This is a genomic window from Amorphus sp. MBR-141 (genome assembly GCF_053628695.1).
In genome coordinates this window covers 1-56,735 of sequence record NZ_JBRJGW010000018.1, presented here as the reverse complement: position 1 = coordinate 56,735, position 56,735 = coordinate 1, and the positions used below count along the sequence as shown (strand labels likewise).

The 56,735-nt window shown below is 68.3% G+C and carries 50 protein-coding genes (1 of these 50 running past the window's edge); 32 read left to right on the top strand and 18 right to left on the bottom strand.

The genetic code is table 11. From position 1 onward, the window contains the following. From cofD to ACSSVZ_RS20960, 4 genes are all read right to left on the bottom strand, one after another. Positions 1-129 carry the beginning of a 2-phospho-L-lactate transferase gene (cofD, locus tag ACSSVZ_RS20975; protein ID WP_453972699.1) on the bottom strand. It extends 840 nt beyond the left edge of the window, so the window shows 129 of its 969 coding nt (coding positions 1-129); the start codon lies at positions 127-129; its stop codon lies beyond the left edge, outside the window. Next, on the bottom strand, positions 126-890 hold the full coding sequence (cofE, locus tag ACSSVZ_RS20970) for a coenzyme F420-0:L-glutamate ligase (RefSeq protein ID WP_453972698.1): 765 nt from the start codon (positions 888-890) through the stop codon (positions 126-128). Before cofE ends, cofD begins: the two co-directional genes overlap by 4 nt. Before the next feature lie 8 nt (positions 891-898). Beyond that, on the bottom strand, positions 899-1,582 hold the full coding sequence (gene npdG, locus ACSSVZ_RS20965; protein WP_453972697.1) for an NADPH-dependent F420 reductase: 684 nt from the start codon (positions 1,580-1,582) through the stop codon (positions 899-901). Between the two features lie 303 nt (positions 1,583-1,885). Next, entirely contained in the window at positions 1,886-3,022 is a 1,137-nt protein-coding gene (locus ACSSVZ_RS20960; protein ID WP_453972696.1) for an ABC transporter substrate-binding protein, read from the bottom strand. A 294-nt stretch (positions 3,023-3,316) separates the two neighbouring features. On the opposite strand from ACSSVZ_RS20960, the gene ACSSVZ_RS20955 reads away from it, so the two are divergent. The 26 genes from ACSSVZ_RS20955 to ACSSVZ_RS20830 all read left to right on the top strand — a co-directional run bounded on the left by ACSSVZ_RS20955 (position 3,317) and on the right by ACSSVZ_RS20830 (position 31,963). Further along, positions 3,317-4,198, top strand: coding sequence for a branched-chain amino acid ABC transporter permease (locus tag ACSSVZ_RS20955; RefSeq protein WP_453972695.1), 882 nt, complete (start codon positions 3,317-3,319; stop codon positions 4,196-4,198). Beyond that, positions 4,195-5,139, top strand: coding sequence for a branched-chain amino acid ABC transporter permease (locus tag ACSSVZ_RS20950; RefSeq protein ID WP_453972694.1), 945 nt, complete (start codon positions 4,195-4,197; stop codon positions 5,137-5,139). Before ACSSVZ_RS20955 ends, ACSSVZ_RS20950 begins: the two co-directional genes overlap by 4 nt. Next, on the top strand, positions 5,136-5,918 hold the full coding sequence (locus ACSSVZ_RS20945) for an ABC transporter ATP-binding protein (RefSeq protein WP_453972693.1): 783 nt from the start codon (positions 5,136-5,138) through the stop codon (positions 5,916-5,918). The genes ACSSVZ_RS20950 and ACSSVZ_RS20945 overlap by 4 nt, the downstream gene beginning before the upstream one ends. Then, positions 5,911-6,633, top strand: coding sequence for an ABC transporter ATP-binding protein (locus ACSSVZ_RS20940; RefSeq protein WP_453972769.1), 723 nt, complete (start codon positions 5,911-5,913; stop codon positions 6,631-6,633). Before ACSSVZ_RS20945 ends, ACSSVZ_RS20940 begins: the two co-directional genes overlap by 8 nt. Next, on the top strand, positions 6,630-8,714 hold the full coding sequence (locus ACSSVZ_RS20935; protein WP_453972692.1) for a hydantoinase/oxoprolinase family protein: 2,085 nt from the start codon (positions 6,630-6,632) through the stop codon (positions 8,712-8,714). Before ACSSVZ_RS20940 ends, ACSSVZ_RS20935 begins: the two co-directional genes overlap by 4 nt. Next, positions 8,711-10,501: a hydantoinase B/oxoprolinase family protein gene (locus ACSSVZ_RS20930; protein ID WP_453972691.1), complete on the top strand. Its 1,791-nt coding sequence runs from the start codon at positions 8,711-8,713 to the stop codon at positions 10,499-10,501. Before ACSSVZ_RS20935 ends, ACSSVZ_RS20930 begins: the two co-directional genes overlap by 4 nt. Next, positions 10,498-11,505: an LLM class flavin-dependent oxidoreductase gene (locus tag ACSSVZ_RS20925; protein ID WP_453972690.1), complete on the top strand. Its 1,008-nt coding sequence runs from the start codon at positions 10,498-10,500 to the stop codon at positions 11,503-11,505. Before ACSSVZ_RS20930 ends, ACSSVZ_RS20925 begins: the two co-directional genes overlap by 4 nt. A 2-nt stretch (positions 11,506-11,507) precedes the next feature. Then, positions 11,508-12,791 carry a threonine synthase gene (locus ACSSVZ_RS20920; RefSeq protein WP_453972689.1) on the top strand — a complete coding sequence of 428 codons (1,284 nt, stop codon included), beginning with the start codon at positions 11,508-11,510 and terminating at the stop codon, positions 12,789-12,791. A gap of 22 nt (positions 12,792-12,813) precedes the next feature. Continuing rightward, positions 12,814-13,779: an LLM class flavin-dependent oxidoreductase gene (locus tag ACSSVZ_RS20915; protein WP_453972688.1), complete on the top strand. Its 966-nt coding sequence runs from the start codon at positions 12,814-12,816 to the stop codon at positions 13,777-13,779. Positions 13,780-13,854: 75 nt separating this feature from the next. Further along, complete coding sequence (locus ACSSVZ_RS20910) at positions 13,855-14,667, top strand: IclR family transcriptional regulator (protein ID WP_453972687.1); 813 nt, start codon at positions 13,855-13,857, stop codon at positions 14,665-14,667. Between the two features lie 467 nt (positions 14,668-15,134). Next, on the top strand, positions 15,135-15,947 hold the full coding sequence (locus tag ACSSVZ_RS20905) for a GntR family transcriptional regulator (protein WP_453972686.1): 813 nt from the start codon (positions 15,135-15,137) through the stop codon (positions 15,945-15,947). Next, complete coding sequence (locus ACSSVZ_RS20900) at positions 15,923-17,518, top strand: ABC transporter substrate-binding protein (protein ID WP_453972685.1); 1,596 nt, start codon at positions 15,923-15,925, stop codon at positions 17,516-17,518. The genes ACSSVZ_RS20905 and ACSSVZ_RS20900 overlap by 25 nt, the downstream gene beginning before the upstream one ends. An 88-nt stretch (positions 17,519-17,606) precedes the next feature. Beyond that, on the top strand, positions 17,607-19,118 hold the full coding sequence (locus tag ACSSVZ_RS20895; RefSeq protein ID WP_453972684.1) for an ABC transporter substrate-binding protein: 1,512 nt from the start codon (positions 17,607-17,609) through the stop codon (positions 19,116-19,118). A 25-nt stretch (positions 19,119-19,143) separates the two neighbouring features. Next, positions 19,144-20,073, top strand: coding sequence for an ABC transporter permease (locus ACSSVZ_RS20890; RefSeq protein WP_453972683.1), 930 nt, complete (start codon positions 19,144-19,146; stop codon positions 20,071-20,073). After that, on the top strand, positions 20,070-20,942 hold the full coding sequence (locus ACSSVZ_RS20885; protein ID WP_453972682.1) for an ABC transporter permease: 873 nt from the start codon (positions 20,070-20,072) through the stop codon (positions 20,940-20,942). The genes ACSSVZ_RS20890 and ACSSVZ_RS20885 overlap by 4 nt, the downstream gene beginning before the upstream one ends. A gap of 10 nt (positions 20,943-20,952) precedes the next feature. Further along, on the top strand, positions 20,953-21,744 hold the full coding sequence (locus tag ACSSVZ_RS20880; protein ID WP_453972681.1) for an SDR family NAD(P)-dependent oxidoreductase: 792 nt from the start codon (positions 20,953-20,955) through the stop codon (positions 21,742-21,744). Positions 21,745-21,757: 13 nt separating this feature from the next. Next, positions 21,758-22,633 (top strand): polysaccharide deacetylase family protein, encoded by an 876-nt coding sequence (locus tag ACSSVZ_RS20875; RefSeq protein WP_453972680.1) that lies wholly within the window; start codon positions 21,758-21,760, stop codon positions 22,631-22,633. After that, a complete protein-coding gene (locus ACSSVZ_RS20870; protein ID WP_453972679.1) occupies positions 22,633-24,189 on the top strand; it encodes a gamma-glutamyltransferase in 1,557 nt (518 codons plus the stop codon). The genes ACSSVZ_RS20875 and ACSSVZ_RS20870 overlap by 1 nt, the downstream gene beginning before the upstream one ends. Further along, the gene (locus ACSSVZ_RS20865; protein WP_453972678.1) at positions 24,182-25,165 is read left to right on the top strand and encodes an ABC transporter ATP-binding protein; all 984 of its coding nucleotides are present in this window, start codon (positions 24,182-24,184) and stop codon (positions 25,163-25,165) included. Before ACSSVZ_RS20870 ends, ACSSVZ_RS20865 begins: the two co-directional genes overlap by 8 nt. Further along, on the top strand, positions 25,162-26,166 hold the full coding sequence (locus ACSSVZ_RS20860; protein ID WP_453972676.1) for an ABC transporter ATP-binding protein: 1,005 nt from the start codon (positions 25,162-25,164) through the stop codon (positions 26,164-26,166). Before ACSSVZ_RS20865 ends, ACSSVZ_RS20860 begins: the two co-directional genes overlap by 4 nt. Beyond that, positions 26,163-26,573, top strand: coding sequence for a RidA family protein (locus ACSSVZ_RS20855; protein ID WP_453972675.1), 411 nt, complete (start codon positions 26,163-26,165; stop codon positions 26,571-26,573). Before ACSSVZ_RS20860 ends, ACSSVZ_RS20855 begins: the two co-directional genes overlap by 4 nt. A gap of 171 nt (positions 26,574-26,744) precedes the next feature. Continuing rightward, positions 26,745-28,190, top strand: coding sequence for an aldehyde dehydrogenase family protein (locus tag ACSSVZ_RS20850; RefSeq protein WP_453972674.1), 1,446 nt, complete (start codon positions 26,745-26,747; stop codon positions 28,188-28,190). Positions 28,191-28,268: 78 nt separating this feature from the next. Then, complete coding sequence (locus ACSSVZ_RS20845; RefSeq protein WP_453972673.1) at positions 28,269-29,030, top strand: glucose 1-dehydrogenase; 762 nt, start codon at positions 28,269-28,271, stop codon at positions 29,028-29,030. A 99-nt stretch (positions 29,031-29,129) separates the two neighbouring features. Beyond that, positions 29,130-30,110, top strand: coding sequence for a TRAP transporter substrate-binding protein (locus ACSSVZ_RS20840; protein ID WP_453972672.1), 981 nt, complete (start codon positions 29,130-29,132; stop codon positions 30,108-30,110). Between the two features lie 75 nt (positions 30,111-30,185). After that, on the top strand, positions 30,186-30,689 hold the full coding sequence (locus ACSSVZ_RS20835) for a TRAP transporter small permease (RefSeq protein ID WP_453972671.1): 504 nt from the start codon (positions 30,186-30,188) through the stop codon (positions 30,687-30,689). After that, complete coding sequence (locus ACSSVZ_RS20830; protein ID WP_453972670.1) at positions 30,689-31,963, top strand: TRAP transporter large permease; 1,275 nt, start codon at positions 30,689-30,691, stop codon at positions 31,961-31,963. Before ACSSVZ_RS20835 ends, ACSSVZ_RS20830 begins: the two co-directional genes overlap by 1 nt. A gap of 6 nt (positions 31,964-31,969) precedes the next feature. On the opposite strand, the gene ACSSVZ_RS20825 is transcribed toward ACSSVZ_RS20830, so the two are convergent. Together ACSSVZ_RS20825 and ACSSVZ_RS20820 are read right to left on the bottom strand one after the other, a co-directional pair. Continuing rightward, complete coding sequence (locus ACSSVZ_RS20825) at positions 31,970-33,181, bottom strand: pyridoxal-phosphate-dependent aminotransferase family protein (RefSeq protein ID WP_453972669.1); 1,212 nt, start codon at positions 33,179-33,181, stop codon at positions 31,970-31,972. Positions 33,182-33,399: 218 nt separating this feature from the next. Continuing rightward, a complete protein-coding gene (locus ACSSVZ_RS20820) occupies positions 33,400-34,470 on the bottom strand; it encodes an Ldh family oxidoreductase (RefSeq protein WP_453972668.1) in 1,071 nt (356 codons plus the stop codon). A gap of 224 nt (positions 34,471-34,694) precedes the next feature. On the opposite strand from ACSSVZ_RS20820, the gene ACSSVZ_RS20815 reads away from it, so the two are divergent. From ACSSVZ_RS20815 to ACSSVZ_RS20800, 4 genes are all read left to right on the top strand, one after another. After that, entirely contained in the window at positions 34,695-35,564 is an 870-nt protein-coding gene (locus ACSSVZ_RS20815; RefSeq protein ID WP_453972667.1) for a fumarate hydratase, read from the top strand. After that, positions 35,557-36,213: a fumarate hydratase C-terminal domain-containing protein gene (locus tag ACSSVZ_RS20810; protein ID WP_453972666.1), complete on the top strand. Its 657-nt coding sequence runs from the start codon at positions 35,557-35,559 to the stop codon at positions 36,211-36,213. Before ACSSVZ_RS20815 ends, ACSSVZ_RS20810 begins: the two co-directional genes overlap by 8 nt. A gap of 51 nt (positions 36,214-36,264) precedes the next feature. Further along, positions 36,265-37,380, top strand: coding sequence for a TAXI family TRAP transporter solute-binding subunit (locus tag ACSSVZ_RS20805; RefSeq protein ID WP_453972665.1), 1,116 nt, complete (start codon positions 36,265-36,267; stop codon positions 37,378-37,380). A 98-nt stretch (positions 37,381-37,478) separates the two neighbouring features. Beyond that, positions 37,479-37,928, top strand: a complete 450-nt coding sequence (locus ACSSVZ_RS20800) for a MaoC/PaaZ C-terminal domain-containing protein (RefSeq protein WP_453972664.1) — start codon at positions 37,479-37,481, stop codon at positions 37,926-37,928. A 22-nt stretch (positions 37,929-37,950) separates the two neighbouring features. On the opposite strand, the gene ACSSVZ_RS20795 is transcribed toward ACSSVZ_RS20800, so the two are convergent. The 7 genes from ACSSVZ_RS20795 to ACSSVZ_RS20765 form a co-directional block, all read right to left on the bottom strand. Beyond that, entirely contained in the window at positions 37,951-38,703 is a 753-nt protein-coding gene (locus tag ACSSVZ_RS20795) for an SDR family NAD(P)-dependent oxidoreductase (protein WP_453972663.1), read from the bottom strand. Between the two features lie 31 nt (positions 38,704-38,734). Next, positions 38,735-40,252, bottom strand: coding sequence for a class I adenylate-forming enzyme family protein (locus tag ACSSVZ_RS20790; RefSeq protein ID WP_453972662.1), 1,518 nt, complete (start codon positions 40,250-40,252; stop codon positions 38,735-38,737). Between the two features lie 3 nt (positions 40,253-40,255). After that, positions 40,256-40,717: a MaoC family dehydratase gene (locus ACSSVZ_RS20785; protein WP_453972661.1), complete on the bottom strand. Its 462-nt coding sequence runs from the start codon at positions 40,715-40,717 to the stop codon at positions 40,256-40,258. Positions 40,718-40,767: 50 nt separating this feature from the next. Continuing rightward, a complete protein-coding gene (locus ACSSVZ_RS20780) occupies positions 40,768-41,799 on the bottom strand; it encodes an NAD(P)H-quinone oxidoreductase (protein WP_453972660.1) in 1,032 nt (343 codons plus the stop codon). Between the two features lie 71 nt (positions 41,800-41,870). Further along, positions 41,871-42,860, bottom strand: coding sequence for a fumarylacetoacetate hydrolase family protein (locus ACSSVZ_RS20775; RefSeq protein ID WP_453972659.1), 990 nt, complete (start codon positions 42,858-42,860; stop codon positions 41,871-41,873). 33 nt (positions 42,861-42,893) lie between these two features. Continuing rightward, the gene (locus tag ACSSVZ_RS20770; RefSeq protein WP_453972658.1) at positions 42,894-44,882 is read right to left on the bottom strand and encodes a TRAP transporter permease; all 1,989 of its coding nucleotides are present in this window, start codon (positions 44,880-44,882) and stop codon (positions 42,894-42,896) included. Between the two features lie 91 nt (positions 44,883-44,973). After that, entirely contained in the window at positions 44,974-45,912 is a 939-nt protein-coding gene (locus tag ACSSVZ_RS20765) for a DUF6282 family protein (RefSeq protein WP_453972657.1), read from the bottom strand. Between the two features lie 152 nt (positions 45,913-46,064). On the opposite strand from ACSSVZ_RS20765, the gene ACSSVZ_RS20760 reads away from it, so the two are divergent. Next, on the top strand, positions 46,065-46,880 hold the full coding sequence (locus ACSSVZ_RS20760) for a helix-turn-helix domain-containing protein (protein ID WP_453972656.1): 816 nt from the start codon (positions 46,065-46,067) through the stop codon (positions 46,878-46,880). Between the two features lie 35 nt (positions 46,881-46,915). On the opposite strand, the gene ACSSVZ_RS20755 is transcribed toward ACSSVZ_RS20760, so the two are convergent. Beyond that, complete coding sequence (locus ACSSVZ_RS20755) at positions 46,916-48,325, bottom strand: hypothetical protein (RefSeq protein WP_453972655.1); 1,410 nt, start codon at positions 48,323-48,325, stop codon at positions 46,916-46,918. Positions 48,326-48,507: 182 nt separating this feature from the next. On the opposite strand from ACSSVZ_RS20755, the gene ACSSVZ_RS20750 reads away from it, so the two are divergent. Then, positions 48,508-49,524 carry a CaiB/BaiF CoA transferase family protein gene (locus tag ACSSVZ_RS20750; RefSeq protein WP_453972654.1) on the top strand — a complete coding sequence of 339 codons (1,017 nt, stop codon included), beginning with the start codon at positions 48,508-48,510 and terminating at the stop codon, positions 49,522-49,524. Positions 49,525-49,569: 45 nt separating this feature from the next. Here ACSSVZ_RS20750 and ACSSVZ_RS20745 read toward each other — a convergent pair whose 3' ends face one another. The 4 genes from ACSSVZ_RS20745 to ACSSVZ_RS20730 all read right to left on the bottom strand — a co-directional run bounded on the left by ACSSVZ_RS20745 (position 49,570) and on the right by ACSSVZ_RS20730 (position 56,516). Continuing rightward, positions 49,570-50,520 (bottom strand): lipid kinase, encoded by a 951-nt coding sequence (locus ACSSVZ_RS20745; RefSeq protein WP_453972653.1) that lies wholly within the window; start codon positions 50,518-50,520, stop codon positions 49,570-49,572. 103 nt (positions 50,521-50,623) lie between these two features. Further along, positions 50,624-54,115 (bottom strand): AAA family ATPase, encoded by a 3,492-nt coding sequence (locus ACSSVZ_RS20740; RefSeq protein WP_453972652.1) that lies wholly within the window; start codon positions 54,113-54,115, stop codon positions 50,624-50,626. 4 nt (positions 54,116-54,119) lie between these two features. Then, positions 54,120-55,364 carry a metallophosphoesterase family protein gene (locus tag ACSSVZ_RS20735; RefSeq protein ID WP_453972651.1) on the bottom strand — a complete coding sequence of 415 codons (1,245 nt, stop codon included), beginning with the start codon at positions 55,362-55,364 and terminating at the stop codon, positions 54,120-54,122. 240 nt (positions 55,365-55,604) lie between these two features. Next, positions 55,605-56,516 (bottom strand): DUF4238 domain-containing protein, encoded by a 912-nt coding sequence (locus ACSSVZ_RS20730; protein WP_453972650.1) that lies wholly within the window; start codon positions 56,514-56,516, stop codon positions 55,605-55,607. Between the last annotated feature and the right edge of the window lie 219 nt (positions 56,517-56,735).

Below are 56,735 nucleotides of genomic sequence, written 5' to 3'. Positions count from 1 at the left end.
CGTGTTGACCACGATCGTCAGCCGGTCGGGCGGCACCACGTGGGACAGGCCGAGGGCGAGCTTCGCGCCGCCGATGCCGCCGCAGAACGCGACCACCGATCCTTCGCCGTAGGGGGCGTGCGCGCTCATCGGAACAGATCCTCGTCCGGGCTTCTGAGGCCGGTGAACGTGCCGCCCGCCGTCTCCTCCCAGCCGAGGCCGCCGACGATGACGGCCGGCCGGCCTTCCGCGCCTTCGCCCATGACGAGGACGGCAGCGGCGGCGACCGCATCGGCAAGGCCTATCTCGGTCACCTGCAGCGGGCGTCCGTCCCGGTCGGGCTCGCCGCGTCGGTCGATCGCCATCGCCGGACCCGCGACCCCGATGGCGACGCCGGTGGTGCCGAGCCGCCACGGCCGTCCGAAGCTGTCGGAGACGATCACCCCGATGCGGGTGCCGGTCGCCTCGCCGAGGTGGGCCCGCAGCTCCCGCGCGCTGGCATCGGGGTTCTCCGGCAACAGCAGGACGTGGTCGTCGGAGCCGCCGATGTTCGAGCGGTCGATGCCGGCGTTCGCCATGATGTGCCCGAGACGGTGCTCGACGATGAGGAGCCCTGGCCGGGTCCGGATCACCGCCGTGGATTCCGACAGGATCGCCTCGACCAGGCGGGGGTCCTTGCCGGTCTCGCCGGCCAGGGCGAGGGCGCGATCGGAGGGAACGAAGGCCGACAGCGGCATAAGCCGCCCCTCCGCCTTGGAGACGATCTTCTGGGCCACCACCAGGATGTCGCCGTCGTCGAAGCCTTTGCCCTCCCGCCGGGCCGCGGCCAGGATCAGCGCGGCGAGGTCGTCGCCGGCGGCAACCGTCGGGAGCGTCGCGAGTGGCGTGAGGGTGAGGCTGGACGCGGCCATCGGTCGTCTCAGTCGTCCCCCGTCCCGCCGATGCCGGTGATGCGGATGCCGGCCCCCTCGGCGACCTTGTAGCGCTTGTTGATGGCGATGAGGACGGAGGTCATCGCCTCGGCCGCCGCCGCGTTGTCGAGCACCCCGCCATGGATGCCCCGCAGGCCCATCGTCCCGACAAGGTCAACAACGGCCTGCCGGGCCTCCGGCTCATCTCCGAAAATCAGCACGTCGCAGCCGACCGGGCCGTCGCCGCGCAGCTTCTGGGCGGAGACGTTGTGGAAGCCGGTGACGAGCCGCACGTCGGGCCCGAGCGCCTTCGCCGCGCAGGCGGCGGCGGAACCCTCGGCGGGCAGCTGCACCCGGGCCACCCTCGGCGGCATCAGCGGCACCGTGGTGTCGACGACGATCTTGCCGGCCACGTGAGGCGCGATCGCCATCAGCGTCGCCGCCTGGCTCGAAAACGGCACGGTGACGATCACGATGTCGCCGGCTTCCGCGGCCTGGGCGTTCTCCAGGCCGCGTACGTCGGCGCCGGCCGCTTCCGCTGCGATTGTCGCAGCCGCCTCTACCGCCTTCTCCGCCGTCCGCGAGCCGATGATCACCGTCAGCCCAGCCCGCACCGCCCGCAACGCCAGCCCGCCGCCGAGCGCGCCGCTGCCCCCAACTATCGAAAGCGTGAGTCGGTCAGAAGTCATCATCAAGGCATGCCTTTCCCGCATTGCGCGGCGGACCGATTGGGGCGTCCGGCGATCGAGCACGCTCGCCGCAGCCATCTAACATCGCCACCAAGTCAAAAGCTTGGAGGGGGATCATCTGCCGCAGGCGCCGCGCCGGTGCGAGCCCGATCCGGCCGCTCACTGGTCATTGTCCACTCCGAACTGCCGGTGGGTCCTCGAAATGGCCGGCGGCCCAGATGAGCGTGCGGAGAGGCCGGGCCGTCCCCGGCCGGGCTGCCGCACCGGCAGCGAACGCCAGGCGGGCGCGCGCCGCACACCCGCAGGCTACTTGGCGTCGACGACGTCGAGGATCTCGACCTTGTTGTCCTTGACGCCCTGGATGATGACGATCCGGCCGGCCTGGTTGTGGTCGTCGAAGCTGACTTCGGGCCCCATCACCGTCTTGAACGTCAGCTTGGCGAGCGCATCGCGGATGGCTGCGGGGTCCGCGCTGCCGGCGTCCTCGATCGCCTGGGCGATGATGCGCACGCTGTCATAGCCAGCCCAGGTCTGCAGGACCGGCAGCAGATCGTGCTTTGCCATGATCTTTTCGGCGAGGGCCTTGTTCTTCGGATCGTCGATTTCCGGCGAATAGCTCCAGGCGCTGACGGAGCCTTCCATGCCACCGGCCTTGATGATCTGCATGTTCTCGCCGCCGAGTTCGGCGCGGCCGGTATACGGGATCTTCAAGCCCAGCTGCATGGCGTTCCGCAGCATGTTGATCTGGTCGCCGCCCAGCTGGAACAGCGCGATCGCATCAGGCTTCGATCGGGAAACGCGGGTCAGGACGGGCGTGAAGTCGGGCGTGTTCTGGGGCACGAAGTCCTTCGACAGCACTTCGATGCCGGCTTCCTTGGCGAGCGGCTCGAAGGCGTTGGCGCCGCCGCGCCCGAAGTCGGTGTCCTCGGCGATGATGGCCACCGAGCCGAACAGCTTCTTCTCGCCCAGATAGCTCACGAGGGTGCGCATCATCGCCGCATCGGATGGATTGATGCGGAACGCCCATTCGTTGCCGCCGACACCGGAGAGCTCGGTGATATTCGGGCTCGATGCGACGCCGGACACCAGCGGGATGCCGGCTTCCTTGATGATGGGCATGGTGGCGAGGCCGGCCGACGAGCAGTGTGCGCCGATGATGGCCACGACCTTCTCCGAGACGAGCCGGTTGGCGACGTTGACCGCCTCGGAGGGATTGCAGCGGTTGTCTTCCGCCACGAGCTCGAGGGGCCTGCCGAGGACGCCGCCGGCCGCGTTGATCTCCTCGACCGCGAGGTCGATACCCCAGCGTTCGCGCTCGGCCGCCATGGCGGCCGGTCCGGAATAGGGGGCGCTCACGCCGAGGAGAATCGGATCCGCTGCCTGCGCAGCGATCGGAATGCACACGGCGCAAGCAACGGACATCAAAGATGCTAGTATTTTCATCTGTTCCTCCTATCGGGACACTGCACATGTGCGGGAATCGCGAGAAAATCTAAAAAATAATTCGCATCCAAGCGAATTTGAGTTGGCATACGGCTTGCTATCGTCAATCATTGCGGCAGGATGTGTCCGATGGCGTGAGGGTCATCATAATCGTGATTGAATAGAGATAGTAAATATGTGTCAACTATGTATTTTATAAAAAATATATGGATATGATTTCATCATATTCTTTTGTATTTCACTTCTGATTTCGCATTTTGTGAAAGTGAAGGGCATTCCGGTGCAAGTGACCTGATGGATTGGATCTATATTCTGCAACTTACGGTAAATGGACTTGTGCTTGGCTTGATTTACGCGTTGATCGCGGCGGGCCTTGCGTTGATGTTTGGCGTCTTGGAAATCGTCAATTTCGCGCACGGCGAATTCCTGCTGGTGGGCGCCTATGCCATGGCCTTCGCGCTTCCCGCCTTCGGCCTTGCCTACATTCCGGGGGTTATCGTCGCCACGATCGCCTGCACCGCGGTTGGGCTGGTCGCCTACGAGATCTTTCTCTCCCGTCTCGAGCGCGGTGAGTTCGAGCGCAGCATCCTGATCACGATGGGGCTCTCCATCGTCATCCTCTACGGGATCCAGTACGTCTTTTCGGCCACGCCGATGATGGTGGAAACCCAGTTCGGCTACGCCGGCGCCGACGTCGGCGACATCCGCGTCGCCTGGACGCGCCTCGCGGCTGCGGGTCTCGCGGTGCTGGCGTTCATCGTTCTGTATGTCGTTCTCAACCACACCCAGCTCGGTCGGGCGATGCGGGCGGTGGCGCAGAACCGCGAGGCCGGGCTGATGGTCGGCCTGAAGCCCGCCCGGGTTGCGCGCAACGCAGTCGCCCTCGCCACCGCCCTGTGCGGAATTGCGGGAGCGGCCATCGCGCCCATCCAGCTGGTTCAGCCGCACATGGGCCAGTTCCTGGTTTTCAAGGCGCTCGCCATCATCATCATTGGCGGCATGGGCAGCATCGGCGGCGCCATCGTGGCGGCCATAGGCCTCGGCATCCTGGAGAACTGGATCGGCGGATTCTTTCCGTCGATCTGGCAGGAGGCCGCCGGCTTCATCGTCATGATCGTGGTTCTGATCGTGAAGCCGAACGGCCTGTTTTCCCGTGGCGGAGTGCGCGTCGGATGAAGAAGGTGTTCGTCCCACCGGTTCTTGCGGTGCTGGCGGCGCTGCCGCTCGTGGGCGTGTCCGACTACGTGATCGGCGTCGGGGTCAGCGTGTTCATCTACGTGGTCGCCGCCCTGTCGCTGAACGTCGTCTACGGCCTGCTCGGCCTGCTCTCGCTGGCCCATGTCGCCTTCTGGGGCATCGGCGGCTACTTCGCGGCGATCACGGTCATGGACCACGGCCTCAGCTTCTGGCTGGCGGTGCCGCTGGCGGGACTGTTCACCGGCCTCGTCTCCCTCGCCATCGGCTATCCCGCCCTGCGGCTCAATCGCCACTCCTTCGTCGTGGTCACCCTGACCTTTTCCCTGCTCGTCGGGTTGGTGTCGCGGGACTGGATGTCGCTGACGCGCGGGCCGATGGGCATCCCGGGGCTGCCGGCGCCGGTCTTCTTCGGCATCCCGATCGACGATGCCACCGGCTTCTACTACCTGGCGCTGGGTTTCGTCTTGCTGACGCTGGTTTGCCTCTACGCCTTCTTCACGTCGCGCATCGCAGCGACGATGCGCGCGATCAACCAGAATGAAGCGCTCGCCCGCGCCCAAGGCGTCAATCCCGCCCCCTACAAGCTTCTCGGCTTCTTCATCTCGGCGATGTTCACGGGAATGGCCGGGGGGATCTTCGTGTTCCACACGCGGATCATCGACCCGCTGATCTTCGACTTCTACTACATGCAGGCCTTCCTGATGATGGTGATCGTCGGCGGGCGGGGCAGCTTCTGGGGCGTTCTGGTCGCCGGGGCGCTGATGTCGCTGTTGCCCGAGCTCCTGCGGTTCTCGGCCGACCTGAGAATGGTGATCTACGGCATCATCCTGCTGGCGGTCGTCTCGTTGGCGCCGGCAGGTGCCGCCGGCTGGATCAGGCAAAGGCGATACGAGCGCCTGCGTGCGGAGCTGCGCCAGTGATCGCCGGCTCCAACGCCACCCCTCTCGTCGCCGTCGAGGGACTGTCGAAGAATTTCGACGGGCTGCGGGCGGTCGACGACATATCCTTCGCGATCGCCGCCAATACCATCACCGGCATCATCGGTCCGAACGGCTCGGGCAAGAGCACGACTGTCGACTGTATGTCCGGCTTCCAGCGGCCGAGCGCCGGACGGGTGCTCCTCGACGGGCGCGACATCACCGGCCGGACGCCCGAAGCAATCGCCCGGGCCGGCCTCATCCGCACCTTTCAGGCGGTGCGGCTCTATGAGGACATGTCGATCCGCGAGAACCTGCTGCAGGCGGCGCGGCCGTTCCAGGGTGTGGGTTGGGTCGGCGATTTCTTCAGGTCGGCCTCGATGCGCGAGGCCGTTGAGGCCGCGGAGGCGCGCTCGGAAGAGCTGGTCGCGATGATCGGTCTCGAACGCTACCGCGACGCGCCGGCCTCCATCCTTTCCTACGGCCAGAAGAAGCTCGTGGCGTTGGCCGCGGCGCTGATGCCGCGCCCGCGCGTCGTGGTGCTGGATGAGCCGGTGGCCGGGGTCAATCCGACCCGGATCCGGGAGGTCGAGGAGGTGATCCTGCGCCTGCACGCGGCCGGGGAGAGCTTCGTCATCATCGAACACAACGTCGAATTCGTCATGCGGCTCTGCTCGCGGGTCATCGTGCTCGTTCAGGGAGCGAAGATGATGGAAGGCGACCCGGCCACCGTGCAGACCGACGAGCGCGTATTGGAGGCCTATCTTGGCATTCGTGCTTGAGGCCATCGGCCTGTCGGCCGGCTATCGCGGCAACGCGATCGTCCATGATTTTTCCTTCGCGCTCGCCCAGGGCTCGATCACCACGCTGATCGGCGGCAACGGCGCCGGCAAGTCGACGCTGATGCGCGCCGTCTACGGCTCATGCCAGCATTTCGGCGGCACGCTGGTCTTCAAGGGCGAGGCCATTGAGAAGCTCGATCCGTGGCTGCGCTTCCAGCGCGGCATCGGATTCGTGCCCCAGGGGCGCTGCAATTTTCCGCACATGAGCGTCGCCGAGAACCTGAAGCTCGGCTGCTACACGCTCCCCAAGGCGTTGCATGCCGAGCGGACCCGGAAGATCCTGGACACCTTCCCCGTCCTGAAACCCAAGTTTGGCGAACACGCCGGCAATCTGTCCGGCGGCGAGCAGCAGGTGCTGGAGACGGCGATGGTGCTGTTGTCGGAGCCGTCACTTCTGCTGCTGGACGAACCATCGCTCGGCCTGTCTCCGAAGACCCAGAACGAGGTGTTCGAGGTTGTGCGGCGGATCGCCGATACGGGTGTGACGGTGCTGGTCGTCGAGCAGAACGTCCACGGCGCCCTGCTCATTTCCGACACCGCGATCGTTCTGGAGATGGGCCGTAAGTTCATGGAAGGGCCGGCCGACGCGGTCGCCCGCGACCCGCGCATCCGCCACGCGTATCTGGGCGGCAATCTAACCGAGGACATGGAATGAGTGGGACGGCACGCCTGGCGGTCGACATCGGTGGCACGTTCACCGATCTCGCGTTGCAAGACCGCGAACGCAGCGTCACGGCGAAGGTTCTCACCACGCCGGACGCTCCGGAGCTCGGCGTGCTCCAGGGCATCGATCTGATTCTCGAGCGCGCGGGCCTTGGCCCCGAAGACCTCGCGATCGTCATCCACGGCACCACGCTCGCCACCAATGCGATCATCGAGCGCAAGGGTGCGCGGACGGCCATGCTGGTGACCGACGGCTTCCGCGATTCCATCGCGATGGCCTACGAAAACCGGTTCGAGCAGTACGACATCATGATGGAGCGGCCAGCTCCGCTGGTTCCCCGCGAGCTGCGTCTGTCGGTCCCGGAGCGCGTGGACGCCCGTGGCAACGTCATCACGCCGCTCGATGTAAACGCGCTGTCGGCGTGTGCGGCGACGATGCGGGCGAACGATGTGGACGCCGTGGCGGTCTGCTTCCTGCATTCCTATGCGAACGCGGCGCACGAGGAGCAGGCGCGGGATGTTCTGGCGGACCTGCTTCCGGACGTCTCGATCACGCTGTCGAGCGAGGTGTGCCCGGAGATCCGCGAGTATGAGCGCTGGTCGACGGCCAGCGCCAACGCGTACATCCAGCCGGTTATGGCGAGCTACCTGAAACGGCTGGTGGACGAGATCCGTGTGCGCGGCATCGCCTGCCCATTCTTCATGATCACCTCGGCCGGCGGACTGACCGAGGTCGAGACCGCCCGCAGGTTTCCCATCCGGCTCGTCGAGTCGGGGCCGGCGGGCGGTGCGATCCTCGCCGCCAACGTCGCGCGTCAGTGCGGCTATGATCGCATCGTCTCCTTCGACATGGGCGGCACCACCGCGAAGATCTGCCTGATCGACGGCGGAGCACCCCACTATTCGCGCAACTTCGAAGTGGCCCGCGAGTATCGGTTCCTGAAGGGGAGCGGCCTGCCCATCCGCATCCCGGTGATCGACATGGTCGAAATCGGTGCAGGCGGCGGCTCGGTCGCCGCCGTGGACGAGCTGTCGCGCATCCAGATCGGGCCGGAGAGCATGGGTTCGCAGCCCGGGCCCGCCTGCTACGGGCGGGGCGGCAGCAAGGGAACGGTGACCGACGCCGACGTGGTCCTCGGCCGGATCGACCCGGACCGTTTCGCCGGCGGGACCTTCCAGCTCCACAAGGACCGCGCGGAGCGTGCGGTCGAGACGTCGGTCGGCCGGTCGCTCGGCCTTTCGGTCGTCGATGCGGCGCTCGGCATCTCCGAGGTCGTCGAGGAGAACATGGCCAACGCCGCGCGCGTCCATGCGATCGAACTCGGCAGTGCGCTGTCCGAACGCACCATGGTCGCCTTCGGGGGCGCGGCCCCCCTTCATGCGGTGCGGCTTGCCGAGAAGCTCTCGATCGACAGGATCGTGGTGCCCAAAGGGGCAGGCGTCGGGTCCGCCGTCGGCTTCCTCATCGCGCCGGTCGCCTACGAGATCGCCCAGAGCCGCTTCATGCCGATCGACCACCGGTTCGATGCCGCGGCCATGAATGCGCTGCGCGAGGACATGTACGCCCGCGCGGGGGCCGTCGTCCGCGCCGGAGCACCGGATGCGCCGCTCGCCTCCGCCTGGACCGCCGACATGCGCTATGCGGGCCAGGGCCACGAAATTGCCGTGCCCGTTCCGGCAGAGCCCTTCGCCGAAGGCGACGAAATCTGGCTCGCGGCTGCCTTCGTTGCCCGCTACGAGGAGCAGTTCGGCCGATCGATCCCCAATCTCCCGGTGGAATCCATCGCCTGGTCGCTGCGGCTGGCGACCGACACCGCCGCGCCCACGCTCTGCCCGGACATCGACGCGATCTCGGGCGCGCTTGCCGAGCGAATGGCGAAGGTGGTCGATCCGGCAACTGCCCGGTGGGTCGAAATGCCGGTCTACCTGCGCGACAACCTGCCGCCGGGCAGCGCGGTCAGCGGTCCCTGCATCATTGCCGAGAATGAGACCACCACCGTCGTTGGCGCGCGCTTCAGCGCCTCGATCAACGCCCTCGGGCACATCGTCATCGAGCGGGGAGCGGCGGCATGAGCAGCAACGCACTGTCCAAAATCCACCGGCAGATCATGTGGGACCGCCTGATCTCCGTCGTCGAGGAGCAGGCGCAGACGCTGATCCGCACCGGCTTCAGCACGTCGACGCGCGAAGCGGGCGACGTGTCGGCCGGGGTGTTCAGCGTGCGCGGCGAGATGCTGGCACAGGCCGTCACCGGAACGCCCGGCCACGTCAACTCCATGGCACGCGCGGTGGTCCATTTCCTGGATCGCTTCCCCATCGAGACGATGCGGGACGGCGACGCCTTCATCACCAACGATCCGTGGAAGGGAACCGGTCACCTGCACGACTTCACCGTCGTCACGCCGACCTTCCGGGACGGCGCCGTCGTGGCGCTGTTCGCCTGCACCTGCCATGTCGTCGACGTCGGCGGGCGCGGCATGGGTCCCGACGCGCGCCAGATCTACGAGGAAGGGATCTACATCCCGCTCATGCGCTTCGCCGACGCCGGCGTCGTCAACGAGACGATGGTCGAGATCATCCGCGAGAACGTCCGCGAGCCCATCCAGGTGATCGGCGATATCTACTCGCTGGCCGCGTGCAACGACATCGGTGGCCGCCGGCTCATCGGCATGATGGACGAGTTCGGCATTCCCGATCTCGAAGGGCTTGGCGCCCACATCCTGGAGCGCACCCGGATCGCGATGATCGAGGCGATTGGCAATATTGCGCCCGGCACCTTCACCAACACCATGCGGGTCGACGGCTACGATCGCCCCCTCGACCTTGTCGCGAGCCTGACGATCGACGCCGAAGAGGTGCGCGTGGATTTCACCGGTACGTCCGGCCCGTCGTCCTTCGGCATCAATGTGCCGTTCTGCTACACCGACGCTTACACGAGCTTCGGCGTGAAGTGCATCGTCGCGCCGAACGTGCCCAACAACGCGGCCTCGCTCGCCGCCATCAAGGTCACGGCGCCGCCCGACACCATCCTCAGCGCCCGCCACCCGCTCCCCGTGGCGACGCGGCACATCACCGGCCAGCTGTTGCCGGACGTGGTGTTCGGCTGCCTGTCCCAGGCCCGGACCCGCAGCGGCGAGGCGCTCGCCGTGCCGGCCGAGGGCACGTCGTGCCTGTGGAACCTGTTCGCCATGGGCGGCCAGGGGCGCGTGGAAGGATCACCCAGCGAGCTTGCGACGGCCCAGAGCTTCACCGTGATGTCGTTTCATTCCGGCGGCACGGGCGCGCGACCGGGCAAGGACGGTCTTTCGGCGACGGCCTTTCCGTCCGGCGTGCGGAACGTCCCGATCGAGATCACCGAGGCGGCCTCGCCGATCCTGGTGCTCCGGAAGGAGTACCGCACCGATTCCGGCGGCGCCGGGTTCTACCGCGGCGGCCTCGGGCAGGTGATGGAAGTCGATACGCTGGACGATGCGCCGTTCGCGATCAGCGCGAACTACGACCGGGTCCTCTTCCCGGCCCGCGGCCGCGATGGCGGGCGTGAGGGCGCGACCGGCGTGGTGCGGCTCAAGTCCGGCGCGCACCTCAAGGGCAAGGGCCAGCAGACCATCCCGAAGGGCGAGCGGCTGCTGATCGAAATGCCCGGTGGCGGCGGCATCGGTGATCCGTTCCGGCGCGATCCCGCGCGGGTGCTCGAGGACGTGCGCACCCAGATGGTGTCCCGCGAGGCCGCGCGCGCCGACTACGGCGTCGTCGTCCGCGACGACTTCAGCCTCGATCTCGACGCGACGGTCGCCCTCAGGGCGAGCGATCCGGATCGAACCAAGAAGACCATGTCTGCAGAACAGGGGATTGCCCGATGATCGTCAGCGCCGGCCTGCCTACCGGGATGGAAGGTCTCACCTATCCGATCCCGTTCTCGTCGCCCGAAAGCCTCGTGAAGATCGCCCAGCATGCGGAAGCGCTGGGCTATCACTCGGTCTGGGGCAACGACCACATGACCACCCAGCACTACGTGCGCGAAGAATTTCCGGTTCCGCCGCGCTTCTGGGAGCCGCTGATCACCTACGCCTACCTGGCCTCGGTCACCAAGACGCTCCGGTTTGGCACCGGCATCCTGGTGCTGCCGATGCGCCGCGACATCGTGGTGACGGCCAAGCAGATCGCCACCCTCGATCACTTCAGCGGCGGCCGGGTGGAAATCGGTGTCGGCGTCGGCGCCTACCGGGAGGAGTTCGACGCGTTGTGGCCGGACTCCGGTGCCCATCGCGGCGCCATGGTGGAAGAGGGCGTCCAGGCGCTCAACAACCTGTTCGGGGAGCGCGTGTCGACCTTCTCCGGCAAGTACTACCAGTACCGCGACGTCGAGCTGTATCCAAAGCCCCTGCAGGAAAGGCTGCCGATCTATTTCGGCGGCAACAACAATAACCATCTGCGCCGGGTGGCCCAGCACGCCGATGGCTGGATCCCGGCTGGCCTGGAAGTGGGCAAGCTCGCGGCTGCGGTGAATCAGCTTCGGGAATTCGTGGCCGAGGAAGGCCGCGACATGTCCAAAATCGCCGTGGCGCCCCAGTTCGTCTGCCACATCGGTAAGACCCACGAGGAGGCCGTCCAGCGGTTCCGCCAGAGCCAGATGAACGCCCATCTGATCTCGCTGTCGAAGTCGACACTGAAGGATCAGGGCGCCGTCAGCCACGAGGAGATCAATCTGGTGGGTACCGCGGACGAGGTGGTGGAGAAGGCGAAGGCGCTGGAGGGCGCCGGCGTGACGCATCTCCTCGGCCTCTATTTCGCGGTTAACACCGTCGAAGAACTGCTGGAGCAGATGCAGGCCTTCTCCGAAGGCGTCATGCCGCATATTTCCTGATCATGATGTCCGAGGCTTCCCACGAACTCCCCGGCACCGCACGATCGAGCCTGGCCATCGGCCAGCGCTCGCTGGGCGACCCCAGCCGCCTGTTTCCGCTCACCCCGGTGCTGACGTCGGGCTGTCCGGCGACCTCAACCGAGGAGATGCAGTACCCGCTCCAGGTCGACTACGACTACGGTCGGGTCGACCCCGGGCTGTTCGACCAGGCGCCGTTGCCGGGATTGGCGCGCTGGTCGCCCCTGTTGCCGCCGCTCGCCCCGGGCCTGTCCATGGGAGAGGGGGGCACGGCGCTGATCGAGGCGCCGGATCTTGGCCGTTCGCTTGGTTTCTCCGGTGCCCTTCATCTCAAGGACGAGAGCCGCAATCCGACCTGGAGCCACAAGGACCGGCTCAATCTCTGCGTCGTGTCGGCGGCTGTCTCGGCCGGCGCGCCGGGCATCGCGGTGGCCTCGTCGGGCAATCACGGCGCTGCCGCGGCGGCCTATGCCGCCCGGGCCGGGATGCCCTGCGTCGTCGTTATTTCCGACGGTCCCCAGCCCTCGTTCCGCCGTTTCCTGACCGCGCTGGGTGCCCACGTCGTCGTCACCGATCAGGACCGGCGCTGGTCGGTGCTGCGCCGGTTGGTCGACGAGACGGGCTTCATGCCGGCCAGCAACCTGACGCGCTTCCACACCGGCAATCCGTACGGTCCGGAAGGCTACAAGACGATCGCCTACGAGCTTTTCCTGCAGTTGGGCCGAAGGCTGCCGGACTCCGTGCTGGTGCCGACCGGCTATGCCGAGCTGCTGTTCGGCGTCTGGAAGGGCTTCCACGAGCTGCGCCTGCTCGGCCTGACCGATCGCATGCCGCGGCTGTTTTCCGCCGAACCTGAGGTGCGTGGCCCGCTGGCCAGGGCGATCGGCTCGAACGCGGCGGCGATGGAGGTGGCGGCGGTTCCGTCGGCGGCGTCCGGCATTGCCTGCACCGTCGGCGGATATCGGGGCGTGGTGGCGCTGAAGGAGAGCGGGGGCGGGGCACTGGTCGCGTCCGAAGCGGAGATGCGCACGATGCAGGCGCGGCTTGCCAGGATGGGATTCTATCAGGAAATCTCCGGCGCCTCCGGTCTGGCGGCGGGTGCCGCCGCGGTGGTGCGCGGAGAGGATCTGGGGGAGACGGTGGTGGCGATCCTGACATCGACCGGCCTGAAGGACGGCCCGATGGACGTCTCCGACGTGGCTGTCCACGACGAGACGACCCTCGACGCGCTGATCGCCACCTTGCGCGAGCGGGGCGGACGGCGATGATGCTGGAAGGACGGGTGGGCTCATGATCGACATCAGCCTCGAGGGCAACGAATCCTGGGCCGACACGACGGCGATGGTCCCGGTGATGGAGGCCAACGGTGTCGAGACCGCCTGGCTTGCAAGCCACCTCTTCCAGCGCGAGCCGATCGCGCGGGCGGCGGGGATGCTTGCGGCCAGCAGTAGTCTCCGCATCTCGCTGATGGCGATGAGCCCCTACACGGTGCATCCGGTCTATGCCGCCATGGCCGCCGCGACCCTCGACGAGATGTTCCCGGGCCGGGTGATGCTCTGCCTCGGCGTGGGGGCGCCGCGCGATCTCGAGGCGGCGGGCGTCGAGGCGCAGAAACCGCTGTCGACGCTGCGCGATGCGATCTCGGTGACCCGCGCGCTGTTTTCTGGCGAGGTGGTTCAGCACGACGGCACGGCCTTTGCGGTCCATGGCCGACGGCTTGCGTCGGGCACGTGTTCGGTGCCGCTGGCCCTGGCCGCGTCCGGCCCCAAGATGCTCGAGCTCGCCGGCGAGGCCGCGGACGCCGTGCTGATCAGCGCGGGCGCGTCGATCCCCTTCATCGAGTCCTGCCTTGCGACCGTCGCGGAAGGGGAAGCCAGGTCAGGGCGTCGGATCCGACGGGTCGGATTGCTCTATGCGGCCGTGGCCGAAGACGAAGCGAAGGCGCACGCAAGCCTGAAGCGCACACTGGCCTTCATCCTGCGCGGCGCCCACCATGCCCGCAACATTCAGCTCGGCGGATCGATCCTCGATCAGACGGCGCTGGGCGACGCGTTCGCCGCGGAGGACTGGAGCGCCGTCGAGCGCATCATGGGCGACGAGACGGTCGCCCGCCACGCCGCGAGCGGCCGCCCCAACCAGGTGCGCGCCCGGATGCAGTGCTATCGCGACGCCGGCCTCGACCAGCTGGTCCTGTCGGGGCTGAAGAATGCGGGCGATCTGGAGCATCTTCTGCCGCATCTGGCTGCCGCCGATTGATGCTTGGTGCACTGCGGCATGCGGCGTAACATGTGTGGACATTCTCGATCGCCGCATCGTGTGAGGGGTTCTCCGATGACAGGTCCCATCAAGGATCGCGACTTCGCGCTCGACGCGAACCAGTCGCTGGCAAAGGCGCTCAGCATTATTGAGGCCCTGAGCGCCTCGCAGACTGACATTGGCGTGCGCGAACTCGGGCGCCAGTTGTCGGTGCCGCCGAGCGTCGTTCACCGGCTCTTGGCCACCTTGCGCAACCACGGCTTCGTCGAGCAGGATCCGCGCACGATGCGCTACCGCATCGGCTTCGGCCTCTTCGAGGCTGGGCAGTCCTACATGTCCCAGCGCACGCTGGCCGATTCCGCATTCGAGGAACTCCAGCAGGTAAGTCGTGATTACGAGATGGCCGCCTATCTTGGCGTCATTCACGACGATCAGATCGTCTACATCCTGTCGCTCCCCGACCGATCGGTGCCGGTGAACCCGCAGCCGGGCAAGCGTGCCCATCTGCACTCAACGGCGCTCGGGAAAGTCGCACTGACCTATTTTTCGGACACCGATCTGAAGTCGATGCTCAGCGAGCTGCCTCTGCCGCGTCTCACCTACGCCACCATCACCGATCCCGAACGGCTGGCCGACGAGGTCCACCAGGCGCGCGACACGGGCTGGGCAACCTGTCTCGAAGAGAACATCGAGGGCATCTTTGCCTTCGGCGTTCCCGTTCGAAATCAGCGCGGCGAGGTGATCGCCGGCATAAGCCTTGCGTCGCAGGGCAGGGCGCTGTTCTCGCGCGCCCGGGACCGGGCGTGCGAAGAACTGACGGAGATTTCCGCACGGATCACCGCTCGCCTGAACACACCGTTGCCGCGTCCACATTCGTCGGTGCGCTGAGGCGCTTCCGGGAGATCGGTTCGCCGTACCGAACGAAAAGACAACCGCCTGGACCCGGTCTGCGCGTCCGTAAAGCGCGGAAAGTCTCGAAATCCGCCTCCTATCGGGCGGGCAGGCTGGTTCGGCCGGGGCCGGTTGCAGCTTCCTCCGGTCACCTGTGCACCGCGCCACCTGTGCTCCGGGCGCTTGCGGCCAGACGGCGCCCTTGTCAGCAGGGTGCTGCGCCGGGCTCGTGGCATCGTCTCGGCAGCCCGACGCCCCTCTCTCCATTCCCATTACCAATCCCTCTCCCTTCCCATCCCCGTCCGGTGCCGTGGCGATCTTCGCCGCGCCCGACGCGCTTGCCGCTGGGCGGAACCGTTACGCCCGGGTAAAACGCGATCGCATCGGCCTGCTCGACTTTTCAACATTGTAAGATGACAAAATGGGCTTGTGAGATGTCACCGGCCGCATTTAGGATGCCAATCATGCTGGATCATCACTCCCCGTTCCTGTCCGGATCGACCCCGCCCAAGCCGGGCGCGAAGCGCGCGTTCGCCGAGGAGCGGATCCGTGATGCGGTGGTGCACTGCGAGCTGGTGCCCGGCTCGACCGTCTCGGAAGTGCGCCTGATGGAGGTCTACGGCCTCAACCGGGCCGGCGTGCGTGCGGCGCTTCTGCGGCTTGAGGGGGAGGGCATGGTCGAAGCGCTGCCGCGCCACGGCTGGCGCATCCGGCCGGTCTCGGGGGCCTACATCGGCGAGGTCATCGCTGCCCGACGGGCGCTCGAGCGTTCCTTCACCGTGCGCGCCCTCTCCGACGCGCAGGTGACGCGCATCGACGAGCTCGGACAGATCGTCTCGGTGCTCGTCGGCCGGTCCGAGGCCGCCTCGCGGACCAGTCATCAAAGCTACGACCGCGACCTCATGGACACCCTGATGAGCGGCATGGGCAGCCTTCGGCGGCGGTGGCTGCGCGAGGTCTGGGATCATTGCGCGCGCATCGTCCATTTCTTCGAACACGGTGGTGCGGCGCCGTTCGAGCCCGTCGACCGGTCGCGCCTGATCGCGGCGTGCAGGGCACGGGACGAGCTGGCGATCCAGGCGGAGCTCGCATCGACCGTGGATGCATACGAGCGCTACGTCCTCACAGCCTTTTGCGCCCAGGACGCGGAGATCGTCGCACCGACCGCACGGTCCGGACGAACGCAGCCGGCCGATCGGCACGCTGCCGAGACCGTGCCGCGGAACTCGTCAAAGAAGAGGGGAACAGACGAATGGCTTGGAAGACAGGACTCGTAAACCGGCTCGGCCTCTTGCGGAGCGGGGTTCCCGCCGCCGGCGGCGAACCGGAGCGCCCCGCGGCTTCGGGGCGCGGCGCAAGGCTTCTCGGGGCGCTCGCGGTGGCGGCAATCGCCGTCGCGGCCCCCCTCGCTCCGGCCGTGGCCAAGGACAACCTGACCATCGATCTCGTCAACGAGCCGTCGTCGCTCGATCCGCACGGCCAGTGGAACCCGGACAGCTACTACGTCTACCGCAACGTCTTCGACAACATGGTCACCCGCGACGACGACGGGAAGATCGTGCCCCAGGTTGCGCAGTCGTGGGAGCGGCTGTCGGACACCGAGGTGCAGTTCAACCTGCGCGACGACATCACCTTCCACGACGGCGAGCCGTTGACGGCGGAAGACGTCGTCTACTCCATCGAGCGCATCACCGATCCGGACTTCGGCAGCCCGCAGCTCGGCCAGTTCAACAAGATCGTCAAGGCCGAGGCGAAGGACGACCACACGGTCGTGCTGACCACCGACGGTCCTTACCCCGTGCTGCTGCCGCAACTGGTCAAGCTCTCGATCGTGCCCAAGCACGTGGTGGAGGAGGTCGGCAACGACGCCTTCAATCTCCAGCCCGTCGGCAGCGGCCCGTACAAGCTCGACACCTGGCAGCGCGGCGTCCAGGTGACCGTCGTCCGCAACGACGACTACTGGGGCGAGAAGGGACCGTTCGAGACCGTCGTCTTCCGCGCGGTTCCCGACGCCGCCACCCGCCTGGCCGATCTCCAGTCCGGCACCGCGGATCTGGTGGTGACGCTCGATTCCGACCAGGCGAAGCAGCTGGAGGCGTTTCCGAACGCCCAGCCGCTCATCGTCCAGACCGAGCGGGTCGGCTACTTCGCGCTGAACTCGACGAAGGCGCCGCTCGACGACGTCCGCATGCGCCTGGCGATCGCGCTCGCCATCGACAAGGAAGGCATCGTCGAGGGCATCCTGGCCGGCGGCGAGAAGGTGGTCGGCGAACTCGTCGCGCCGGCAAGCTTCGGCTGGGTCGAAGGCATCGACGCCTTCCCGTACGATCCGGAGAAGGCCAGGGAACTGATCGCCGAGGTGGGCGAGCCCGCCAAGACGAAGATGTCGCTGGCGACGTCGCCGGTGTTCGACCAGAAGGTCGTCCAGGCCATCCAGCAGATGCTGACGGACGTCGGCCTCAACGTCGACATCGAGATGACCGACATGGGGACCTGGCTGAAGAACCAGCAGCAGTCGAACGACCAGGCGCCGATGCTGACCTTCTCGCGCTGGTCGTGCGCCTGCCAGGACGCCGACGGCATCATGTTCCCGCTGCTCCACTCCTCGTCGAACTGGGCCCGTTTCAGCGATCCCGAGCTCGACAGGATGCTGGAGGAGGGGCGCTCGGTGCTCGACGAACAGGCCCGTCTCGATGCCTATGCGAACGTCCACACGTTCGTGAAGGACGAGGTCCCGATCATCCCGCTCTACCAGGCGGCGATCATCTACGGCGGCGCGGCGGGGCTCAAATGGCAGCCGACGGCCAACGAGAGCATGTTCCTGAACCGCATGAGCTGGGCGGAATAGCTCCCGGCGAGGACCGGTGGCGCCGGCCGATCCGGCCGGCGCCCCGACAGCATCCATCTGGGCAACGATCCGGACAGGGAGACATCACATGGGTCCGCACCGCTCACGCATCACGGGATTCCTCGTCGCCATCGCGGCCTCGGCGGCGCTGCTCCCGGCGAGCCCCGTCCAGGCCAAGGACGCCATCACGATCGATCTGGTGAACGAGCCGTCCTCGCTGGATCCGCAGGGGCAGTGGAATCCGGACAGCTACTACGTCTATCGCAACATCTTCGACAATCTCGTCACCCGTGACGATGCGGGCGAGATCGTTCCCGAGATCGCGTCCGCATGGACGCGCCTCTCCGACACCGAGGTGGCGTTCCAGATCCGCGACGACATCACCTTCCACGACGGCGAGCCGCTGACGGCGGAAGACGTCGTCTACTCCATCCAGCGCATCACCGATCCGGCGTTCGGCAGTCCGCAGCTCGGCCAGTTCAACAAGATCGTCAAGGCCGAGGCGAAGGACGACCGCACGGTCGTGCTGACCACCGACGGACCCTACCCGGTGCTGCTCGCGCAGCTCGTGAAGCTCTCCATCGTGCCGAAACACGTGGTCGAGGAGGTCGGCAACGACGCCTTCAACCTGAATCCGGTCGGATCCGGTCCCTACGAGTTCGAGGACTGGCAGCGCGGCGTCTCGGTGACGCTCAAGCGCAACGACGCCTACTGGGGCGCCAAGGGGGCGTTCGAGACCGCCGTCTTCCGCGCGGTGCCGGATGCCTCGACCCGGATGGCCGACCTGCAGGCCGGCTCGGCGGATCTCGTCGTCAGCCTCGATTCCGACCAGGCGAACCAGCTTGAAGCCGCGGCCGGCGTGAAGCCGTTGATCGTGCAGACCGAGCGCGTCGCCTTCCTGGGGCTCAACACGATGAAGCCGCCGTTCGACAACGTCGATGTGCGCAAGGCGGTCGCCTACGCCATCGACAAGGAAGGGATCGCCGAAGGTCTGCTGGCGGGCGGAGAGAAGGTGGTCGGCGAGCTCGTCGCTCCTGCGAGCTTCGGCTGGGTCGACGGCATCGAGGCCTATCCCTACGATCCGGACAAGGCGAAGGCGCTCATCGCGGACGCCGGCGTGCAGGGCGAGAAGGTGGTGTTCGACACCGCACCCGTCTACGACCAGCGGGTCATACAGGCCGTGCAGCAGATGCTCGCCGACGTCGGTCTCGACGTCGAGATCAGCCTCACCGACATGTCCACCTACCTGGGCAAGGCCCGCAACGCCGATCCGGCGGCGCGCCCGCAGATCAGCTTCGGTCGCTGGTCCTGTGCCTGCCAGGATGCCGACGGGATCATGTTCCCGCTCCTGCACTCGGGCTCGTCGTGGTCGAGATACGCCAGTCCGCAGCTCGATGCGCTGCTCGACGAGGGTCGATCCTCCCTCGACGAGGGCGTGCGGCTCGCCGCCTATGCGAAGGCGCACGAACTGGTCAAGGACGACGTGGCGATCCTGCCGCTCTACCAGGCGGCGATCATCTACGGGGCGCAGGACGCGCTGAACTGGACGCCGACGGCCAACGAGAGCCTGTTCCTCAACCGCATGTCCTGGCAGGACTGAGCCAGGCGAAGGCCCGACCGATACGATGGCGCTTTTCATTCTTCGCCGGCTCGGCCAGGCCTTCATCGCCATCTTCGGAGTGATGACGCTGGTGTTCTTCATCCAGCGTCTCACCGGCGACCCGACCTACCTGCTCGTGCCGGAAACGGCGACCCAGGCCGACATCGAGGCGATGCGCCATACCCTCGGCCTCGATCGCCCGCTGCTCGTCCAGTACCTGAGCTTCCTGCGGGACGTCTCGCAGTTCGACTTCGGCCGCTCCTACATCCAGCGGGTGCCGGTGCTCGATATCATCGCCGCCCGGCTGCCCTACACGCTGCAGCTGGCGGGCGGCGCCCTGCTGGTCTCGTTCGGGCTGGGCGTGCCGCTCGGCGTGATCATGGCGCTGGGCCGCGACCGCATCGCCACGCGGATCCTGACCGGCTTCGTCTTCGCCTCCCAGAGCATGCCGACCTTCTGGAGCGGCATCCTGTTCATGATGTTCTTCGCCGTCTGGCTCGGCTGGCTGCCGCCATCCGGGGCGGGCGGCATCGAGCACCTGATCCTGCCGTCCTTCGCGCTTGGGCTCCTGTCGATGGCAACGTTCGCCCGCGTCACCCGCACCGCGATGCTCGACGAGCTCTCGAAGGACTACGTCCGCTCGGCGCGGGCGCGCGGCGTGGCGACACCGCGGCTGTTCTGGCGGCATCTCCTGCGTAACGCCGCGATCCCCGTCATCTCGATCTCGGCCCTGGAGATCTCCCAGCTTCTCGGCGGCGCGGTGATCGTCGAGACCGTGTTCGCCTGGCCGGGCCTCGGGCTCCTGACCGTGCAGTCGATCGTCTCGCGCGACTTCCTGGTGGTGCAGGGCATCGTGCTGCTCGGCGCGTTCGTCACCATCGCGCTCAACTTCACCGCCGACATTCTGTACAGCGTCGTCGATCCGCGCATCCGCCTCGACGGGGTGGGCCCGTGAGCGCCGCAGAGCCCGTCGCCACACCGGTTGCCGGATTGCCGAGGCGCCGCCGCTTCCGGGTCGGGATCTGGCCGTTCGTCGCGATCTTCGCCGCCTTCGTGGTGATCGCGGTGTTCGCGCCCTGGATCGCGCCCTACAACCCCAACGCCCAGAACCTGCTCGGCCGGTTGAAGCCGCCGGGCACCGAGGCCCGCACCTTTTACTATCTGCTCGGATCCGATGAACTCGGTCGGGATCTCCTGAGCCGGATCATCTTCGGGGCCCGGATATCGCTGTCGGTGGCCATCCTGTCGGTCTGCCTGTCGAGCGTCGTCGGCACCGTCCTCGGCATGGCGGCGGGCCACTTCCGGGGATGGACAGAGACGATCATCATGCGGATCGTCGACATCTTCCTGTCGGTCCCGGCCATCCTGCTGGCGATCATCACCGTCGCGGTTCTGGGGCCGGGGTTCATCAACGTGGTCATCGTGCTGGCGCTCACCCGCTGGCCACGCTATGCGCGGGTCGCCTACGGCCAGACCCTGTCGGTCGCCAACATGCCCTACGTGCGGATCGCCCGCTTCATGGGGGCTGGGCCCGGCCGGATCCTGTTCCTGCACATCCTGCCCAACATCATCGGCCCGCTCACCGTGGTGGCGACGCTGGAGTTCGGGCTGATGGTGCTGTTCGAGGCGGGCCTCTCGTTCCTGGGCCTCGGCGTGCAGCCGCCGACGGCGAGCTGGGGCGCCATGCTCAGCGTCGGCCGCAACTACGTCGCAACCGCCTTCTGGATCGCGACCTTCCCCGGAATCTGTCTGTTTCTCCTGATCCTCTCGGTCAACCTCATCGGCGATGCGGTGCGCGACCGGCTGGATCCCAAGTCGAGGTGAGTAGCGTTTCATGAATTTCGAAGGCGAGTTCGAGGGCAAGGCCGTCGTCGTCACCGGCGCGACGGGGCTCTATGGCAGTCGCATCGTCCAGGCCTTTGCAGACGAAGGCGCGAGGGTGTGCCTGACCGATCTGGACCAGGCCGGTCTCGACCGGGTCGCCGGCGGCATGCGCCTGCCGGAGGGAAGCTTCGCGTTCGCCGCCGACCTCACCGACACCGCCTCCATGCAGGCGCTGATCGCCGAAGTGGGCGCGCGCTTCGGCGCCGCCGATGTGGTCGTCAACAACGCCGGCATCTATCCTTCGGGCTTCCTTCTCGACATCGACGTCTCCGACTGGGACCGGATCTTCGACGTCAACCTGCGGGCGCCGTTCGTCCTGTCCATCGGGTTCGCTCGCCAGATGATCGAGCGCAAGGTGAAGGGGGCGATCGTCAACGTCTCCTCCGGCGCCTCGCGCAAGATGCGCCGCACCGTGGTGCCCTACTGCACCTCGAAGACCGCGCTCGACCGGCTCACCAAGGGGTTGGCGCTGGAGCTCGCCGAATTCGGGATTCGCGTCAACGCGCTTGAGCCGGGGTTCGCCTCCGGGTCGACGGTGAGCCTGCTCGCCGACGAGCACGTCAGCCGGGCAACCGCGTCGGTGCCCTTGGGGCGGGAGTCCACGGAAGCCGATCTCAGGCCGGCCGTCCTCTACCTCTCCTCGGCGGCGGCGGAATACGTGACCGGCGCGACGCTCACGGTGGACGGCGGCAACTCGATCGGCTCGCTCGACGTCTACCAGGACAAGAAGCACCCGCTCTGAAGGAAGCCCGACCATGGCAAACGACAGCTACGCCTGGCCCGAGGGATATCGGAGCGCGGCCTGCTTCACCCTCGACTTCGATGCCCACGGGCCGCATTTCTGGATCCATCGCAAGGGGATGCCGCAGCTGCTCTCGCACCTTGAGCAGCGCCGGTTCGGACCGCGCGTCGGGATCTACCGGATCCTGGAGCTGCTCGACCGCTTCGCCATCAAGGGCACGTTCTTCGTGCCGGCGAAGGTTGCCGAGGACTTCCCGGAGATCCTTCCGCTGCTGGTCGCTGGTGGCCACGAGATCGGCCTGCACGGCTATTTCCACGAGCTTGCGACCGAACTCTCCGACGCGGGCTTCACCCATGCCATCGAGGCGTCGATCGAGTTGTTCCGCGCGCAGACCGGGGTGCGGCCGACCAGCTTCCGCTCGCCCGCCTGGGAGATGACCCCGCACATGCTCACCGAGGTGAAGCGGCTCGGCCTCTTCGATTCCTCGCTGATGGGCTACGATCATCCCTATACGATCGGCGGCGTCACCGAGGTGCCGGTCCAATGGACGCTGGACGACGCCATCTACTTCAAGTTTCTCGGCGGCGGCGGCGATATGGCGCCGCCCGCCGCGCCCGGCCCGCTGCTCGACGGCTGGATCGACGAGTGGGAGGTCCTGCACCGCTACGGCAGCCTGTTCATGCTGACCGTGCATGACTGGATCTCCGGTCGCGCCCAGCGGATTGCCATGCTCGAACGGCTGCTCGCCCGCATCACCCGGGAGTCCGACGTCTGGTGGGCAACGGTGAGCGAGGTGGCCCGGCATCACGAGGCCACCCAGAAGGAGGCGTTCGTCGTCGATCCGAGCATTCCGGATGGGGTCGAGGGACACGAGGCCTGGATCGGCTGATGCAGACCTGGACGATTCATCGCGGCGAAATCGTTTCGCCCCACGGCCTGGTGGCCGCCCAGAACATGGAGGCGGCAGCGGCCGGCGCGGCCGTGCTGGCGGCCGGCGGCAATGCCATGGATGCGGCCGTCGTCACGGCGCTGGTGCTGGCGACCGTCGAGCCCTGGCTCTCCGGCCTCGGCGGGGGCGGGTTCCTGCTGCACGCCGAGGGGGCGACGGGGCAGGTTTCGGCCCTCGATTTCAATGTGCGCGCCCCGGGCGGGCTCGATCCCGACGACTATCCGCTGATCGGCGGCCGCGACGGCGACTGGTTCGACTGGCCGGCGGTGGAGGGCGACCGCAACATCATCGGCTACGGATCGATCTGCGTCCCCGGCACCATCGCGGGCCTCGCCGAGGCACTTGCGCGCCATGGCACGCTTTCCTGGGCGGAGGCGGCGGCGCCGGCAATCGCGTTTGCCGAGCGGGGCATGGTGGTCGACTGGTTTTCGTCGCTCTGCCTGGCGATCGATGCCACCGGGCTGAAGCGCTTTCCCGCTGCCGCCGCGCTGTTCTTCGGGCCGGACGGCGAGCTGCCGGTCGCCAAGGGGCCCGACGAGGCCTATCTGCCGATGCCCGGTCAGGCGGCGCTCCTCCGCCGGCTGCAGGCGAACGGCGCGCGGGATTTTTACGAAGGCGACAGCGCCGCGATCCTGGTGCGCGATCTGGCCGAAGGCGGCTCCGTCATCAGCCTGGCGGATCTCGCCGCCTACCAGCCGACCTGGCACGAGGCCCGCCGCGGTCGCTACCGCGGTCATGAGCTCGCCGTGGTCCCCGGCCTGAACGGCGGGCCGAGCCTTCTGCGGGCGCTGGAGGTCCTGGAGGAGACGTGGACGCCGGGGGCCATGCCCGATGCGGATGCCGCCCTCGCCTATGCCTCGGCGTTTCGCGCGTCGTACCGCGAACGGCTGAACCGCAAGGGTCATGCCGGCGAGGGTGGCGACTGCACCACCCACGTCAGCGTCGTGGACGGGGCCGGCAATATGGTCTCCCTGACCAACACGATCCTGTCGCGCTTCGGGTCGAAGGTGGTGCTGCCGGAAACCGGCATCCTGATGAACAACGGGATGATGTGGTTCGATCCGCGCCGGAACATGCCGAACTCGATCTCGCCGGGCGCCAGGCCGCTCGCCAACATGTGCCCCGTCATCCTGATGGAGGACGGCCGTCCGACGCTGGCGATCGGCGCGGCCGGGGGCCGGATGATCTTCCCGGCCGTCGGGCAGATCCTGTCGCACGTCCTCGACTTCGGCATGAGCCTTGACGAGGCGTTCCAGACGCCGCGTCTCGATGCCAGTTCGCCGACCATCAAGGTGAACCGGGCCGCGCCCCCGGACGTCGGCGCCAGGGTGGCCACCCGGTTCCCGGTCGAACTGGTGTCGGACACGCTCTACCCGGTCAATTTCGCCATCCCGTCGGCGGTGCGCCGCGACTGGTCGGGCGGGGTGAATTCGGGGATGGCGCATCAGACCAGCCCCTGGGCCGGCGTTGCCGTCGGGGAGCCGGCCGATGGCTGAGGCGAACCCGCGCCCGGTCCTGTCCATCCGCGATCTGGTCACCGAGATCGGTGGCCTGCCGGTCGTCGACGGGGTGTCGCTGGATGTCATGCCGGGCGAGGTGGTGGCGCTCGTCGGCGAGTCCGGATCCGGCAAGAGCCTATCGGCCCTCTCGGTGATGCGGCTGCTGCCCGGGGCGGCCCGTGTCACGGCCGGCCAGGTGCTGCTCGACGGCGACGACCTGTTGACGAAGTCGGAGCGCGACATGCGGGGCATCCGGGGCAGGCGCCTGTCGATGATCTTCCAGGAGCCGATCGCCTCGCTCAATCCCCTGCTTCCGGTCGGCGTTCAGGTCGCCGAGAGCCTGATCGTTCACGGCGAGGCCACCGGCGCCGAGGCTGCCCGCCGTGCCGTCGAGATGCTCGAGCACGTCGGCATCCCGCAGCCGGAGCGCCGCGCCCGCCAGTTGCCGGCGGAACTGTCGGGCGGCATGTGCCAGCGGGTGATGATCGCCTCGGCGCTGATCTCCGATCCCCGGCTGCTGATCGCCGACGAGCCCACCACGGCCCTCGACGTGACCATCCAGGCGCAGATCCTGCGCCTGATGAAGCAGCTTCGCGAGGAGCGCGGCACGGCCATCCTGATCATCACCCACGACATGGGCGTCGTCGCCGACATCGCCGACCGGGTCTGCGTCATGTACGGCGGACGGGTGGTCGAGACCGCGCTGGTCGACGATCTGTTCGAGCGGCCGAGCCATCCCTACACGCGGCTGCTGCTGTCGACGATCCCGCGCATGACGGCGGAGCGGAAACACGAGCTGAAGGTCATCGAGGGCACCGTGCCCGATCTCGCCAGCTGGCCGACCGGCTGCCGGTTCCGCACCCGCTGTCCGCTCGCCGAGGACGACTGCGCCGTGCAGCCGCCGCTGACGCCGGTGGGCGGCGGGCACCTGTCGGCCTGCTGGCACATGGATCAGCTGGAGCGCATCGCATGAGCGCGCCGCTTCTCAAGGTCGAGGATCTCCGGGTCCACTTCCCGGTCCGCGGCGGCTGGCTCGGCGGCGAAACGGGGCGGGTGAAGGCCGTCGACGGCTTCGAGATCGAGGTCGGCAGGGGCGAGACGGTCGCCCTCGTCGGCGAGAGCGGCTGCGGCAAGTCCACGGCCGGCAATGCCATCCTCGGCCTGGTGAAGGCGACGGGCGGGCGCATCCTCTTCGAGGGCCGGGACTTGCTGTCGCTGACGCAGGCCGAGCAGGCGCGGACGCGGCGCGACATGCAGGTGATCTTCCAGGACCCGGTGTCGGCCCTCAATCCCAAGCGCACGATCGAGCAGTCGGTCGGCGAGCCGTTGATCATCGCCGGGACGCCGCGCAAGGTTCGGCGGGCGAAAGTGGCCGAACTTCTGGAGATCGTCGGGCTGAACCCGTCGCAGGCCGGGCGCTATCCCAACGAGCTGTCGGGCGGTCAGCGGCAGCGCGTGGTGATCGCGCGGGCGCTCGCCACCTCGCCGAAGCTGATCGTCTGCGACGAGCCGGTGTCCGCCCTCGACGTGTCGATCCGGTCCCAGATCCTCAACCTCCTGATGCGGCTGCAGACGGAGTTCGGCTTCTCCTACCTGTTCATCTCCCACGACCTGTCGGTGGTGCGTCACATCGCCGACCGGGTGGCCGTCATGTATCTCGGCACCATCGCCGAGGACGGCGACGCGGAGACGGTGTTCCGGAACCCGGTGCATCCCTATACCGAGGCGCTCCTGAGCGCGATCCCGCTGTCCGACCCGAAGGCGCAGCGGGCTCGGCGGTCGGTGATCCTGCAGGGCGACCTGCCGAGCCCGCTGGATCCGCCGAAAGGATGCCCGTTCGTCACCCGCTGCCCGATCGCCGAGGATCGCTGTGCCGAATTCCGGCCGGTGCTCGCACCGACCGACCACGGCTCGCGCGCGGCCTGCTTCGTGCGCAACCCGTCCTCTCTGCCGCAGGAAGCAAGCCCGAGATGACCATCGAGAAGAAGAACCCGGACACGCTGGCGCCGCCGATCGGCCGCTACAAGCACCTGGCGGTGATCCCCGCCAACCACGACATCCTGGCGATCGCCGGGCAGGTCGGCGTCGATCTCGACGGCAAGCTGCCGGAAACGGTGGAGGCGCAGTTCGAGAACGCGATCCGCAACATCGAGCGCATCCTGCAGAGCGAGGGCCTCGACGTGCGCGCCGTCTTCAAGATCAACATCTGGCTCGCCGCCGAGATCGACATGGACCGCTACGTCGCGATCTGGCGCGGCTTCCACCACGACGATCCGCCGGCCACCATGTTCGCCTACGTGGCCCGGCTCATCCGCCCGGACTATCTCTGCGAGGTCGAGGCCTGGGCGGCGCGGCCGGCGCAAGGGCCGGCAACGACCTGAGTGCTGCGCCCGGACGTTGGCCCGGTTGGCGCGATTTCTCCCGGGTCGGACCGCTTCAATCTCGGCGCGAAATGCGCCCGGCGGCAACCGGTCGCTTGACCACCCGCCAGGATGGCTGTTCCATGCAGCGGAAATCGCGACCGCGAGCACAAGCGATCCGTTGGGAGGACCATGTTGGACAAGCCGCGCGGCCACGTCATAGGCCGCGATTTCGTCTCGGCGCGCCCGGGCGAAACCCTTCCCGTCATCGATCCCAGCACCGGTGAGACCTTCGGCGCGATCGCCAGGGGCACGGCCGCCGATATCGATGCCGCCGTGGCCGCCGCGCGCGCCGCACGCGATGGCCCCTGGGGCGCGCTGACGGCAACCGAGCGCGGCCGCCTGATGATCCGCTTCGCCGGGCTCATCCGCGACCACGCCGACGAGCTGACCGCGCTGGAGGTCCGCGACGTCGGCAAGCCGGTGCGCCAGGCCCGCGCCGACGCGCTCGCCTGCGCCCGCTATTTCGAATTCTACGGCGAGGCCGCCGACAAGATCCACGGCGAGACCATTCCGTACCAGGCCGGCTACACGGTGATGACGGTGCGCGAGCCGCACGGGGTGACCGGCCACATCGTGCCGTGGAACTATCCCATGCAGATCATCGGCCGCTCGGTGGCCGGCGCGCTCGCCATGGGCAACGCCTGCGTGGTGAAGCCGGCCGAGGACGCCTCGCTCACCGCCCTGAAGGTGGCCGAACTCGCTGTCCAGGCCGGCTTCCCGTCGGGTGCGGTCAACGTCGTGACCGGGACCGGTGCCGAGGCCGGTGCGGCGCTCTCCGCCCATCCGGGCATCGACCACGTGTCCTTCACCGGCTCCAACGCCGTCGGCAAGCTGGTCCAGGCGGCCGGCGCGCAGAACACCATTCCGGTGACGCTGGAGCTTGGCGGTAAGTCGCCCCAGCTGGTCTTCGCCGATGCCGATCTCGACGCGGCGCTGCCGTTCCTGGTCAACGCCGGAATCCAGAACGCCGGCCAGACCTGCTCGGCCGGCAGCCGCATCGTGGTCGAGGACGCGATCTACGACGAAGTCGTCCGCCGCCTTGGCGAGGCGTTCGCGCAGCTGAAGGTCGGTCCGGCCGCCGACGACCCGGACGTGGGGCCGCTGGTCAACGCCAGGCAGCACGCCATGGTGCGGGACTTCCTGGAGCGGGCCCGCGCCGACGGGCTGAGGATCGTCGCCGAGGCGAAGCTGCCCGACGATCTGCCCGCGGGCGGCTATTACGTGGCGCCGACGGTGGTCGCCGACGTTCCGGCCGACCATGAGCTCGCCCAGAAGGAGATCTTCGGCCCCGTCCTGTCGGTGATCCGCGCCCGCGACGAGGCGCACGCGCTGGAAATCGCCAACGGCACCGCCTACGGCCTTGTCGCCGGCGTGTGGACCCGCGACGGCGGCCGCGCCATGCGGCTCGCCCGGAAGATCCGGGCCGGCCAGGTGTTCATCAACAACTACGGCGCGGGCGGCGGCATCGAGCTGCCTTTCGGCGGCGTGAAGGCCAGCGGACACGGCCGCGAGAAGGGCTTCGAGGCCCTCTACGGCTTCTCCGTCACCAAGACCATCGCCTACCGGCATGGCTGACGAACCGTCAGGAAGCGCGGGACCCGGCATTCCGCCCGGGATCGCGGCAGGGCGCGCAGCAAGGGGAACGGCTGAAGGATGCGATTGAAGGACAAGGTGGCGATCGTCACCGGTGCGGGCTCGGGCTTCGGCGAAGGCATCGTCACCCGCTTCGCCGAGGAGGGCTGCAAGCTCGTCGTCAACGACGTGAACGCGGACAACGGCGAGAAGGTCGCGCAGGCCCTGAACGCGGCCCACGGCGACGGGACCGCGATCTTCGTGCGTGCCGACGTGACCGATGACGCGCAGGTGGGGGCAATGGTTGCGGAGGCCGTGGCGCGCTTCGGCCGCCTCGACGTGCTGGTCAACAACGCCGGCATCTCGCACCGGAACATGCCGATGCTCGACATCGACGCCGACATGGTCGACCGGATGTTCGCGGTCAACGTCAAGGCGATCTGGATCGCCTCGAAGCACGCGATCCCGCATTTCCGCAAGGCCGGCGGCGGGTCGATCATCAACAACGCGTCGACGGCCGGCCTGCGGCCGCGCCCGGGGCTCTCGATGTACAACGCGTCCAAGGGCGCGGCGATCACGCTGACCAAGTCGATGGCGGTGGAGTTCGCGCCGGAGAACATCCGCGTCAACGCGCTCTGCCCGGTCGCCGGCGAAACCCCGCTGCTGGCCACCTTCATGGGCGAGGACACGCCGGAAATGCGCGAAAAATTCAGGGCGTCGATCCCGATCGGCCGGCTCTCGACGCCGCGCGACATCGCCAATGCCGCGCTCTACCTCGCCTCCGACGACGCCGCATTCATTACCGGCGTGGCGCTGGAAGTGGACGGAGGGCGCTGCGTCTGAGTCCGTCAGCTCACCGGACGACTACCGACCGAACGACGAGAGAACATAGCCGCGGACGCAAGAACCGACGGCACGCCAGGAAACGCAAGGGAGAGAACCATGACCGCCAGATTGATCGTCACCGCCGCCACCCTGGGCTTCGGCCTGATCGCTGCCACCGCCGGCGCGGAGGCCCGCGAACTCAAGCTCGGCTATTCGCTCGGGCCGGACTCCCACTACGGCGAGAGCGCCCATGCCATGGCCGCCAAGCTGGACGAGCTGTCGGGCGGCGAATGGACGATCAAGGAGTTCCCGGCCAACGCGCTCGGCGGCGAGCGCGAGATGGTCGAGGGCGCCCAGATCGGCACCGTCGACCTGGTGGTCACGTCGACGGGGCCGGTCGGCAACTTCGTGCCGGAGACCCTGATCACCGACATCCCGTTCCTGTTTCGCGACTACGACCATGCCCACGCCGTGCTCGACGGGCCGATCGGCCAGGAAATTCTCGACAAGTTCCCGGAGAACGGCCTGATCGCGCTGGCCTGGGGCGAGAACGGCTTCCGCAACCTGACCAACTCGGTGCGCGCGGTGAAGGAGCCGGAGGATGCCAAGGGGCTCAAGATCCGCACCATGGAAAACCAGGTGCACATGACGGCCTTCAAGACGCTGGGCGTGCTGCCGACACCGATGGCGTTCCCGGAGCTGTTCACGGCGCTGCAGCAGGGCACCGTCGATGGCCAGGAAAACCCGATCGGGGTGATCCTCAATGCCAAGTTCTCCGAGGTTCAGGGCTATCTGAGCCTCACCCAGCACGTCTATTCGCCGGCGCTCATCCTGATGTCCGCCTCCATCTGGGACGGTCTCTCCGACGAGGAGAAGGGCTGGTTCAAGGAGGCCGCGAAGGTCGGCGCCAAGGCGATGCGTGACAAGGCGGAGGCCGATGCCGCCCAGGGTGTCGCGGAGCTGAAGGCGCAGGGCATGACGGTGGTCGAGGACGTCGATACGGCAGCCTTCCAGGAGGCGCTCGAGCCGGCCTATGCGATCTACGCCGAGCAGTTCGGCAAGGACAACATCGACCGCATCCGCAACTACCAGGAATAGCGTTCCGATCACGCAGGGCCGGGCGCATGCGTCCGGCCCGCTCTCTCGCGCGCAATCGCTGACCCTCGGGTGCCGATGCTGTCGCTCCTTTCCCTCGCAGACCGGCTGCTGATGCGCACGGTCCTGATCGTCGCGACGGCCCTTCTGGTGCTGGCGGCGAGCGTGTCGCTGTGGCAGGTCATCACCCGCTTCGCGCTGGAGGATCCGTCGACCTGGTCCGAGGTGGCCTCGCGCTCGCTGATCATCTGGATGGTCTATCTGGGCATGGCGGTTGCGCTCAGGACCGGCGCGCTGATGACGGTGGAGTTCCTGTTCGAGATCAGCTCGGGCACCCGCCGCAAGGTCCTGATCGCCGTCATCACCGGGCTTTGCCTCGGCGTGCTGCTGGTGATGGCCTGGACCGGCTGGGAGATGGCGCACCGGGTCCGGTTCCAGTCGGTCGCCGGCGTCGTCGACCCGATCCACGGCCAGCGGATCTCCATCGCCTGGCTCTACGCGGCGTTGCCCGTGGGCTCGGTGCTCGCCATCGTGGCGCTGGCCGCCCGAACGGTGGACCTCTGCCGGCAGGACGCGCGCTGATGGCCGGCGGCATGCTCCTCATCCTGGTGGTGCTGTTCGCGCTGTCGGTGCCGGTCGCCATCGCCATCACCGCCGCGTCGATCGGCGGGATCGTGCTGTTCGACGACGTGCCGCTGATCGTCGTGGCGCAGAAGCTGATCACCTCCATCGACTCGTTCCCGCTGATGGCGGTGCCGTTCTTCATCCTCGCCGGCAATCTGATGGAGGCCGGCGGCATCTCCGGCCGTCTCGTCGATTTCGCCAAGTCGGTCATCGGCAACGTCCAGGGCGGGCTCGCCTGCTCCTGCGTGCTCACCTGCATGATCTTCGCCGCGGTCTCCGGCTCCAGCGTCGCCACGACGTTCGCCATCGGCGCGATCATCATCCCGGCCATGGCGGCCCACGGCTATCCGAAGCCGTTCGCGGCCGCCCTGCAGGCGACCTCGGCGGAACTCGGCGTTGTCATCCCGCCGTCGATCCCGCTGATCCTCTACGGCGTCTCGGCCGACACCTCGATCGGCGATCTGTTCATCGCCGGCATCGGGCCTGGACTGCTGATCGCCGGCGCGCTCACCGTCGGCGTCTACGTGATGTGCAAGCTGAACGGCTGGGGCAAGTCGGACGGGGAAGGGCGGCTGTCGTTCATCCGGGCGTTCGAACGGGCCTTTCTCGCCCTGCTCATGCCGGTGGTCGTCATCGGCGGCATCTATTCCGGCGTCTTCACGCCCACTGAAGCGAGCGTGGTGGCGGTGTTCTACGCCTTGCTGGTCGGCACGGTATTCTATCGAAGCCTCGGCCTTCGCAACCTTCCGTCGGTGCTGCGGCGCTCGGTGATTGCGTCCTCGGTGATCATGTTCACCATCGCCGCCGCCGGCCTGTTCTCCTTCCTGCTGACGCGGGCCGGTGTGCCGGGGATGATCGGCGAATGGGTCGCCACCGCCATCGAAAGCCCGTGGGCCTTCCTCCTGTGCGTCAACATCGCGCTGTTTCTGGTCGGCATGTTCATCGAGACGTCGGCGGCGATCGTGGTGCTGGCGCCGATCCTCGCGCCGGTCGCCATGCGCTTCGGCGTCGATCCGGTGCACTTCGGCCTGATCATGGTGGTCAACCTGGCGATGGGGATGATCACGCCGCCGTTCGGCGTGAACCTCTTTGCCGCCTGTCAGGTCGCCGGCATCGGGCTGGAGCGCATCATCCCGCGGCTTCTGCCCTTCATCCTCATCGTGGTGGCCTGCCTGATGGTGGTCACCTACGTCCCGGCGGTCACCGTCGGCCTCGTCGCCCTGTTGAAGTGATCCGCATCATCCGGACGCGCGCACCGCCTCGGCGATCACCGCGGCGGCGGCGTCGAGGGCACCCGGTCCGTGGGCGACATCGAGCGCCTGCAGGCCGGCCTCCATGGAGGCCAGCACGCCGAGGGTCATGTGTGGATTGACGTGGCCCATGTGGGCGACCCGGAGGAAGTCGCCGTAGGTCGGTTCGTTCGGAAGCGCCATGCCCAGGCCGATCCCCAGGGTGACGCCGGCATGCTCCTCCAGCCAGGTGCGCAGGCGCTGGGCCGCGCCGCCGCCGAAGCGGGCGGCGGTCACCGCGTGCGAGCGGGCGTTGACGTCGGGCACGTTCAGGCCGATGTCGCCGCCGGCGGACCAGGCGTCGAAGGCTGCCCAGACGGTGCGCGCCAGCACCTCGTGGCGCGCCCAAATCTGCTCCAGCCCCTCTTCGTCGATCATGTCGAGCGCTTCGCGCAGCGCGTAGAGATGGTGCGTGGGCGCCGTGCCGCCGAAATTGTGGGAGAAGCTATCGGCCTTGATGCGCGGCTTCCAGTCCCAGTAGGGCGTGGCGAGGTCGGAGGTCTGCGAGGCGGCAAGCGCCTTGTCGGAGACCCAGACGAAGCCCAGCCCGGGCGGCACCATCAGCCCCTTCTGGCTGGCGGCGACCAGCACGTCGACCCCCCATGCGTCGAAGTGGAACGGCTCGCAGACCAGCGAGGCGATGGCGTCGACCGCCAGCAGGGCGGGATGGCCGGCCTCGTCGATCGCGGCGCGGACGGCCGCGACGTCGCTGTGCACGCTGGTGGCGGTATCGACCTGGGTCAGAAGCACGGCGCGGATCTGGTGGTCGCGGTCCGCCTTCAGCGCCTCGGCGATGCGCGCCGCGTCGATCGGGCTGCGCCGTCCGAAGTCGATGGTGTCGACGACCACGCCCATCCGGCGCGCCGCGTCCGCCCAGCCCAGCGCGAAATGTCCGGTCGCCCCGACGAGGGCCCGGTCGCCGCGCGAGAACATGTTGGCGATCGCCGCCTCCCAGGCGCCGTGGCCGTTGGCGATGTAGATCGCGACGTGGCCGGTCGAACCCGCCAGGCGCTTCAGGTCGGCGAGAACGCCGTTGGTCAGGTCGACGAGGGCGCCGGTGTAGATGTTCGGCGCCGGACGCTGCATGGCGGCGAGGACCCGGTCGGGCATGACGGACGGACCGGGGATGGCCAGGTAATGCCTTCCGTTGGCGAGGCTCATGTGCGGGAGGGTCCTAAGGGCTGTCGGGACGCAAACGGTCGATGGCGGCGCGGGCGGGCGATCCGGAAGGACGGGCAGTCGCAGGATCGGCAGGCGCGCTCCGGAGCACATCGCAAAGTGGTAGAGCGGCGCCGGCTTGTCGACGGAAATCTGAACCGCGACGGGGCCGTGCCGGTCCCGTCGGTGCTGATCGCAGCCTTGCTCGGGAATGCAGCTCGCTATGAAGCCAGTTCGGCGGTGCCGAACGTGCGCGCCCATTCGTTCATCTCGTCGACCAGCCGGCCGGGCAGCGTGATGAAGCCGTCGTTGTGCGCGATCATCTCCGCGGCCCGGTCCCCCGGGACGCGGACCTGGTCGACGCCCTTGCGTCGGCGCGAGGCGCGGATCCTGTCGAGCGCCTCCGCGGCGCGGGTCTCGAAGCCGTCGGCGCCGAACAGGCGCGGGTCGATGGCGATCATCAGCCACGAGCAGTCGGCCGGCTCGGCCGGGTCCCCGTACATGCTGGCGACCTCGCTTCCGAGCGATCCCCCTGACAGCAGGCCGCACAGGAGATCGACCGCCAGCGCGAGGCCGAAGCCCTTGGCATCGCCCGCCGGGCGCAGCAGTCCCGCCAGGGCGGCGGCCGCGTCGGTGGTCGGTTCTCCGTCCCGGTCGAGCGCCCAGTCCTCGGGGATCGGCCGGCCCGCCGTGGCGGCGCTGCGGATCGTGCCCATCGCCGCGGCGCTCATCGCCATGTCGAAGAGGAACGGAGGCCCGTCGCGGACGGGCACGGCAATCGCCAGCGGGTTGTTGCCGACGACCGCCTCCGCGCCGCCGGGCGCGGCCATCATCGGCCGCGTGTTGCACATCACCAGGCCGATCAGGCCGGCATCGCTGGCGTGGCGCACGACGCCGCCCGCCACGCCGAAGTGGGTGGCCGACCGCACGGCAACGGCGGAAATGCCGAACGCGGATGCCTTGGTGACGGCGGCCGCCATGGCCTGTTGCGCCGCCGCGTGGCCGAGGACGAGACCGCCGTCGTAGACCGCGACGGCGCCCCGCTCGTGCAGCGGACGGATTGCGCCGGCCGTGGACAGCGTGCCGGTGCGCAGCCGGTTCAGATACATCGGCGCCTGCAGGAAGCCGTGCGAGGCACGGCCCTCGATCTCCGCGGCGACGAGCCCCACCGCCACCGTGCGGGCGGCCTCCGGTGCGACGCCGGCGCCGATGAACAGGCGGGTGAGAAAGTCCCGGCAGCGGTCGACGGCAAGCCTCTGCGCACCGGCGCTCTTCTCGTCTGCGTGCCCCATCGGACGCGTCCCCCCTTGGTTCGTCATGCTCCGCACGGCCGCTTCTCCGGCCTTGTCACCGTTGTCGGGCGTGCCGAGCGGGTGCGCAACGATCCCGCGGACAAGGCGCGTCTGCATTTCGCTTGGCGGAATGACGGCGATGGGGGTTTGCCCGCCGGGGACGGCGGCACGTATGGGAAGGACTGGCAACGGGAGGAGCGAGGCCTTTCGCTCGGGAGAGTGCCTTGGCAATAACATACGACCTGGTGAAACAGGTGGCATGCGATCTCTACGGATGGTCGCTCAAGAAGGTTCCCGACGACACCCAGGCCGCGCTTGCGGCGGCGGTGGAGCGCGAGACCAGCCCTGCCTCGAAGCAGACCCTGCGCTTCCTGCAGGCGTCGGCGCTGGCGGCGGAGCGCGAGAACCGCCACGCCTGTTCCGACGCCGGCTTTCCGACCTATTTCGTCAAGATCGGCACGCAGGTGCAGCTCGACGGCGACATCCGCCGGGCCTTCGTCGACGGCTTCGCGCACCTCGTCGAGACCATCGATCCGCCGATCCTGCAGTTCATCACCCATCCGCTGACGCTCGAGCGCTCCTACGCCGGCAAGGACATGCCGATCCTGTCCTTCGACGTGCTGGACGGCGCCGACTACGTGGAGATCACCTGTTCGCCGAAGGCGCTCGGATCGGGCCGCTGGGCGGCGCTGAAGATGTTCTCCTACCCGGGCCTCGACGAGATCGAGAGCTTCGTCCTCGAGTGCGTATTGGAGGCCGGGTCCCAGCACTGCCCGCCGGTGGTGATCGGCGTGGGCATCGGCGGTTCCTTCGACAACGCCGCCAAGCTCGCCAAGACCTCGACGCTCCGCCACATCGGCACCAAACATGCCGATCCGATGGTCGCGGCGATGGAGGAGCGCCTGCTGGAGGCGGTCAACAAGACCGGCTTCGGCCCGATGGGGACGGGCGGCGACACCACGGCGCTCGCCGTGCATGTGGATTTCTCCGCCGGCCACGGCTTCGTGCCCGTCGCGGTCTGCTTCAACTGCTGGATCAACCGGCGCACCGCGGCGCGGATCTATGACAGCGGGGAGGTCGTCCGCCTTGAGTGACGCTGCCCCCCGCGACCTGCCGCACCTCACCCTGCCGCTGTCGCCGGAGACCGCGCGCGCGCTCGCGGTCGGCGAGCAATATCTGCTCGACGGCGAGATCACCGCGACGGCGGGGTTCTCGACCCACCAGCGCATGGTGGCGCATCTGGAGCAGGGCGAACGGCTACCGGTCGACATTCGCGGCGGCGCCTTCTTCCACATGGGCAGCAGGTGCCGGGAAACCGAAGACGGCTGGATCCCCGACTACGTCAATCCGACCACCTCCACGCGCTTCGATGCGTTCATGCCGACCATCATCCGCAGGCTCGGGCTGACCTCGCTCGGCGGCAAGGGCGGTCTCGGCGACGCGGTGGTGCCGGTGCTCGCCGAAGCGGGCTGCGTCTATTTCGCGATGCCAGGCGGCGCCTCGCCGCTGCTCAGCCGCGGGGCGGAGCGTCGCCTGGAGACCGGCTGGGACGACCTCATCGAACAGTTCCGGCTGTCGCGGTTCCGGCTGCGGGCGTTCGGACCCGTCACCGTCGCCATCGATGCCCACGGCAACAGCATGTTCAGCGATCTGCGACAGCGCGCCGAAGCGCGGATGCCGGAGATCCTGGCCGGCCTGAAGGCCGCACGGACCCGACCGGGCGAACCGGGGACGTCCGGCTGACCTGCACACACCAACGAGAAGAGCGGAGGAAACACGATGATCAGATCAACCATGAAATCAGTCGGACTGGCGGCGATGCTCGCCGCGCTGCCGGCAGCCGCCCATGCGGCAGAGGCGGAGTTGCCGAAGACCATCGCCTGGACGTCCTATGACGTGGGTTCGGCGAGCTATGCCCAGGCGGTCGCCATCGGCAAGGCGATCAGCGATGCCTACGGCGTCAGCCTGCGGGTCCTGCCCGCGACCAGCGACGTGGCGCGCCTGCTGCCCCTGAAGCAGGGCCGCGTCGGCTTTTCGCTGATGGGCTCGGAATCCTACAACGCCGCGGAAGGAACCGAGGCGTTCGGCGAACCGGAGCTCGGTCCGCAGCGGCTGATGCTGCTTGCCGGCTCCAACTCGAACAACTGCTTCACGCTGGCGCTGCACGGCGACACCGACATCCAGAAAGCCTCCGACCTGAAGGGCAAGCGGATCGGCTACGTCGTCGGCTCGCCGGCGCTGCAGAACAACGTGGCGGCGTTCCTGGCCTTCGGCGGTCTCACCTGGGACGACGTCAAGGCGGTCGAGGTGCCGAGCTTCGGCGCGTCATGGGAAGCGTTCCTGAACGGCCAGGTCGACGCCATCACGACGCTCACGACGACGTCGTTTGCCGTCCAGGCCGAGGCCTCGCCGAACGGCCTCAAGTGGATGCCGCTCCCCGCCGCCGATAAGGACGCCTGGAAGCGCCTGCAGGCGCACAAGCCGCAGTTCTCGCCGCGCCTCGCCACCGACGGCCCGACGCTGTCCGAGGCGAACCCGGTCGAGTGCGCCGGCTTTCCGTTCCCGGTGCTGGCCACCTACGCGGAGGCCGACCCCGACCTCGTCTACAACATGACGAAGGCCGTCGAGGACACCTTCGACAGCTACGTGAAGGTGGAGCCGGGCCTTGTGGGCCTGTCGCCGGACCGGCAGAATTTCCAGTGGGTGATCCCGTATCATGAAGGCGCGGTGCGGTACTGGAAGGAAGTCGGCCTCTGGACCGATGAAGACGAGGCGCACAACCAGTCGCTCATGAAGCGCCAGGACGTGCTCGCCGAGGCCTGGGCCGGTCTCGCCGGCGCCTCGCCGGAGGAGCGCAAGGCCCAGTGGCCGGACGTTCGCGACAAGGCGCTGGCCGACGCTGGCTTCTGACGCACGCTGACCCTATGGACCGGGGCGCGTCGGCGAAGCTGGCGCGCCCCTTCTTTTGAAGTGAAGTCGGAGCGCGCAGCGTCTCCGGGGAGTTTTGCATGACGACGCGCTATCTCGAGGACTTCGCGCCCGGCGAGACGTGGACGAGCGACGCCTTCAGCCTGTCGGAGGACGACATCGTCCGCTTCGGCCGGGAATACGATCCGCAGCCGATGCACACCGACATCGAGGCCGGGCGGAACGGACGGTTCGGATCCGTCATCGCCAGCGGCTGGCAGGTTGCCGCCATGAGCATGCGGATGTTCGTGGAGGCCGGCGGCTACGGTGACACGCCGATGGTCGGTCTCGGCATCGACGAACTGCGCTGGCGCAAGGTGGTCCGGGCGGGCGACGAGCTGCGCGTCGTGCGCGAGGTCGTCGAGGTCCGCCAGTCCCAGAGCAAGCCTGGATTCGGCGTGGTGCGCACGCGGGTGGAAGTCCGCAACGGCGCGGGCGACGTGATGATGTCGTTCATCTCGGCCGGACAGGTGCCGGTCCGACCCGCCTGATCGACCAGGATGCGGGATCCGGCTACAGGTGCCGGCCCTCGTCCACCGGGATCGAGATGCCGGTGGCGCTGGTGAGCTCGCTCACGCAGGCCATCACCGCCTTGGCGACGTCGTCGGGGGTGGTGAGATGGCGCAGCGGCAGCCCCTCGGCGATCGCCTGCAGGCGGTCGTGGGTGCGGCCTTCGACGAAGCCGGTATCGACCCCCGCCGGCGCCACCGCCAGCACCCGGATCTTCGGCGCAAGCAGCTTGGCGAGGCCGATGGTGAGCGCGTCGACGCCGGCTTTCGCCGCGCAGTAGGCGAGATTGCTGCCGACGCCGGTGCGCGCCGCGATCGACGAGACGTTGACGATCACCGACCTGTTCGGGACCTCCAGCAGCGGGCGCAAGGCTCGCACCATCGCAAACGGCCCGCGCAGGTTGACCCGCACGACCGCATCGAAGATCTCGTCGGTCAGGGCATCGAGATCGTCGATCGGGACCGGGGTGGTGAACCCGCCGTTGTTGACGAGCACATCGACCCGGCCGAACCGTGCGCCGATCTCCCGGGCCGCCTCGGTCACCGACTCCGCCTCGCCGATCGACATGCGCAGCGCGATGTGGCCGGATCCTTCGAGGCCGGCAACGACCTCTCCTGCCGCGTCCGCGTTGGAGTTGTAGCCGACGACGACGCGGGCGCCGCGTTCGGCGAGGCGCACCGCACAGGCGCGCCCGATGCCGCTGCTGGCGCCCGTCACGACGGCGACGGTGTCCGGTTCGAACTGGCTCGCGGTCATGATGTCTCCTTCTGAACGGGCGCAGGATGGCTCAGGCAGGCGTCTCCGGCCAGTAGGAACGGCGTAGCTCCTGCTTCAGCACCTTGCCGACCGCCGAGCGCGGCAAGGTCCGTCGCACCTCCACCGCCGACAGGTGCTGCATCCGGCCGAGCCGTGCGTTGGCGGTCGCCAGGATGTCGTCCGGGTCCGCGTGCTGTCCCGACTTCAGGACGACGAGGCCGAGCGGCGTCTCGCCCCATCTCTCGCTCGGCACCGCGATGACGCACGCCTCGGCCACGGCCGGGTGCGCCGTCAGTTCGGCTTCCAGGTCGGAGGCGTAGATGTTGAAGCCGCCGGAAATGATGACGTCCTTCTTGCGGTCGACGAGACGCAGGAAGCCGTCCGCATCGAACACGCCGATGTCGCCGGTGCGGTGAAAGATCTCCCCATTGGCGTTGCGGAACCGGAAGGCGTCCGTCGCCTCCGGGTTGCGGAAATAGCCGCTCATCATCGTCGCCGACCGGCCGATCACCTCGCCCCGCTCGCCGGCCGGGCGTTCGGTGCCGCTCTCGTCGATGACGCGCACGTCGTTGCCGGGGGCGGGCCGGCCCACTGTGGTGGCCTTGTCCGGATGTGCGCCCACGTCGAGCATCACCGTGCAGCCGCCCTCGGTGAGGCCGTAGACCTCCAGGAACCGGCCGGGCCAGCGGTCCACGGCAGCGCGCTTCGTCGCCGGCGACAGGGGCGCGCCGGTGCACTGCTTGACCTTGAAGGTGCCGAGGTCGCGACGGTCGAACGAGGCGGCACCGAGGATGCGTTCGTACTGGATCGGCACCAGCATCGTGTGGCTGGCGCCCGTCTGCTCGGCCAGGTCGAGATAGGCTTCGGCGTCGAACTTCGGCATCAGCACGACCCGGCCGCCGTGGAACAGCGCCGCCAGCATCGGCATCAGCGTCGTGTTGGAATAGAGCGGCGTGGCGAGCAGCATGGTGCTGTCCGGTCCGAGGCCGAACAGGGCGCGTGCGCACTGGCGATGGCGCATGGCGAAGGCGTGGACGATGCCCTTCGGCAGGCCGGTTGTGCCGGACGAGTAGATGATGTTGAACGGCGCATCGGGCGAGGGGATCAGCGGCTCGGCGAGCGGCGGTGCGTCGGCGAGATCATCGGGCGTGTCCGCGTCGAAGAGGCCGGCTGCGGTGATTCCGGCGAGTTGCCGGCACCGGGCGGCATCCGCGAAGACGAGGTCGGGCTCGGCGTTCCTGAGCATCCCCGCCAGCGCCTCCGGGCTCGCGGAGATCGGCAGGGGTACCGCGCAGCGCCCGGCCGCCACGGTCGCCAGATAGGCGACGACCATGCCGATGCTGGTGTGGCCCGCGAGCCCGACGCGGCCCTCTCCGCCCGGTGCCGACGCGACGATGCGCCCGGCAAGGTCCAGCACGCGCGTGCGCAGCGCCGACCACGTGAGGGTTTCGTCGCCACAGACGAGCGCCTGGGCATCGGGCCGGGCGTCGACGTGGGAGAGAAGGACGGCGACCAGCGTCGCCTCGGTGGCGTCGAGCGGTGCGGACATCGGCTAGCTCGCATCCGCCACGAGGATGATGTGGTCGGCCACCAGCGCCGGCCGGTCGGCATTTTCCAGCTCGATGGTGGATTGGGTGACGATGCGGGTTCCGCGCGGATGGTCGGCAACGTCGACGAGGGTCAGCGCCAGCCGGATCCGGCTGTCGACCGGGACGGGGCTCAGGAAGCGAACCTTCTCGTAGCCGTAGTTGAGGCCGCTGCCGCGGCGTTCGATCCGGTAGAGTTCGCGCTGCAGGCGCGGCACCAGCGCCAGCAGGAAGAGCCCATGCGCGATCGTCTTGCCGTCCGGCATCTCGGCGGCGGCGCGCGCCGTGTCCACGTGGATCCAGTGGTCGTCGCCGGTCAGCTCGGCGAAGGCGGAGATGTCCGCCTGGGTGATCGTCCGCCATCCGGACTGGCCGAGGAAGCGGCCGGCATGGCCCTTGAGATCGGCGGGGCGGTCGACAGTCAGCATGGTCTCTCCCGGGCGCGCGTGCGCCGCTTCCGTCGTTGCTGGCCGCCGCGTTATGCGGAGGCGGTGCGGTCAGGTCCTGTGGGAACCGACGCCGCCAGGTCGGGGTCGAGGGCCAGCACGACCTTCCCGATCTGCAGGTTCTCGTCGAGGATCGTGTGGGCCGCGGCCACCTCCTCGAACGGCACCACGGCGTGAATGCGCGTTTCGATCTGCCCGCTTGTCAGGAGCGGCCACACCTGGTCGACCAGTTCGGCGCCGATGCGGCCCTTGTAGGCGGCGTCCCTCGGGCGAAGCGTCGAGCCGGTGAGCGTCAGGCGTCGCCGCACGATCTGGCGGATGTTGACCTCCGCCGTCGGGCCGAGATGGCTGGCGATGAAGACGAGGCGGCCATCGGCGTCCAGAAGGTCGAGCTGGCGCTGGGTGTAGGGCCCGGCCTGGGCATCCAGGATCACGTCGACGCCGCGCCCGCCCGTGAGCGCGCGGATCTCGTCGTCCCAGGCGCCGCGATAGTCCACCGCCGCAACGGCGCCGGCCTCGCGGCAGACGGCGCGCTTTTCCTCGGTTCCCGCAGTGGCGTAGACGGTGGCGTTGCGCAGGACGCGGGCGATCTGGATGCCGGCGAGGCCGACGCCGCTGGTGCCGCCCTGGATCAGCAGGGTCTCGCCCTCGGCCAGGCGGGCCAGCCAGATCAGGTTGTTCCAGGCGGTGAAATAGACCTCAGGCAGCGAGGCGGCCTCGATGAACGAGAGGCCGTCGGGGACCGGCAGGCATTGCGGCGCCGGCACGCAGCAGTAGTCGGCGTAGCCGCCGCCGTTGGCGAGCGCGCAGACCGGATCACCGGGCGCCGGCGACGTCACGCCGGGGCCGACCGCCTCGACGATGCCTGCGATGTCGAGGCCGGGGATGTCGGAGGCACCCGGCGGCGGCGGGTAGAGGCCGCGCCGCTGCTGGACGTCCGGCCGGTTGACGCCCGCCGCCACGACGCGGACCAGGACGTCGCCCGGGCCGGGTGCGGGGCGCTCCCGCTCGACAAGCCGCAGCACTTCCGGTCCGCCGGGCTCGCTGATTTCGATCACGCGCATGGGGCAACCGCCTCGATTGGGAGCGGCCGGCCGGCCGCCGTTTCCCTTTCCGTCTGGGTCCGGTCCAGGGCTCAGTCCTCCCAGGAATGCACGACCGGGCTGGTCAGGTGGCCGAGGCCTTCGATCTCTATGTCGAGGACACCGGTGAGCTTGTGCAGATTGACCGAGCGGTGGCCGTTGGGGAACTTGCCGACGCCCTTGGCCGAGGTGCCGAAGCAGATCACGTCGCCGGGCTCCAGGGTGAAGTAGCGGCTCGCCTCGGCCACCACCTCCTCGATCTTGAACCGGTAGCTCGACGTGTTGTCGATGGCGAACGGCTCGCCGTCGAACCAGCCCTTCACCTCCAGCGCGTTGGGGTCGGCGACCTCGTCGGCCGTGGTGATCCACGGGCCCATGGGGCCGAAGGTGTCGCTGGCCTTGGAGCGCGCGTGATAGACGAAGTAGACGTCGCGGTCGTCGTCGCCGTGCAGGTTGCGCCAGCCGAGATGATGCGGCCGGATCAGGTCGGGCTCGCGGGTGGTGGCGATGGAATCGAGGCCGAACTTCAGGCCGTGCGACGTCACGTCGTTGACGATCGTGTAGCCGAAGATCGCCGCGCGGGCCTCCTCGACGGTGAGGTTGCGGCAGCGCTTGCCGATCACGCCGGCGAGTTCCAGCTCCGGGATCGTCTCGCCGTAGTGCTCTTCCATGACGATCGGCTTGGTGTGGCCGGTCAGGCACGACGGCGCCTTGAAGAAGAAGTTTGGCACGCCGGGGTCGCGGTGGGCCGACTTGCGGATGCCCATGTTGTTGAAGGCGACCCCGATCACCTTGGTTGGACGCGGCTGCGGCGGCAGCCAGTCGATCGAGGCGGCCTCGAGCGGCGTGACGGAGGCCGCCGCAGCGAGCGCCTGGCGGGCGCGGTCGAGTTCCTCTGGCCCGCCTTCGATCAGATCGTTCATGGTGCGCGGCGCGTCATCGAGGCCCGCCGCCTCGTAGAGATCGGCGAGCAGCAGGACCTGGTCGCCGTCGGCGGCGACCAGTGCCGGCCTGTCCTGGTGAACGATCGTTCCGAACTTCATGTGGATCTCCAGAAAGGGGGCGAACGGGCCGTCTCAGGCGACCCGCTCGGGCGTCCCGTTCAGCTTGACGTGGTGATTGAGGTAGGCCGCATAGGCGAGGATCGGCAGCACGAAGACTGCTGCCAGCAGGACGAGGTCGAGATCGGACCAGCCGGGCACGATGGTGGCGGGCAGCGCGATCAGGATGGCGCCCGCGAACAGCACGAGCCGCAGCGGCCGGCCAAACCAGCGGTCGGCGAACAGCACCCCGATGCCGGGCACGAAGCCCTGGATGGTGCAGGCGAACAGCGAGATGCCGACGATCGCCAGGACGAAGGCGATGATGGTGTCCGACACCGGTCCCTGCAGGACCAGCGCCGGCTGGAAGACGAAGAAGAACGGAATGAAGTAGATCACGCTGCCGAGCCGCATCGCCTCGAAGCCGGTCGCCATCGGCGGCGTCTTGGCGATGGAGGCGGCGGCGAAGGCGCCGAGCGCCACCGGCGGCGTGATGAACGACAGCATGCCCCAGTAGAAGATGAACATGTGGACGGCCATCGGGTTGAGGCCGACCTGGACGAGCGCCGGGGCGAGCAGGATGGCGAGGAAGATGTAGGCCGCCGTCGAGGTCATGCCGACGCCGAGGATGAGGCCGGTGATCGCCCCCATCACCAGGAGCATGATCTGCGAGCCGCCCGCCACCCGCAGCAGGTCGTTGACCAGCGTCGCCGCCACTCCGGTCATCGACAGGGCGCCGACGATCATGCCGACGGCCGCCAGGATCGCCACCAGGTTGGCGAACAGCCCGCCCAGGCTGTCGAAGAAGCGGCCCACCTCGGCCCAGCCCCAGCGGTGCCGCTTGGAGAACACCTGGATCAGCAGCGGCGTCGCGTAGTAGGGCGCCAGCGCCTCCCGGCGCATGATGAGGAGCATGTAGATCAGCAGCGCGAAGACGAAGATGTAGTACCAGCCTTCCTTGAACGTCTGGCGGACCGACGGAAGCTCCTCGGCCGGCAGCCCCTTCAGGCCCTCCTTCGCGGCCATCGAGTCGATCTGCACGAACAGCCCGAAGAAATAGAGGATCGACGGGATGGCGGCGGCGAGCGCCACCTCGGCGTAGGGCACGTTCATCATGCTGGCCATGACGAAGGCGGTGGCCCCCATCACCGGCGGCATCAGCACGCCGCCGGTGGAGGCGCAGGTCTCGACGCCGGCGGCAAACGTGCCGCGGATGCCGGTGCGCCGCATCGCCGGGATGGTCATCACGCCGGTCGTCATCACGTTGGTGATGACGCTGCCGCTCATCGAGCCCATCAGCCCGCTGGAGAAGATCGCGACCTTGGCCGGGCCGCCGCGCACCCGCCCCAGCAGCGCGAACGAGAGGTCCATGAAGAACGCCCCGGCCCCGGTCTGCTGCAGGGCGGCGCCGAACACGATGAAGCCGATGATCAGCTGGGCGAAGGTGCGAAGCGGGATGCCGAGGATGCTCTCCGAGCCCATCGCATGATAGGCGGCGGTGTAGGCGGCCGACGACGGGAAGCCCGCGATGACGTTCGGCAGGTACTCCGTGTACATCGGGTAGCAGGACAGGATCGCGACGATGATCGCCAGCGGCAGGCCGCCGGCGCGCCGCCCGGCCTCCAGCACCAGGAACCACAGGGCGAACGAGAAATACACCGCCACCTCGGGCGGAGCCATCTCCCAGCCGCGCAGCTTGATGTTGTAGGCGTTGGCGAAGAAGTAGCCGCAGACCACGATGATCGCCACCGCGAACACCCAGTCGTACCAGCGCGGCGGCAGCCCGATGAGGGCGGCCCGGAGCGGGTAGAGCAGGAACACCGAGGCCAGCGCCAGCGCGATGATCGCGTAGTAGAAGCGCAGGTCGATCATCGTCACGCCGACGAAGAAGCCGAGATTGAAGCTCTGGTTGATCGCCAGGATCAGGATGGTGGCGGCGGCGATGCGCACCAGCCAGCGCGAAAGTCCCGTCGGCGACCGCGCGCCGATCTCGGGAGCGGCATCGATCTCGTGCGCCTTGTCCATGTCGCCTCCCGGTGGTCCTGACCGGCAGGCGCCGGTGGCCACGTCTTTGCTTGTTTCGGGCTCTCCGGTGGAGGCCCGGCCGTCTGCGGCGCTAGCCGATCTCGAGCCCCACCAGCCGCGCCGGGTTGTCGCGCACCATGAGCCGCACCTCGTCCTCGCTGAAGCCCAGCGCCAGGCACATCTTGATCGCCTGTCGCATGCCCTCGACGGGGGTCGGATTGTCGACCTGTCCGAGGTCCGAGCCGATCGACGAGTGCTCCACGCCGGCTGCCAGGATGTGCTCCTTCAGCTCCTGCGGGGTGAACACGTTGAAGCGCGAATCCACGTAGAGGCAGGCCGACTGCTCGATCAGGGCGCCGAACTCCGCCAGCTCGCGGATGTCGTCGTAGGTGAAATGCAACCCGTACATCGGGTGGTTGACGATCAGCCGCTTGACGCCGCGCGCCTTGGCCTCGGTGAACAGCTTCCAGATCTCGTAGACGTGGAGATGCCCCGACGACAGGATCGCGTCGAACTCCGCGATGGAATCGAGGATCTGCTTGACCACGTCGAGGAGGTCGCCGTGCTCGTCGAGCACGGTGAGGCCCTTCGGCGTCTTGAGCTGGACGTTGGCGGCGAGCCGCGACTTGCGGAAATTGGTGCGGATGTGGTTGGCGGAGTGGGCCGTCGGCATCCAGATCAGCTTGGCGCCGTGCTTCAGGATGGAATCGACCACGTAGGGATCGAGGGCGCCGGCCGAGTTGTTCAGCACCAGGCCGCCGTACATCGCCACTCCGTGGTGGCCCAGCACCCGCTCCATGATCGGCAGGAAGGGCGCGACCGAATAATGGTGGTCCTTGAACAGGATGCCGCGCATGCCGGCGGCGGCGGCCTGTTCCACGGCCTGGAAGTGATCGACCTGGCGGGCCATGATCGACGGGCCGGAATGGACGTGCAGATCCACCGCACCCTGCATCAGGCCATCGACCACGCCGTCGTCGATGGTCGCGATCAGGCGGCGCACTTCCTCGCGATTGCTGTCGGAACCCACGGCGCTTCCTTTCCCGTTTTCTTGCCGGCTTTTCCGAAAAGCCTGATCTGGCTTAGGTCTTCGGCTGGTGGCGAGACAACGAAACGATGGCGCCGTTCCGGCAGGCGAAATAACCTGCCCGCCCAGAACACGTCACTCGGGAGGGATGCCGGATGTCCATTCGCTCGATCGAGCGGGCGATGCAGGTGCTGCAGGAGCTCAACCGGCAGCCCTACACGTCGATCGCGCAGCTGCATGCGGCCACCCAGTTGCCGAAGCCGACCCTCGTGCGGATTCTGAAGACGCTGGAAGGACTTGGCTACGTTGAGAACGACACGCGGCTGGGCGGATACCAGATCACCGGGCACGTCGTCTCGCTGAGTTCCGGCTTCCACAAGGATCCGCTGGTGGTGGAGGCGGGCCGGGCCTGGGCGATCTCGCTCACCCGCAAGTACCAGTGGCCGGTGTCGATCACGCTGCTCGACCAGGACGCCGTGGTGGTGCGCTTCTCGACCGTGCCGGACAGCCCGATCTCGCCCTTCCACAAGACGGTCAACATGCGCCTGCCGCTGCTGACGCGGGCACTGGGACTGGCCTACGTCGCCTTCGCCCAGAAGAGCGAGCAGGACCTCATCATCGATATCCTGCGGCATTCGAGCGATCCGGAAAACGCGCTCGCCCACGATCCGGCTGGCCTCGCGCGGCTGTTCGCGAAGGTGCGCAAGGACGGATATGCGACCCGCGCGGGCCACGTCGAGCCGCGCAACTCCGACACCATCGCGGTGCCGATCTATTCGGAGAACGAGCGCGTCGCGGCGACCCTCGGGCTGACCTATTTCAAGTCGGCCTTCGGCTCGCGCGACGAGGCGTGCGCGCGCTATGTCGCCGTCCTCCAGGCGACCTCGGTGGAGATCTCGGAGGATCTGCGGCGTCTCTCCCGGGCCGTGCCCGGCACCCGGACGGCGCCCGCCGCGATCGGCGCGACCTGAGCGCCGGTCCTCGGCCCCGGCCGCGGCGAGGCGGGTCAGCCCACCGACAGGAAGAGGATCGACACCAGCACGAAGAAGGTGAGCGCGAATGCCCCGTTCCAGCGGAAGCCGATCACCGATGGCGGCTTGCCGACCACCGAGGAGGCGATGGCGACGGTCGACGTCATCGGCGAGGTGACCAGCGCCACGGCCCAGGACGTGAGCACGGCGAGCAGCAGCAGCGTGTTGGAGATGGGCAGTCCGGCCGCCACGACCGAGGCGACGAGCACCGTGCCGGGGATCATCGGGTTCAGGCCGATCAACGAACTGACGACGATGGTCGCCCCGATGGCGACCGCAAGCGTCCCGCCTTCCAGCCCGCTCCACAGGATGAGGGCGCGCAGGTCGTCGGAGGGCACCAGCGTGGCGATCAGCATCCCGAGATAGCCTGACGCGGTCATCACGCAGATCTCGTTGGCGGCGTTCGGCAGCTGGACGCCGGCCTCGGCCGCCAGCCAGCCGAAGGCGCCGGCGATCGTCTCGCCGGGCGCCCGGGTGAGCAGGACCCAGCCGAACGCGAACGACGGCACGATCAGCAAGATCGCGGCGCGCAGCGGCATGTCGAGAAGCGTCTCCGCGAGCGCCGCCGAGCCGGTGATCGTGACCATCAGGCCGACGAGGCCCATGAGGGCGGCCGCGGATCCGAGCCCCGACTTGGGCTGCAGCGGTCCCCGCGGACGCGGCTCCATCCGGTCGAATATCCAGCCGAGCAGGCAGAAGGCGAACGTGGCGGCAAGCCCGTAGGGCAGGTAGTCGACCCAGGAGAGGCCCGGCAGGATCGGCAGCAGGATGTTGAGCGCGATGCCGACCGGCGACCACATCATCGTGGCGGCAAAGCCGCGCACGACCGCCGTCGTGATGCGCCGCTCCTGGATCGCGGCGACGGCCGGGGAGGTGTTGGAGGCCTTCCGCGTCTGCTGGGCGATGTTCATCAGCAGCAGGAAACCGCCGATGTTGAGCAGGATGCCGAACAGGTGGCCGGCCCCGGCCAGAAGCAGGAAGCGGCGCGACGGAGGCTGGTCGACCACGTAATAGCCGGCCCGGCTGATCATCGACGATCGCTGGGCCGCGATCCGCAGCAGCGTCATGACCGCGATCAGGGCGGGCAGGTACATGGCCCGGCTGGCCGACAGCATGTACTGCTCGAACGATCCGTGCCTGACCGCGTAGAGGGCCGTCACCGCGAGCGCCATCATCAGCAGCACCCGGGTGTTGGTGCGCAGCCGCCGCCAGCCCATCAGGATGAAGACGAGGACCAGCGCGAGGGCGACCAGCGACAGGGCGTGCACCCCGGTCATCATGTCGCAAAACACGAGGACGGCGACGGCCAGAATCAGGACGGCGGCCACCGAGGTGGCCGGCCTGGCGCCGGGCGCAATGGGTTGTGAAGATGGGGGGCTGGTCACACCGGACTGTCCGCGGAATGATATGGGCGTAGCAACCCGCCGCGAGGCTGGCAAGCCGGCCCGACGCCGGAGTGCGGCCGGGCACCGCCCGACTTGGCCGGCGTCGCCCGTTTCGCGATCCCTTGCAATGTCCGCGCCGGGCGTCGGGACGGCCGGCGTTCGCGTGCGTCATGGAGACCGGATTGATCAGCCCCCTGGACGGAGTGACGGTCGTCGAGTTTGCCGGTCTCGGACCGGCCCCCTTCGCGGCGATGCTGCTCGCCGACATGGGCGCGCACGTGACGCGCATCGGTCGCGTCGGCGACGCCGGTGGCGATGGGAAGTTCATCGAACGGGGACGGGAGCTCAAGGGGCTCGACCTGAAATCCGACGCCGGCCGGCAGGCGGCGCTCGACCTGCTGGCGTCGGCCGATGTGCTGATCGAGGGCTTTCGCCCGGGCAAGATGGAGGCGCTTAGGCTCGGTCCGCAGGACGTGGCGGCGGTCAATCCGCGCATCGTCTACGGACGCATGACCGGCTGGGGCCAGCAGGGGCCGATGGCCCATCTGGCCGGCCACGATCTCAACTATCTGGGCATGACCGGGCTGTTGAGCCTGATGGGGCATCCGGACCGGGAGCCGGTGCCGCCCCTCAACCTCGTCAGCGATTTCGGCGGCGGCGGCATGTACCTGGCGTTCGGCATCGTGTCCGCGCTGATGCGGGTGGGCCGGACGGGCGAGGGGGTGGTCGTCGACGCGGCGATGGTGCACGGCACCACCCACCTGGCGACCTTCGTTCACGGCAGCATCGCGCGGGGAAAGTGGAACGGCGGACGCGGCGCCAACATGCTGGACGGCGGCGCTCCGTTCTACCGCGTCTACCGGACGGCGGACGACCGGTTCATGGCCGTAGGCCCGCTCGAGCCGCAGTTCTACCGGGCCTTCATCGAAACGGTCGGTGCCGATCCGGCCTATCTGGACAGGCAGTGGGACCGTCCCTCCTGGCCGGAGATGGCGCGGCGGCTGGAGGCACTCTTCGCGACGCGCACCCAGGCCGACTGGGTGGCGGCGTTTGACGGGGTCGATGCCTGCGTGACGCCGGTCCTGTCGATGGAGGAGGCGCGCACGCACCCGCAGCTCGCCGACTGCTTCACCACCGGCGGCGGCGAGGTCGAGCCGTCTCCGGCGCCCCGCTTCCGGCCGCTCCGGCCGGCGGATTAGCGGATCGGAGTCGAACCGGGGCGATCCTGCCTCGCGACGGGCCGGTCAGCTTTTTCCGCCCAGCGAGAAAAGGCCTCCGGAGTCGGTCTGCTTCGGCACGTAGGCGGTCACGGCCTTGGGTCGAAGGGCGAAATGGGCCGGCGTGGTCGTCAGGATCTCGCCATCGGCATTGATGTCGAGCGGCCGCTTCGTGCGCACGGTGAGTTCGGTCGTGCCGAAGGTGCGGACGTTCTTCCAGCGCTTCTGGGTGCCGCTCTTGATGGCCGGCAGCAGCGCCAGCAGTTCGGTCCAGTGACCGATCTCGAGGCTGTAGACGTCGAGCCGCCCGTCGTCGGGCTCGGCGCTTTCGTCCACGGCGAGCCCGCCGCCGTAGTAGCGCCCGCTGCCGACCGAGATCTGCAGGGTGCGCACCCTGTCGACATGGCCGTCGTGCTCGATCTCGGCGGAGAACGAACGGCTCTGGGAGACCAGCTTCATGGCGGAGATCGCATAGCCGAGCTTGCCGAAGCGGCGCTTGGCGTCCGACGTGAGAACGCGGGCCAGCCGGGCGCTGAAGCCGATGCTGGCGACGTTGAAGAAATAGTGGTCGTTGACGATGCCGAGATCGAGCGTCCGCGTTTCGCCGTCGGCGATCACCTGGGCCGCGTCGACGACGGCGAACGGGATCTCCAGCGTCCGGGCGAGATCGTTGGCGGTGCCCAGCGGCAGGATGCCGAGCGGGAGGCGCGTCTCGACGAGACCGGGTGCGGCGGCGTTGAGGCTGCCGTCGCCGCCGCCCACGATCACCATGTCGATCTCGTCGGCGTGCCGGGTGATGGCGGTCGAGATCTCCTCGCGGTCGTTGGTCGACGGTTCGATCAGGCGGATGCCGCTGTCGCGCAGCAATTCGAGCGCATCGTCGATCGGCTCCGACCCCCGGCGGGCGTTCGGGTTGAGCAGCAGCAGGGCCGTCCGGTTCCGTGCCTCGGCCGGCTGGCGCGCATCGACGTCTTCCATTGCAGCGTCCTTGTTGCGTGTGTACGCGGGTCAACGCACGAAACGCGCATTCGTCACCGGTCGGAGGCGGCGTATTCGTTCCGGGCAGCCCAGGTCGCCCGGGTCACCCGGACGGCGGACCGTCGATGGTGATCACATCGACCGTGTCGCCAAGGGTGGCGCGCGCGATCTCGACGACGCTGCGGGCATGGGTGAACAGGATTGGCTGGACGGTGCCGCTCGCCTCGGCGAGCGCCGCCAGCCCGGCCGCCGTGCGGTCGTCGTCGAACGTCTGGAAGATGTCGTCGCCGATGAACGGGGCCGGTTCGTTGCGCGCCGCGTAGTCCTCCAGGAAGGCGAGGCGCAGCGCCAGGTAGAGCTGGTCGCGGGTGCCGTCCGAGAGACCGCCGATCTTCACCCGGTCACCCGAGGCCCGCACGCCGACGAGTTCGGGACGGTCGTCCTTGTCGAACTGCTGTCCGATGTCGGCAAAGTAACCCGCGGTCAGGGTGGAGAACAGCCGGCCGGCGCGGCTCATCAGCGGGTCGTCCTGGGCCCCGCGATGGTGGTCCATCGCGGCCGAAAGCAGCGACGAGGCGAGCTTCAGCACGGCCCACTCCCGCCCCGCTTCCAGGATCTCCGCCTCCGCCACGTTGCGCTCGAACGCCGCGCGCTCCGCGCCCGCCGCCACGTCGAGCCGGTCCCGCTCGCGCTTCTTCTCGGAAAGCGCGGCGAACACCTCGTTCATGTCCTGGTCGATGCGCGCTTCCTCGCGCTCTAGGGTGGTGATCTCGATGGACGCCTTCTCGGGATCGAAGTCCCGGAGCTCGCTCCGGACCGCCGTCTCCTCGGATCCGGCGGCGACCTCGGACAGCCGGTGGCGGCACTTGCCGAGGCTGAGGGCCAGGTCGTCGCGGATGCGTAGCCGGCTCAGCAACTCGTCGGCGGCCATGCCGTCGGGAGCCGCGGCGAGCAGCCGGTCGCGCTCCGCGACGGCGCCGGCGTGCGCATCGCGTGCGCGCGCGCGATCCGCCGTCGCGTCCGCCAGCGCCGTCTGCGCACTGCGCTTTTGCGCGTCCGCCGTGCGCGCCGCCTGGGTGCGCTCGGACAGCACCTCGATGGCGTGGGCGGCGGGCAGGCCGGCGAGGTCCGGGGCGGCGTCGCTCGCCAGCGCCGCGACGCCCGCTTCGAAGCGGGCGATGTCGCGGCGCATGCCGTCGACACGGGCGGCCCGGTTGGTGCGTTCGCGGCGGACGTCCGGCACTTTCTCCCAGACCGCGATCGTTGCGGCGGTGCGTTCGACGCCGGCGGTCGCGTCGAGCGCAACTGCCGCAATCGCCGGTCGGAACCGCGCGCGCCAGTCCGCCTCGGCCGTCCCCACCGCCGTGCGCTTGTCCGTCAGGCCCTCCAGGCGCCGTTCGCGGTCTTCCAGCTGGACCGCGTGGGCGCGCCGCTCGCTCCAGGCGTCGGCGAGCTCGGCGAGCCGGGCCTCGATGGCACGCGCCAGCGCGCCGACCGGCAGGTCGCCGGCGCCGTCGAGCCCGGTTCCGGCGGCGATCGCCATGAGGGCGGGACGCAGCCTTTCCGCCGCTGCGTCGAGCCCGGCCAGGCTGTCTTCCACAGCCTGGGCCTTGCCCCGCTGGGCGAGGATATCGTCCACCGCGCGCAGCCAGTCGAGCATGCGCTGGGGGGTGTCGGGCTCGATCGCGAGGGCGGCAAAGTGCGCACGGTAATCGGCGTGCACCAAACTGCGCTTTTGGGCCATTTCGCTGCGCACTTCTGCGCTTTTTTCGTGCTGTGCGCACACCTCCTGGCGCGTGCGCACGCGCGTCTCCTGCGCGTGCAGGCGGGTGGCATCGGCGAGCGCGCCGTCGGCGGCGTCATCGGCCGCCCGCACGAGGGTTTCGAAGTCCGCGACGCGGGCCGCGGCGTCGGCGGGGGCGGGCAGCGGCGCCCGGCCCCCGACGACCTCCGCCAGCGGCGCGAACGCTGCGTCGCGGACGCTGCGGGCCTCGGCGATGCCGGTGCGGGAGGGGACGGGGCCGGACTGCTCGGCCTCGGCGATCTCGCGGTCCAGCCGCTCGAGATCCTCGCCGAGCTCGGCGGCCCGGCGGTCGAGGGCGGCGAGGTCGGCGTCGATCGCGGCGAAGGCCTCCTGGCTCTGGCGCAGGGTCTCGGCGGCGGGCAGCGGCGTGGCGGCGAGGCGGTCGGGATCGGGGACGGCAGGCGACAGGCGGGCGACGCGGGCGTCCAGGTCGCGGCGGGCGGCGCGCAGCTCGGTTTCGAGCTCGTCGCGGCGGGCAAGCGCGGCGAGGTCCGGCGCGAGTGCTGCGAACTGATCGCGCCACGGCTTCGGATCGACCACCGACCCGGCCGGCCGGCGCGCCCGGACCGCGTCGAGATCGGCGCGTCCCTCGGCGATCTGGTCGTCCAGCCCGGCGGCGGTGGCGGCCAGCCGGCGGCCTTCGTCGACCAGCGCCCGCAGCTCGGCGAGGGCGGCGTCGGTCGGCATGCGCCCTTCGAGATCGGTGTCGGCGAGACCGAGCCGGGTGGCGAACTCGCGGAGCTCGGCGTCGTAGGTGTCGCGCTCGGCCTCGATGCGCGGCAGGTCGCGCAGCTTGGAGGCGTAGTCGCCGGACTCGCGGATGAGCGCGAAGATCTCCTCGGCGCGGGCGAGCAGGCGCTCGTCCACCTCGACGCGGGCCAGCACGTCGGCCTGGCGTTGTGCCTGGTCCTCCGCGTGGCGCAGAGCGGTGGCGGTGCGCTCCACGGCGGCGAGGCAGGCGTCCAGCGCGTCGGCATGGCCGGCCGGCAGGGGGGCGAGGTCGGCGAAGGCGGCGAGCGCGGTCTCGTCGGCATCGATCTCGGCGACGATCGGGCGCAGCTGGCGCAGGCGCTCCAGCCGGGCGGCGGCGCGGCGGGCGGTGGTGCGCTCGGCGGCGAGCCCGTCGTAGCGCGCCTGCAGGTCGTCGATGGCCGTGTTGAGGGCCTTCCAGTCGGTGGCGCGGAGCTCGCTCTCGCGCTCGGCCCTGCGGGCCGCCTCGTGACGGTCGAGGATCTGGTAGAAGCGCCGGTCCTTCGACCTGCGGGGCGCGAAGATGCTGCCGGCCTCGTCCTCCAGCGACGTCTTGAGACTGGTCAGGCCGGCCAGGCCCGAGGCGGCGGAGAACAGCAGGCTGCCGAGCTCGCCGTCGCTCTTCAGCATGTCGTCGGCGCCTTGGCGCAGACGCTCGGAATCCAGGCCGAAGGCGCGCTCGAACACGTCGCGGGTGAGCGATCCGAGGAACGGCGCCAGCGCGTCGTCGCGCAACTCGCCCTCGTCGTCGCTGTCGGAAATGAGCGTGGCCTTGCGCCCCTTGCGCCGGCGGAAGGACAGGCGCTCGCCGTTGCCGGAAACCAGCGTCGCGCCGACGCGGAGCGCGGTGCTATCATGGCGGAAGTCGAAGGCGGTCAGGTGGGGAAACCCGAACAGCAGGTCGGAAATGGCGGCCAGCGCGGAGCTCTTGCCGGCCTCGTTGGGACCGTAGACCACGTGCAGCTTCGCGCCCGGCCGGAACACCAGCTCCCGGTCTGTGAAGGTGCCGTAGCGCAGCAGCGAGAGACGTTCGAACCGCATCCGCTCAGCGCCCCCCCATGGCCCGGGCCATGAGCAGCTCGCGTGCCTCGGCGAGGAGGTCGGCGGTGGTGGCGCCCAGCGGCGCGTCGGCGGTGCCGAGGCCGCCCGGCAGCCGGGCGGCGATCTCCGCGACGATGCGGTCGGCCTCTTCGGCCGCCTCGGGGGCGGCCAGGACCGCGTCCAGGAGGGCGTCGAGATCGAGCCCGGCATCGACGGTGGACGGCCGCGCCGGCGTTGCCGGCTGACTCAGCCGAAGATCGAGCTTTTCCAGCCAGATGTCCTCGTGCAGGCGGTGGCAGGCGGCCTGCACCTCGTCGGCGAGCCGGGTGCGGCCAGCGATCATCTCACGGCGGAGATCGGTCGTTCCGGTGAGCGTCAGCCGGAGCGCCAGCAAGCGGCCGTCCGCCTCGCCCACGAGATGTGCGAGGGCCGCCTGGACGCGGGCCGGGACGTCGGCGACGGAGGCCAGCTCGCCGACGTCGATCGTGGCGCTCTCCCAGCGCGCCTCGTCGACGAGCAGCCGGTCGATGGCGGCGATCTGGCCGTCCTCCACCTGGACGACGACGCCGCCCTTCGGCCCCGTCTCGCGGATGCTGCGGCCCTGGATGTTGCCGGGGAAGACGACGGCCGGGTCGCGGGAGACGATCTCGAAGTCGTGCACGTGGCCGAGCGCCCAGTAGTCGTAGCCGCGGCTGGCGAGATCGTCGGTGGAGCAGGGGGCGTAGACGGCGTGGGGCGGCCGGCCGGTGAGGGAGGTGTGCAGCACGCCGATGTTGAACCAGCCGGGGACCGGGGCCGGATAGGTGAGGGCGAGGTTGTCGGTGGCGGCGCGTTCGGCGAAGCCCTGCCCATGCAGGGCCACCTGCAGGGCGTCGAGCCGGAACGTCGCCGGCTTGCGGGTGCCGAACTCGTGCACGGACACCGGCAGGGTGATCGACCGGGTGACGACGCTTTCCGCGTCGTGGTTGCCCCGTAGCAGAAAGACCGGGATGCCGGCACGGTCCAGGTGGGCGATCTCGCGGTTGAAGAACAGCCCGATCGTGTTGTCCTTCCACTCGCCGTCGTAGATGTCGCCGGCGATGACGACGAAGTCGACCTTTTCCTCCAGCGCGCGCGCCACCAGGCTGGAGAACGCCGTGCGCGTCGCCGCGGCGAACCGGTCGGCGATTGCCGGATCCTTGACGGCGAGGCCGCGGAACGGGGTTCCGAGATGCAGGTCCGCGGTGTGCAGGAACTTGAAGGACGACACGGGCAGCTCTCGGTCGGGCAACGGTTGCAGAATCGCCCCCGAAGATCGGCCGTCGGGCCGGCTATGCCAAGGGGAAAGGGGCCGGGGCGGAATGTGGCCCGTCGCGCACACACTTGAGGCTTGAGATCACGCGCTTGGGCGCCGGCATGGCCTCACCCCCGAGCCTTTTTCGGCTAGGGGGATCGACTGACCGACAAGAAATGGCGCCAGATTCAAGACAATTCAATGTTGCCGGAAAGCCTAGTCACGCAGGAAGCTCTTCTTCTTAGGCGTGTCATGCACACAGTTATAACCAGCCCATCTAAGCTGCTCCACAAGATTGTCTGCTGGGCAAATCATATGCCGGACTGTGGGCCAGTATGAAAACTGGCTGACGATCTGTCGCTTGAGGGCCGCCTCAACGACCGGATCAACCTGTTCGTTTGTAAAATATCCATCAAAATCCCCGAGACTTAGGCAAATATATGCCCTTGGCGTTAATGGCATCAGATGATTATATGGAATAAATCCAAGCTGTGTCGCCCGCAAACGAGGGTGGTCGGGACTTTTCAGTATGTGAACCGGTGTGGAGCAAACGTACGTTGGCTCCCTCACACGCCAGATCGAAATTCCGCAAGAGGAGAATTCGCGCTCGGTCCATTCCAGGCTTGATGCATGTTCATTGGCCATTTCTGACATGAGGCCGGGATCGGCCCGAAGCACGGCATACATCTCCTTTTCATCATCAGAAAAGTTCATGCCACTATCTGGTTGACCCGCCAGAATCGACAGATCACGGAGTGTATTTCGGTAATGAGGCGTCCTCACTTCGAAATTCCGGACAAGGCTGTACAATATCGCGCGGTCCGAATGATCCAGATCGGCGGCTGCGCCCGCCGCAATCTTCTTCCAGGTATTACTCTTAGAAATTGGATCTTCGAGGGACGAGTTAATTTTCTCTTCAACTGAAACCGGAATTGACCCAACTATGTGGACATAAAGGTCATTCTCGAAAGCGATTGACTTTATCGATTTCTTTGCCCAGACCGCCTTTCTCCCATGTTTACTGAGAACTGTGACCTTCTTTTTTTCGGAATCAATTGCAAAATTTCGCAGGAAGAATTGTGGTGCGTAATGGTGCCTTTTAGGCGGATTTGTTGATTTGCTGCTCATACTCACCTCGCCTCAACTTTACCAGAAACTCAGAAAGCCGAGTCGGAAAAAGCATTATTTAAATTTATATGCCTTGAGCAATCTTTTTCGTTCGGGTCGCTTCGATCTGAACGGGAAATGCTTTAGAGCGCGTTTGAGAAGGATTCCCAAGGCGTCTGTTGCGTGATTCATAGGGGGTCGGATCAACGAGACAGGCCGACGCTCCATGCCCCGGAAGAA

Excerpts from the sequence above, each read along its gene's own strand:
- cofE (WP_453972698.1), bottom strand. The coding sequence starts at position 890 with ATGGCCGCGTCCAGCCTCACCCTCACGCCACTCGCGACGCTCCCGACG.
- npdG (WP_453972697.1), bottom strand. The coding sequence starts at position 1,582 with ATGATGACTTCTGACCGACTCACGCTTTCGATAGTTGGGGGCAGCGGC.
- ACSSVZ_RS20960 (WP_453972696.1), bottom strand. The coding sequence starts at position 3,022 with ATGAAAATACTAGCATCTTTGATGTCCGTTGCTTGCGCCGTGTGCATT.
- ACSSVZ_RS20955 (WP_453972695.1), top strand. The coding sequence starts at position 3,317 with ATGGATTGGATCTATATTCTGCAACTTACGGTAAATGGACTTGTGCTT.
- ACSSVZ_RS20950 (WP_453972694.1), top strand. The coding sequence starts at position 4,195 with ATGAAGAAGGTGTTCGTCCCACCGGTTCTTGCGGTGCTGGCGGCGCTG.
- ACSSVZ_RS20935 (WP_453972692.1), top strand. The coding sequence starts at position 6,630 with ATGAGTGGGACGGCACGCCTGGCGGTCGACATCGGTGGCACGTTCACC.
- ACSSVZ_RS20930 (WP_453972691.1), top strand. The coding sequence starts at position 8,711 with ATGAGCAGCAACGCACTGTCCAAAATCCACCGGCAGATCATGTGGGAC.
- ACSSVZ_RS20925 (WP_453972690.1), top strand. The coding sequence starts at position 10,498 with ATGATCGTCAGCGCCGGCCTGCCTACCGGGATGGAAGGTCTCACCTAT.
- ACSSVZ_RS20920 (WP_453972689.1), top strand. The coding sequence starts at position 11,508 with ATGATGTCCGAGGCTTCCCACGAACTCCCCGGCACCGCACGATCGAGC.
- ACSSVZ_RS20915 (WP_453972688.1), top strand. The coding sequence starts at position 12,814 with ATGATCGACATCAGCCTCGAGGGCAACGAATCCTGGGCCGACACGACG.
- ACSSVZ_RS20910 (WP_453972687.1), top strand. The coding sequence starts at position 13,855 with ATGACAGGTCCCATCAAGGATCGCGACTTCGCGCTCGACGCGAACCAG.
- ACSSVZ_RS20905 (WP_453972686.1), top strand. The coding sequence starts at position 15,135 with ATGCTGGATCATCACTCCCCGTTCCTGTCCGGATCGACCCCGCCCAAG.
- ACSSVZ_RS20900 (WP_453972685.1), top strand. The coding sequence starts at position 15,923 with ATGGCTTGGAAGACAGGACTCGTAAACCGGCTCGGCCTCTTGCGGAGC.
- ACSSVZ_RS20895 (WP_453972684.1), top strand. The coding sequence starts at position 17,607 with ATGGGTCCGCACCGCTCACGCATCACGGGATTCCTCGTCGCCATCGCG.
- ACSSVZ_RS20890 (WP_453972683.1), top strand. The coding sequence starts at position 19,144 with ATGGCGCTTTTCATTCTTCGCCGGCTCGGCCAGGCCTTCATCGCCATC.
- ACSSVZ_RS20880 (WP_453972681.1), top strand. The coding sequence starts at position 20,953 with ATGAATTTCGAAGGCGAGTTCGAGGGCAAGGCCGTCGTCGTCACCGGC.
- ACSSVZ_RS20875 (WP_453972680.1), top strand. The coding sequence starts at position 21,758 with ATGGCAAACGACAGCTACGCCTGGCCCGAGGGATATCGGAGCGCGGCC.
- ACSSVZ_RS20870 (WP_453972679.1), top strand. The coding sequence starts at position 22,633 with ATGCAGACCTGGACGATTCATCGCGGCGAAATCGTTTCGCCCCACGGC.
- ACSSVZ_RS20865 (WP_453972678.1), top strand. The coding sequence starts at position 24,182 with ATGGCTGAGGCGAACCCGCGCCCGGTCCTGTCCATCCGCGATCTGGTC.
- ACSSVZ_RS20860 (WP_453972676.1), top strand. The coding sequence starts at position 25,162 with ATGAGCGCGCCGCTTCTCAAGGTCGAGGATCTCCGGGTCCACTTCCCG.
- ACSSVZ_RS20855 (WP_453972675.1), top strand. The coding sequence starts at position 26,163 with ATGACCATCGAGAAGAAGAACCCGGACACGCTGGCGCCGCCGATCGGC.
- ACSSVZ_RS20850 (WP_453972674.1), top strand. The coding sequence starts at position 26,745 with ATGTTGGACAAGCCGCGCGGCCACGTCATAGGCCGCGATTTCGTCTCG.
- ACSSVZ_RS20845 (WP_453972673.1), top strand. The coding sequence starts at position 28,269 with ATGCGATTGAAGGACAAGGTGGCGATCGTCACCGGTGCGGGCTCGGGC.
- ACSSVZ_RS20840 (WP_453972672.1), top strand. The coding sequence starts at position 29,130 with ATGACCGCCAGATTGATCGTCACCGCCGCCACCCTGGGCTTCGGCCTG.
- ACSSVZ_RS20835 (WP_453972671.1), top strand. The coding sequence starts at position 30,186 with ATGCTGTCGCTCCTTTCCCTCGCAGACCGGCTGCTGATGCGCACGGTC.
- ACSSVZ_RS20830 (WP_453972670.1), top strand. The coding sequence starts at position 30,689 with ATGGCCGGCGGCATGCTCCTCATCCTGGTGGTGCTGTTCGCGCTGTCG.
- ACSSVZ_RS20825 (WP_453972669.1), bottom strand. The coding sequence starts at position 33,181 with ATGAGCCTCGCCAACGGAAGGCATTACCTGGCCATCCCCGGTCCGTCC.
- ACSSVZ_RS20820 (WP_453972668.1), bottom strand. The coding sequence starts at position 34,470 with ATGGGGCACGCAGACGAGAAGAGCGCCGGTGCGCAGAGGCTTGCCGTC.
- ACSSVZ_RS20805 (WP_453972665.1), top strand. The coding sequence starts at position 36,265 with ATGAAATCAGTCGGACTGGCGGCGATGCTCGCCGCGCTGCCGGCAGCC.
- ACSSVZ_RS20800 (WP_453972664.1), top strand. The coding sequence starts at position 37,479 with ATGACGACGCGCTATCTCGAGGACTTCGCGCCCGGCGAGACGTGGACG.
- ACSSVZ_RS20795 (WP_453972663.1), bottom strand. The coding sequence starts at position 38,703 with ATGACCGCGAGCCAGTTCGAACCGGACACCGTCGCCGTCGTGACGGGC.
- ACSSVZ_RS20790 (WP_453972662.1), bottom strand. The coding sequence starts at position 40,252 with ATGTCCGCACCGCTCGACGCCACCGAGGCGACGCTGGTCGCCGTCCTT.
- ACSSVZ_RS20785 (WP_453972661.1), bottom strand. The coding sequence starts at position 40,717 with ATGCTGACTGTCGACCGCCCCGCCGATCTCAAGGGCCATGCCGGCCGC.
- ACSSVZ_RS20780 (WP_453972660.1), bottom strand. The coding sequence starts at position 41,799 with ATGCGCGTGATCGAAATCAGCGAGCCCGGCGGACCGGAAGTGCTGCGG.
- ACSSVZ_RS20775 (WP_453972659.1), bottom strand. The coding sequence starts at position 42,860 with ATGAAGTTCGGAACGATCGTTCACCAGGACAGGCCGGCACTGGTCGCC.
- ACSSVZ_RS20770 (WP_453972658.1), bottom strand. The coding sequence starts at position 44,882 with ATGGACAAGGCGCACGAGATCGATGCCGCTCCCGAGATCGGCGCGCGG.
- ACSSVZ_RS20760 (WP_453972656.1), top strand. The coding sequence starts at position 46,065 with ATGTCCATTCGCTCGATCGAGCGGGCGATGCAGGTGCTGCAGGAGCTC.
- ACSSVZ_RS20745 (WP_453972653.1), bottom strand. The coding sequence starts at position 50,520 with ATGGAAGACGTCGATGCGCGCCAGCCGGCCGAGGCACGGAACCGGACG.
- ACSSVZ_RS20740 (WP_453972652.1), bottom strand. The coding sequence starts at position 54,115 with ATGCGGTTCGAACGTCTCTCGCTGCTGCGCTACGGCACCTTCACAGAC.
- ACSSVZ_RS20730 (WP_453972650.1), bottom strand. The coding sequence starts at position 56,516 with ATGAGCAGCAAATCAACAAATCCGCCTAAAAGGCACCATTACGCACCA.